The 57,249-nt window shown below is 68.4% G+C and carries 53 protein-coding genes and 1 pseudogene (1 of these 54 only partly in view); 34 read left to right on the top strand and 20 right to left on the bottom strand.

Annotated elements, in window-relative coordinates; translation table 11 throughout:
- The 5 genes in view from AU194_RS02965 to AU194_RS02945 are tightly spaced (at most 29 nt apart) and all read left to right on the top strand, a layout consistent with a single transcriptional unit that may run on beyond the window.
- Positions 1-605, top strand: partial view of a sugar-binding transcriptional regulator gene (locus tag AU194_RS02965; protein ID WP_059087741.1) — the 3' portion only. The gene continues 415 nt to the left of window position 1, outside the view; 605 of the gene's 1,020 nt are visible here — the last part of the coding sequence; the start codon falls outside the window, past its left edge; the stop codon is at positions 603-605.
- A gap of 2 nt (positions 606-607) precedes the next feature.
- On the top strand, positions 608-1,975 hold the full coding sequence (locus AU194_RS02960) for a sugar ABC transporter substrate-binding protein (protein WP_059087838.1): 1,368 nt from the start codon (positions 608-610) through the stop codon (positions 1,973-1,975).
- A complete protein-coding gene (locus AU194_RS02955; RefSeq protein ID WP_059087740.1) occupies positions 1,975-2,958 on the top strand; it encodes a carbohydrate ABC transporter permease in 984 nt (327 codons plus the stop codon). The genes AU194_RS02960 and AU194_RS02955 overlap by 1 nt, the downstream gene beginning before the upstream one ends.
- A 2-nt stretch (positions 2,959-2,960) precedes the next feature.
- Positions 2,961-3,830 (top strand): carbohydrate ABC transporter permease, encoded by an 870-nt coding sequence (locus AU194_RS02950; RefSeq protein WP_059087739.1) that lies wholly within the window; start codon positions 2,961-2,963, stop codon positions 3,828-3,830.
- Between the two features lie 29 nt (positions 3,831-3,859).
- Positions 3,860-4,939: an ABC transporter ATP-binding protein gene (locus AU194_RS02945; protein ID WP_059087738.1), complete on the top strand. Its 1,080-nt coding sequence runs from the start codon at positions 3,860-3,862 to the stop codon at positions 4,937-4,939.
- Positions 4,940-4,997: 58 nt separating this feature from the next.
- On the opposite strand, the gene AU194_RS02940 is transcribed toward AU194_RS02945, so the two are convergent.
- On the bottom strand, positions 4,998-5,852 hold the full coding sequence (locus tag AU194_RS02940; protein WP_059087737.1) for a hypothetical protein: 855 nt from the start codon (positions 5,850-5,852) through the stop codon (positions 4,998-5,000).
- A 185-nt stretch (positions 5,853-6,037) separates the two neighbouring features.
- Here AU194_RS02940 and AU194_RS02935 point away from each other — a divergent pair, with 185 nt between their 5' ends.
- Positions 6,038-8,314 (top strand): ATP-dependent DNA ligase, encoded by a 2,277-nt coding sequence (locus tag AU194_RS02935; RefSeq protein ID WP_059087736.1) that lies wholly within the window; start codon positions 6,038-6,040, stop codon positions 8,312-8,314.
- Between the two features lie 100 nt (positions 8,315-8,414).
- Positions 8,415-9,359, top strand: a complete 945-nt coding sequence (locus AU194_RS02930) for a haloalkane dehalogenase (RefSeq protein WP_059087735.1) — start codon at positions 8,415-8,417, stop codon at positions 9,357-9,359.
- On the opposite strand, the gene AU194_RS02925 is transcribed toward AU194_RS02930, so the two are convergent.
- Complete coding sequence (locus AU194_RS02925; protein WP_059087734.1) at positions 9,297-9,860, bottom strand: TetR/AcrR family transcriptional regulator; 564 nt, start codon at positions 9,858-9,860, stop codon at positions 9,297-9,299. The two genes, AU194_RS02930 and AU194_RS02925, sit on opposite strands and share 63 nt — an antisense overlap.
- 96 nt (positions 9,861-9,956) lie before the next feature.
- Here AU194_RS02925 and AU194_RS02920 point away from each other — a divergent pair, with 96 nt between their 5' ends.
- The 6 genes from AU194_RS02920 (at position 9,957) to AU194_RS02895 (ending at position 14,887) form a co-directional block, all read left to right on the top strand.
- The gene (locus tag AU194_RS02920; RefSeq protein ID WP_059087733.1) at positions 9,957-10,427 is read left to right on the top strand and encodes a DUF1772 domain-containing protein; all 471 of its coding nucleotides are present in this window, start codon (positions 9,957-9,959) and stop codon (positions 10,425-10,427) included.
- A complete protein-coding gene (locus tag AU194_RS02915; protein ID WP_059087732.1) occupies positions 10,427-10,738 on the top strand; it encodes an NIPSNAP family protein in 312 nt (103 codons plus the stop codon). The genes AU194_RS02920 and AU194_RS02915 overlap by 1 nt, the downstream gene beginning before the upstream one ends.
- Positions 10,735-11,097 carry a DUF4267 domain-containing protein gene (locus AU194_RS02910; RefSeq protein ID WP_059087731.1) on the top strand — a complete coding sequence of 121 codons (363 nt, stop codon included), beginning with the start codon at positions 10,735-10,737 and terminating at the stop codon, positions 11,095-11,097. Before AU194_RS02915 ends, AU194_RS02910 begins: the two co-directional genes overlap by 4 nt.
- Positions 11,098-11,163: 66 nt before the next feature.
- Positions 11,164-13,365: a xanthine dehydrogenase family protein molybdopterin-binding subunit gene (locus AU194_RS02905; RefSeq protein ID WP_157575866.1), complete on the top strand. Its 2,202-nt coding sequence runs from the start codon at positions 11,164-11,166 to the stop codon at positions 13,363-13,365.
- Complete coding sequence (locus AU194_RS02900; protein ID WP_059087729.1) at positions 13,362-13,904, top strand: (2Fe-2S)-binding protein; 543 nt, start codon at positions 13,362-13,364, stop codon at positions 13,902-13,904. Before AU194_RS02905 ends, AU194_RS02900 begins: the two co-directional genes overlap by 4 nt.
- Positions 13,901-14,887 carry a xanthine dehydrogenase family protein subunit M gene (locus AU194_RS02895; RefSeq protein ID WP_059087728.1) on the top strand — a complete coding sequence of 329 codons (987 nt, stop codon included), beginning with the start codon at positions 13,901-13,903 and terminating at the stop codon, positions 14,885-14,887. Before AU194_RS02900 ends, AU194_RS02895 begins: the two co-directional genes overlap by 4 nt.
- A 5-nt stretch (positions 14,888-14,892) precedes the next feature.
- On the opposite strand, the gene AU194_RS02890 is transcribed toward AU194_RS02895, so the two are convergent.
- Genes AU194_RS02890 through AU194_RS02880 form a run of 3 tightly spaced genes read right to left on the bottom strand, consistent with a single transcriptional unit; the run spans position 14,893 to position 17,490 of the window.
- Complete coding sequence (locus tag AU194_RS02890) at positions 14,893-16,353, bottom strand: aminotransferase class I/II-fold pyridoxal phosphate-dependent enzyme (RefSeq protein ID WP_059087727.1); 1,461 nt, start codon at positions 16,351-16,353, stop codon at positions 14,893-14,895.
- A gap of 34 nt (positions 16,354-16,387) precedes the next feature.
- Positions 16,388-16,849 (bottom strand): ribonuclease HI, encoded by a 462-nt coding sequence (rnhA, locus tag AU194_RS02885; protein ID WP_059087726.1) that lies wholly within the window; start codon positions 16,847-16,849, stop codon positions 16,388-16,390.
- On the bottom strand, positions 16,846-17,490 hold the full coding sequence (locus AU194_RS02880) for a VOC family protein (RefSeq protein ID WP_059087725.1): 645 nt from the start codon (positions 17,488-17,490) through the stop codon (positions 16,846-16,848). The genes rnhA and AU194_RS02880 overlap by 4 nt, the downstream gene beginning before the upstream one ends.
- A gap of 146 nt (positions 17,491-17,636) precedes the next feature.
- Between AU194_RS02880 and AU194_RS02875 the strand changes: the two genes are divergently transcribed.
- Positions 17,637-20,627, top strand: a complete 2,991-nt coding sequence (locus tag AU194_RS02875; RefSeq protein WP_059087724.1) for a serine/threonine-protein kinase — start codon at positions 17,637-17,639, stop codon at positions 20,625-20,627.
- Here the strand turns inward: AU194_RS02875 and AU194_RS02870 are convergent.
- The 3 genes from AU194_RS02870 to AU194_RS02860 all read right to left on the bottom strand — a co-directional run bounded on the left by AU194_RS02870 (position 20,620) and on the right by AU194_RS02860 (position 22,871).
- The gene (locus tag AU194_RS02870) at positions 20,620-21,228 is read right to left on the bottom strand and encodes an FHA domain-containing protein (protein ID WP_059087723.1); all 609 of its coding nucleotides are present in this window, start codon (positions 21,226-21,228) and stop codon (positions 20,620-20,622) included. The genes AU194_RS02875 and AU194_RS02870 overlap by 8 nt on opposite strands.
- 101 nt (positions 21,229-21,329) lie before the next feature.
- Positions 21,330-22,259, bottom strand: coding sequence for a hypothetical protein (locus AU194_RS02865; protein WP_059087722.1), 930 nt, complete (start codon positions 22,257-22,259; stop codon positions 21,330-21,332).
- A gap of 126 nt (positions 22,260-22,385) precedes the next feature.
- Positions 22,386-22,871, bottom strand: a complete 486-nt coding sequence (locus tag AU194_RS02860; RefSeq protein WP_059087721.1) for a DUF4383 domain-containing protein — start codon at positions 22,869-22,871, stop codon at positions 22,386-22,388.
- Between the two features lie 92 nt (positions 22,872-22,963).
- On the opposite strand from AU194_RS02860, the gene AU194_RS02855 reads away from it, so the two are divergent.
- Positions 22,964-23,833, top strand: a complete 870-nt coding sequence (locus AU194_RS02855) for a hypothetical protein (RefSeq protein WP_059087720.1) — start codon at positions 22,964-22,966, stop codon at positions 23,831-23,833.
- On the opposite strand, the gene AU194_RS02850 is transcribed toward AU194_RS02855, so the two are convergent.
- Positions 23,830-24,591 (bottom strand): SDR family NAD(P)-dependent oxidoreductase, encoded by a 762-nt coding sequence (locus AU194_RS02850; protein ID WP_059087837.1) that lies wholly within the window; start codon positions 24,589-24,591, stop codon positions 23,830-23,832. The genes AU194_RS02855 and AU194_RS02850 overlap by 4 nt on opposite strands.
- A 160-nt stretch (positions 24,592-24,751) precedes the next feature.
- Between AU194_RS02850 and AU194_RS02845 the strand changes: the two genes are divergently transcribed.
- The 3 genes from AU194_RS02845 (at position 24,752) to AU194_RS32440 (ending at position 26,884) form a co-directional block, all read left to right on the top strand.
- A complete protein-coding gene (locus AU194_RS02845) occupies positions 24,752-25,708 on the top strand; it encodes a helix-turn-helix transcriptional regulator (protein WP_231743137.1) in 957 nt (318 codons plus the stop codon).
- Between the two features lie 73 nt (positions 25,709-25,781).
- Complete coding sequence (locus AU194_RS02840; protein WP_059087719.1) at positions 25,782-26,483, top strand: GAF and ANTAR domain-containing protein; 702 nt, start codon at positions 25,782-25,784, stop codon at positions 26,481-26,483.
- Entirely contained in the window at positions 26,480-26,884 is a 405-nt protein-coding gene (locus AU194_RS32440) for a hypothetical protein (RefSeq protein ID WP_231743136.1), read from the top strand. Before AU194_RS02840 ends, AU194_RS32440 begins: the two co-directional genes overlap by 4 nt.
- Here the strand turns inward: AU194_RS32440 and AU194_RS02830 are convergent.
- Genes AU194_RS02830 through AU194_RS02815 form a run of 4 tightly spaced genes read right to left on the bottom strand, consistent with a single transcriptional unit; the run spans position 26,861 to position 31,424 of the window.
- A complete protein-coding gene (locus tag AU194_RS02830) occupies positions 26,861-28,741 on the bottom strand; it encodes a CheR family methyltransferase (protein ID WP_059087718.1) in 1,881 nt (626 codons plus the stop codon). The genes AU194_RS32440 and AU194_RS02830 overlap by 24 nt on opposite strands.
- A gap of 8 nt (positions 28,742-28,749) precedes the next feature.
- On the bottom strand, positions 28,750-29,508 hold the full coding sequence (locus tag AU194_RS02825; protein WP_059087717.1) for an STAS domain-containing protein: 759 nt from the start codon (positions 29,506-29,508) through the stop codon (positions 28,750-28,752).
- Entirely contained in the window at positions 29,498-30,520 is a 1,023-nt protein-coding gene (locus AU194_RS02820; RefSeq protein WP_059087716.1) for a chemotaxis protein CheB, read from the bottom strand. Before AU194_RS02820 ends, AU194_RS02825 begins: the two co-directional genes overlap by 11 nt.
- A 37-nt stretch (positions 30,521-30,557) precedes the next feature.
- Positions 30,558-31,424: an LLM class flavin-dependent oxidoreductase gene (locus AU194_RS02815; protein ID WP_059087715.1), complete on the bottom strand. Its 867-nt coding sequence runs from the start codon at positions 31,422-31,424 to the stop codon at positions 30,558-30,560.
- Between the two features lie 99 nt (positions 31,425-31,523).
- Here AU194_RS02815 and AU194_RS02810 point away from each other — a divergent pair, with 99 nt between their 5' ends.
- From AU194_RS02810 to AU194_RS02780, 8 genes and pseudogenes are all read left to right on the top strand, one after another.
- Positions 31,524-31,793 carry a DUF4235 domain-containing protein gene (locus AU194_RS02810; RefSeq protein ID WP_059087714.1) on the top strand — a complete coding sequence of 90 codons (270 nt, stop codon included), beginning with the start codon at positions 31,524-31,526 and terminating at the stop codon, positions 31,791-31,793.
- A 29-nt stretch (positions 31,794-31,822) separates the two neighbouring features.
- Entirely contained in the window at positions 31,823-33,541 is a 1,719-nt protein-coding gene (locus tag AU194_RS02805) for a thiamine pyrophosphate-requiring protein (RefSeq protein ID WP_059087713.1), read from the top strand.
- Between the two features lie 92 nt (positions 33,542-33,633).
- Positions 33,634-34,671 carry a YihY/virulence factor BrkB family protein gene (locus AU194_RS02800; protein ID WP_059087712.1) on the top strand — a complete coding sequence of 346 codons (1,038 nt, stop codon included), beginning with the start codon at positions 33,634-33,636 and terminating at the stop codon, positions 34,669-34,671.
- A gap of 25 nt (positions 34,672-34,696) precedes the next feature.
- Positions 34,697-35,434: a precorrin-6A synthase (deacetylating) gene (gene cobF / locus AU194_RS02795; RefSeq protein ID WP_059087711.1), complete on the top strand. Its 738-nt coding sequence runs from the start codon at positions 34,697-34,699 to the stop codon at positions 35,432-35,434.
- 18 nt (positions 35,435-35,452) lie between these two features.
- A complete protein-coding gene (locus AU194_RS02790) occupies positions 35,453-35,845 on the top strand; it encodes a phage holin family protein (protein WP_059087710.1) in 393 nt (130 codons plus the stop codon).
- 16 nt (positions 35,846-35,861) lie between these two features.
- A pseudogene (locus tag AU194_RS32435) lies at positions 35,862-36,107 on the top strand (DNA-formamidopyrimidine glycosylase family protein); the annotation flags it as partial.
- A gap of 159 nt (positions 36,108-36,266) precedes the next feature.
- Positions 36,267-36,725: a zinc finger domain-containing protein gene (locus tag AU194_RS32430; RefSeq protein ID WP_231743143.1), complete on the top strand. Its 459-nt coding sequence runs from the start codon at positions 36,267-36,269 to the stop codon at positions 36,723-36,725.
- Between the two features lie 31 nt (positions 36,726-36,756).
- Positions 36,757-37,497 carry an SDR family oxidoreductase gene (locus AU194_RS02780; protein ID WP_059087708.1) on the top strand — a complete coding sequence of 247 codons (741 nt, stop codon included), beginning with the start codon at positions 36,757-36,759 and terminating at the stop codon, positions 37,495-37,497.
- Between the two features lie 49 nt (positions 37,498-37,546).
- On the opposite strand, the gene pgi is transcribed toward AU194_RS02780, so the two are convergent.
- Complete coding sequence (gene pgi, locus AU194_RS02775) at positions 37,547-39,226, bottom strand: glucose-6-phosphate isomerase (RefSeq protein WP_059087707.1); 1,680 nt, start codon at positions 39,224-39,226, stop codon at positions 37,547-37,549.
- Between the two features lie 50 nt (positions 39,227-39,276).
- On the opposite strand from pgi, the gene AU194_RS02770 reads away from it, so the two are divergent.
- Entirely contained in the window at positions 39,277-40,725 is a 1,449-nt protein-coding gene (locus tag AU194_RS02770) for an NAD-dependent succinate-semialdehyde dehydrogenase (protein ID WP_059087706.1), read from the top strand.
- 75 nt (positions 40,726-40,800) lie between these two features.
- A complete protein-coding gene (locus AU194_RS02765) occupies positions 40,801-42,840 on the top strand; it encodes an acyltransferase family protein (protein WP_082698448.1) in 2,040 nt (679 codons plus the stop codon).
- A gap of 48 nt (positions 42,841-42,888) precedes the next feature.
- Here AU194_RS02765 and AU194_RS02760 read toward each other — a convergent pair whose 3' ends face one another.
- Entirely contained in the window at positions 42,889-43,185 is a 297-nt protein-coding gene (locus AU194_RS02760) for a chorismate mutase (protein ID WP_059087704.1), read from the bottom strand.
- 197 nt (positions 43,186-43,382) lie between these two features.
- Between AU194_RS02760 and pcrA the strand changes: the two genes are divergently transcribed.
- On the top strand, positions 43,383-45,737 hold the full coding sequence (pcrA, locus tag AU194_RS02755; RefSeq protein WP_059087703.1) for a DNA helicase PcrA: 2,355 nt from the start codon (positions 43,383-43,385) through the stop codon (positions 45,735-45,737).
- Positions 45,738-45,814: 77 nt separating this feature from the next.
- On the opposite strand, the gene AU194_RS02750 is transcribed toward pcrA, so the two are convergent.
- Together AU194_RS02750 and AU194_RS02745 are read right to left on the bottom strand one after the other, a co-directional pair.
- Entirely contained in the window at positions 45,815-46,441 is a 627-nt protein-coding gene (locus AU194_RS02750) for a hypothetical protein (protein ID WP_059087702.1), read from the bottom strand.
- Positions 46,442-47,539, bottom strand: a complete 1,098-nt coding sequence (locus tag AU194_RS02745) for a M23 family metallopeptidase (RefSeq protein ID WP_059087701.1) — start codon at positions 47,537-47,539, stop codon at positions 46,442-46,444. It lies immediately after the preceding gene.
- 264 nt (positions 47,540-47,803) lie between these two features.
- Here AU194_RS02745 and sucC point away from each other — a divergent pair, with 264 nt between their 5' ends.
- Both sucC and sucD read left to right on the top strand, forming a co-directional pair.
- Complete coding sequence (sucC, locus tag AU194_RS02740) at positions 47,804-48,967, top strand: ADP-forming succinate--CoA ligase subunit beta (protein WP_059087700.1); 1,164 nt, start codon at positions 47,804-47,806, stop codon at positions 48,965-48,967.
- 12 nt (positions 48,968-48,979) lie between these two features.
- Entirely contained in the window at positions 48,980-49,882 is a 903-nt protein-coding gene (gene sucD, locus AU194_RS02735; protein ID WP_059087699.1) for a succinate--CoA ligase subunit alpha, read from the top strand.
- Between the two features lie 73 nt (positions 49,883-49,955).
- Here sucD and AU194_RS02730 read toward each other — a convergent pair whose 3' ends face one another.
- Entirely contained in the window at positions 49,956-51,821 is a 1,866-nt protein-coding gene (locus AU194_RS02730) for a S9 family peptidase (RefSeq protein ID WP_059087698.1), read from the bottom strand.
- A gap of 79 nt (positions 51,822-51,900) precedes the next feature.
- Positions 51,901-52,512 carry a TetR/AcrR family transcriptional regulator gene (locus AU194_RS02725; RefSeq protein WP_197417500.1) on the bottom strand — a complete coding sequence of 204 codons (612 nt, stop codon included), beginning with the start codon at positions 52,510-52,512 and terminating at the stop codon, positions 51,901-51,903.
- 152 nt (positions 52,513-52,664) lie between these two features.
- Between AU194_RS02725 and AU194_RS02720 the strand changes: the two genes are divergently transcribed.
- Positions 52,665-54,197 carry an acetyl-CoA acetyltransferase gene (locus AU194_RS02720; protein ID WP_059087697.1) on the top strand — a complete coding sequence of 511 codons (1,533 nt, stop codon included), beginning with the start codon at positions 52,665-52,667 and terminating at the stop codon, positions 54,195-54,197.
- 79 nt (positions 54,198-54,276) lie between these two features.
- Here the strand turns inward: AU194_RS02720 and AU194_RS02715 are convergent, their stop codons facing one another.
- Positions 54,277-55,125, bottom strand: coding sequence for an LLM class F420-dependent oxidoreductase (locus tag AU194_RS02715; RefSeq protein WP_059087696.1), 849 nt, complete (start codon positions 55,123-55,125; stop codon positions 54,277-54,279).
- Between the two features lie 110 nt (positions 55,126-55,235).
- Between AU194_RS02715 and sfnG the strand changes: the two genes are divergently transcribed.
- Both sfnG and AU194_RS02705 read left to right on the top strand, forming a co-directional pair.
- Positions 55,236-56,366 (top strand): dimethylsulfone monooxygenase SfnG, encoded by a 1,131-nt coding sequence (sfnG, locus tag AU194_RS02710; RefSeq protein ID WP_059087695.1) that lies wholly within the window; start codon positions 55,236-55,238, stop codon positions 56,364-56,366.
- Between the two features lie 133 nt (positions 56,367-56,499).
- On the top strand, positions 56,500-57,249 hold a 750-nt coding region (locus tag AU194_RS02705), incomplete at its 3' end, for a DUF5336 domain-containing protein (RefSeq protein WP_059087694.1).

Here is a 57,249-nt window from a genome sequence, read left to right as displayed (position 1 = left end):
CGTGGGGGCCCGAACAGGCGGCGGTCGCCGGGGCGTTGACGCCCGGGGTGGCGACGTGTCAGGCCGTCGTGCAACTCGACGGCGCCATGTCCAGCGCCGCCTATCAGACCGGCGTCGAGGTCATCCTGAGTCGGTGCGCGGACATGTTGCGCGCCAAAACCATTCGTCTGCCCGCACCGCTGTACGCCGATCCGTCGACGGTCGCGTCGATGCGCAGCGACTCGGTGATCTCCCGCACCCTGGACGCCGGCAGGCACGCCGACGTGATGATGTTCGGGGTCGGCGCGGTCTCCACCTCCACCACCCTGTTCGAGGGCAGCTACCTCGACACCCGCATGCTCGACGAGCAGATCGCCGCGGGCGCCGTCGGCGAGATCGGCGGCCGGTTCTTCGACGAGTACGGGGTCCCCGTCGACACCGAACTGCAGCAGCGCGCGGTGTCCATCGCACTCGAGGACGTCAAGGCCTGCGAGAAGACGATCCTGATCGCCAGTGGTGCGGAGAAGCACCGGGCCACGCTCGCCGCACTGCGCGGCGGGCTGGCCCGGCTGCTGGTCTGTGACATCGACTGCGCGCGTTGGCTTCTCGACCAAGGAAAGGAGTGACGGTGAAAGCACGGACAGTTCTGCGCCGGCTGGCGGGAGGTCTGGCCGCGGCCGGGCTGCTGGTCACCTCCGGCTGTGCGGGCGCCGGCAGCCTCGGAGCGTCGGACAACGAGGTGACGATCGCGCTCGTGTCGAACTCCCAGATGACCGACGCGCAGCAGCTGTCGTCGGAGTTCCAAAGGGAGAACCCCGGCACGAAGCTGAAGTTCATCACCCTGTCGGAGAATCAGGCGCGCGCCAAGATCACCATGTCGACCGCGATGGGAGGCAGCGAGTTCGACGTCGTGATGATCAGCAACTTCGAGACGCCCCAGTGGGCCAGAGACGGTTGGCTGACGAACCTGTCGGAGTACGCCAGGAACACCCCCGGCTATGACGAGAACGACTTCATCTCGTCGCTGCGGGAGTCTCTGTCGTATGAGGGCAACATGTACGCAGTCCCGTTCTACGGGGAGTCGTCGTTCCTGATGTACCGCAAGGACCTGTTCGAACAGGCCGGGATCCAGGTCGACCAGAGCCCGGACTACCAGCCGAGCTGGCCGGAGGTCGCCCAGTGGGCCGAGGCGCTCAAGACCGACAACCGCGCCGGCATCTGCCTGCGGGGCAAGCCCGGCTGGGGTGAGGTGCTCGCCCCGCTGGATACCGTCATCAACACCTTCGGCGGACGCTGGTTCGACGAGCAGTGGAACGCCCAACTCGACAGCCCAGAGGTCAAAGAGGCCGTCAACTTCTACGTCGACACGGTGAAGGACTTCGGGGAACTCGGCGCGGCGTCGACGGGATTCCAGGAGTGCGCCAACCTGTTCGGCCAGGGTCAGACCGCGATGTGGTACGACGCGACCTCGGCCGTCTCGGTGCTCGAGGACCCGAAGGAGTACCCGGAACTGGTCGGCAAGATCGGCTATCTGCCCGCGCCGATCGTCGAGAAGCCGAACTCTGGCTGGCTCTACACCTGGGCGCTGGGCATACCCAAGGCCGCCAAGAACCCCGACGGCGCTTGGGAGTTCATCTCGTGGATGACCAGCAAGGACTACATGAAGCTGGTGGGGGAGAAGCTCGGCTGGGCGCGCGTCCCACCCGGCAGCCGAGTGTCGACCTACACCGAACTGCCCGAGTACGAGGCGATCTCGAAGTCCTACGGGCCGCTGACCCTCAAGTCGATCGAGAGCGCCACACCCAATCAACCCACGGTGCAACCGGTTCCGTACACCGGAATCCAGTTCGTCGGGATCCCGGAGTTCCAAGACCTGGGAACCCGGGTGAGCCAACAGATCAGCGCGGCGATCGCCGGACAGAAGTCGGTGGACGACGCGCTCGCCCAGGCACAAGAATACGCCGAGGTCGTCGGCCGCACCTATCAGGAGAAATGATGACTGTTACCTCCGATACCTCGGCAGCCGGCGCCGGCACCGGCGAAGAGGCTGTCGCCGAACGCGTTCGCCGGATCAAGGAGGCCCAGGGGGTCGGGGTCAGCCGGGCCGAGGCCTGGCGACGGCGCGGACCGTTGCTCCCGGCGCTGATCTTCATGATCATCGTCACGCAGATCCCGTTCCTGTTCACGCTCTACTACTCGACCCTGTCGTGGAACCTGGTGCGCCCCGGATCCCGTCAGTTCGTCGGGGTGCAGAACTACGTCGCCGTCGTCAAGGACAGCCAGTTCTGGTCGGTGGCGGGCAACACCGTCATCCTCATCGTCGGTGTCGTGCTCATCTCGGCGTTCCTGGGCCTGCTGCTGGCCCTGCTGCTGGACCGGGCGTTCCTCGGCCGGGGGATCGTCCGCACCCTGCTCATCACCCCCTTTCTGGTCACACCCGTTGCGGCGGCGTTGATCTGGAAGACCACCATCCTCGATCCCAACAACGGCATCCTGAACTGGCTGCTGTCCCTGGTGGGCATCGGCAGGGTGGACTGGATCGGTCAGTTCCCGCTGACGATGGTGATGGTCGAACTGATCTGGCAGTGGACGCCGTTCATGATGCTTCTCATCCTCGCCGGCCTCCAGTCGATGCCTCGCGACATCCTGGAGGCCGGTCGAGTCGACGGTGCCGGCGCGTTCTCTCTCTTCAGAGAGCTGACGCTGCCGCACCTTCGGCGCTTCATCGAGCTGGGGGTCGTCCTCGGTGCGATCTACCTGATGAACACCTTCGACGCCATCTACATGATGACCCAGGGCGGGCCGGGCATCGCGAGCGCGAACCTGCCGTTCTACATCTACCAGCGCGCGTTCCTGGGCTTCGACATGGGGCAGGCGGCGGCGATGGGCGTCGTGGTGGTCATCTTCACGATCATCATCGCCAACTTCGCACTGCGATTGATCTTCAAATCGTTCACCGGCAAGGAAGAGGCGGCCTAGACATGACAACTACCGTCGAAAAGGCAACGCCGGCACAGGGTTCTGGCGTCACCGCGAAGAAGAAGTCCAGCAAGTTCTCCGTGTGGGGAGTGGTGGCCTGGCTCGTCGGGCTCGGGTTCTTCTTCCCCGTGTTCTGGATGATCCTGACGTCGTTCAAGCAGGAGGGTGACGCGGCGACCAGCCCGCCGAAGCTGTTCTTCACCCCGACGCTGGACCAGTACGGCGCGGTGTTCGACCAGGGTATCGGACCCGCAATGCTGAACTCGTTGTTCGCCACCGGGTTGTCGACGATCCTGGTGCTGCTGCTGGGAACGCCCGCGGCGTTCGCGCTGTCGCTGCGCCCGGTGCGCAAGACCCAGGACGCGTTGTTCTTCTTCATGAGCACCAAGATGCTGCCGATCGTGGCGGTGATCCTGCCGCTGTACGTGATCGTGTCGAACATCGGTCTGCTGGACAACATCTGGGCGCTGGTCATCCTCTACACCGCGATGAACCTGCCGATCGCGGTGTGGATGATGCGGTCGTTCTTCCTCGAAGTCCCCGGCGAACTGCTCGAGGCCGCCAGCCTCGACGGCGCCAGCCTGTGGCGGTCGGTGCGTGAGGTGATCCTGCCGCTGGTCTCGCCCGGCATCGCGGCGACGGCGTTGATCTGCGTGATCTTCGCCTGGAACGAATTCTTCTTCGCGGTGAACCTGACCGCCGTGAACGCCCAGACCATGCCCGTGTACCTCGTCGGCTTCATCGCCGGTGAGGGGCAGTACTGGGCGGTGCTGTCGGCGGCCGCGACCATGGCCGCGCTCCCCGTCATCATCTGCGGATGGTTGGCGCAGAACAAGCTGGTGCGCGGGCTTTCCTTCGGCGCGATCAAGTAACCGGATTCACGAGAGACACGGAGAACGCAATGGCTGCAATCACGTACAAGAACGCGTCGTGCATCTACGAGGGCTCGGACAAGCTCGCGGTGGACTCACTCAACCTCGACATCGCCGACGGTGAGTTCGTGGTGCTGGTCGGCCCGTCCGGGTCAGGTAAGAGCACCGCACTGCGCATGCTCGCCGGGCTCGAGGACATCGACGAGGGCGCCATCGAGATCGGTGGCAAGGACATGACCGGGGTGCCGTCCAAGGACCGCGACATCGCGATGGTGTTCCAGAACTACGCGCTGTACCCGAACAAGACCGTCGCCGAGAACATGGGCTTCGCATTGAAGTTGCGCGGTGTGCCTGCCGACGAACGGCGGCGCAAGGTCGAGGAGGCGGCCAAGATTCTCGACCTCACCGAGTTCCTGGACCGCAAACCAGCGAAGTTGTCCGGTGGCCAGCGCCAGCGTGTCGCCATGGGTCGTGCGATCGTCCGTGAGCCGCAGGTGTTCTGCATGGACGAGCCGCTGTCGAACCTCGATGCGAAGCTGCGTGTGCAGACCCGCACACAGATCGCCGCGCTGCAGCGGCGGCTCGGCACCACCACCGTCTACGTCACCCACGATCAGGTGGAGGCGATGACGATGGGGGACCGGGTCGCGGTGCTGCGCTTCGGGAAACTGCAGCAGTTCGCCTCGCCGAACGAGCTCTACGACCGGCCGGCCAACGCGTTCGTCGCCGGCTTCATCGGCTCGCCCGCGATGAATCTGGTGACGCTGCCGGTGACGTCCAACGGGGTGAAGGTCGGTGAGTCCACGCTGGAACTCGAGCGCGACGACCTGACCAAGATCAGCGACGCGGGCCTGTCGGAGGTGACCTTCGGTATCCGGCCGGAGCAGTTGGAGATCAGCGACAGCGGTGGCATCGACGTCGTCGTCGACCTCGTCGAAGACCTCGGCAGCGAGGCGTACGTCTACACGCACTCGACGAACGGCGTCGAGCTGGTGGCCCGGTGCAATCCGCGCACGGCGCCGAAGCTGGCCCAGACGGTGGAGCTGCGCAAGCACCCGGACGGTGTGGTGCACCTGTTCCATCCCGAGACCGGCGAACGGCTGAATTAGGTCCGCCCGCTGCGCCGAGTTCTACACCAGGGTCGTGCTCGGGCGTGGACAACGACCCTCACGTAGAAGTCGGCGGCGTCCACCCGCGTTCGGCGAAGGCTTGCCGGACGCGGTGCAGGATGAACAGCTTGCTGTGCTCGGCCACCACCCGGAAATCGAGCCAACCCTGGCGGGCGATGAATTCGGACCGGCCGATGTCGTACACGTACTGGCCTCGAATCGTCGCGTGGTGCGCGCCTTCGTAGTCGAGCCCGACCTTCGGCTCGTCGTAACCCATGTCGATGAACGCCTCCGAACGTCCGTCGGTGACGCGGATCTGTGTCCGGGGTCGCGGCAGGCCGCCGTCGATCAGCGTCAGGCGCAGCCGGGTCTCCTGCGGTGACTCTGCGCCGGCATCCATGAGGTCGAGCGCGACGCCCGCGGACCGGATACCGCGTGCACCGCGGTAGCGCAGGGCCAGTGGCGCGATGTCGACAGCGCTGACCCCCGTCGCGGCGCCCAAGGCGTCGAGGTGGACGACCGCGGCGTCACGCGGGAGGTGGCGGGCCAGATCGAAGGCCGTGCGCGCCGGCGACGTGACGGGGAGGTCGCCGATGTACACGACTTCGTCGTCGCCGACTCTTTCCTCGCGGACGATGACCCCGGCCCTGCGACGGCCGTGCTCGGCGATGATCTCGATCGGCGTCGTCGCGTCGACCCACTTCGCCCCGTGCAACGCCGCGGCGGCTCGCCCGGCGATGATGCCGTGACGCCCGGTCCACAGCCAGGCGGCGGATGCGTTGAGCAGCAGGGTGCGTGGTGCGCCTCGCGGCGCGTAGACACCCGGGTGGACGGCGACGTATCGCGCTCGCAGTTGTCCGCGGGTGAGCTTCCCGCGAGTGATGGCTTCGCGTCCGATGAACGGTTCTGACATGCGTCGATGCTCTCGGCGGCAGCCGACGACGCACGCCCCTGAGGCGCTCGACGCACGCGTGGCTGTGAATGGAGCGGCGCTTGTGGACGGCGAGTTCTACCTCAGGGTTGTCCTTCGGCGTGGACAACGACCCTGGTGTAGAAGTCGGCGATGAACGCATCCGCGCGAACGGGTAATACCGTGGCGTGGTGGATCACTTCGGTCGGGTACGCCTGACCAACCCGGACAAGGTGCTGTACCCGGCCACGGGTACCACCAAGGCCGAGGTGTTCGAGTACTACGTCAACGTCGCCGAGGCGATGATCCCGCACATCGCCGGCCGGGCGGTCACCCGTAAACGCTGGCCCAACGGCGTCGGCGAGCTCGAGTTCTTCGAGAAGCAGCTGGCCAGCTCCGCCCCGGACTGGTTGGCGCGCGGCACGATCGTGCACAAGTCGGGCACCACCACCTACCCGCTGATCGACACCCGCGAGGGCCTGGCCTGGCTGGCGCAGCAGGCGTCGCTGGAGGTGCACGTCCCGCAGTGGCGCTTCGTCGGCGAACCTGACAACCTCACGCCCGGCCCGGCCACCCGCATCGTCTTCGACCTCGACCCCGGTGAGGGCGTCACGTTCCGTCAGCTGTGCGAGGTCGCCCACGAGGTCCGCGACCTCATCGACGGCATCGGCCTCACCTCCTTCCCGCTGACCAGCGGCAGCAAGGGGCTACACCTCTACGTCCCGCTCGACGAGCCGATCAGCAGCCAGGGCGCGTCGGTACTGGCCAAACGGATCGCCCAGCAGCTCGAGAAGACCATGCCCAAACAGGTCACCGCGACGATGACCAAGAGCCTGCGCACCGGCAAGGTCTTCCTCGACTGGAGCCAGAACAACGGCAACAAGACGACGATCGCGCCGTACTCGATGCGGGGCCGCGACGAGCCCACTGTCGCCGCACCCCGCACCTGGGACGAGATCGAGGACCCCGACCTGCGGCACTTGCGGTTCGACGAAGTGCTCGAGCGCATCGAGGAGTTCGGCGACCTGCTCGCCGACCTCGACGAGAAGGTGCCCGTCGAGGACCGGCTGACCAAGTACCGCAGCATGCGCGACCCCTCGAAGACTCCTGAACCCGTCCCGCCCCGGCCGCCGAAGGCCGGCAACAACGACCGCTTCGTCATCCAGGAACACCACGCCCGCCGCCTGCACTACGACCTGCGCCTGGAACGCGACGGGGTGCTGGTCAGCTGGGCGGTGCCGAAGAACCTGCCTGACCGCCCGTCGGAGAACCGCCTCGCCGTCCACACCGAGGACCACCCGCTGGAGTACCTCACCTTCCACGGCACCATCCCCAAGGGCGAGTACGGCGGCGGCGACATGATCATCTGGGACACCGGCACCTACGACACCGAGAAGTTCAACGACCACGCCCCCGACGGCCCGGCGAAGGGTGGCGAGGTCATCATCACCCTGCACGGCGAGAAGATCGACGGGCGTTACGCGCTGATCCAGACCGACGGCAAGAACTGGCTCGCCCACCGGATGAAGGACCAGGGCAACCCGACCTTCGAGGACTTCGCGCCGATGCTGGCCACCCACGGTTCGGTCGAGAAGTACACCGCGAAACAGTGGGCGTTCGAGGGCAAGTGGGACGGCTACCGCCTGCTGGTCGAGGCCGACCACGGCAAGCTGTGCCTGCGGTCCCGCAGCGGCCGCGACGTCACCGCCGAGTACCCTCAATTCCGCGCGCTGGCAGCCGATCTCGCCGACCACCACGTGGTGCTCGACGGGGAGGCCGTGGCCCTCGACGAGAAGGGCGTCCCGAGTTTCGGACAGATGCAGAACCGCGCCCGCTCCACGCGGGTCGAGTTCTGGGCCTTCGACATCCTGCGCCTCGATGGGCGGTGGCTGCTCAAGGCGAAGTATCGCGACCGCCGAAAACTGTTGGAGACCTTGGCCGCTGGCGGCGGACTGATCGTGCCGCCGCAACTCGAGGGGGACGGCGCCGAGGCGCTCGACCACGCCCGCGAACGCAAGTGGGAGGGTGTCGTCGCCAAGAAGTGGGACTCCACCTATCAGCCGGGGCGACGGTCGTCGGCGTGGATCAAGGACAAACTCTGGAACACCCAGGAAGTCGTGATCGGCGGGTGGCGGCAGGGCGAGGGGGGCCGCAGCAGCGGTATCGGCGCACTGGTCCTCGGCATCCCCGGACCCGACGGTTTGGAGTTCGTCGGCCGCGTCGGCACAGGATTCACCGAGAAGGAACTCGGCATGCTCAAGAAGACGCTGGCACCCCTCCACACGAAGGAATCACCATTCGTCACAAGGCTTCCCACCCAGGATGCCAAGGGGGTGACGTTCGTGCGGCCCGAACTGGTGGGGGAGGTGCGCTACAGCGAACGCACCGGCGACGGCAGGCTGCGTCAGCCGTCGTGGCGGGGACTGCGGCCCGACAAGACTCCTGACGAGGTCGTCTGGGAGTGATCCCGGGCGTCGGCCACATTCCGGCGGTCATTGGCCATCGTCCGCCTGTCCTCCACTGGCAGTGGGCATTACGTTCCAAACCCAGAGAGAGGAGCGCCTGATGCCCGGAGTGAAGCCGTACGGCCGGCTGCAATACAAAGAAATCAACGGTAAGCGCATGGCGTACATCGACGAGGGCGACGGCGACGCCATCGTGTTCCAGCACGGCAACCCGAGCTCGTCGTACCTGTGGCGCAACGTGATGCCGCACCTGGAAGGGCTCGGCCGACTCGTCGCCTGCGACCTGATCGGGATGGGCGCCTCCGACAAACTGGATCACCCGGGGCCCGGCAGCTACCACTATCACGAGAATCGCGACTACCTTTTCGCGCTCTGGGACGCGCTGGATCTCGGCGATCGCGTCACGCTCGTACTCCACGACTGGGGCGGTGCGCTGGGACTCGACTGGGCCAACCACCACCGCGACCGGGTCGCCTGCATCGTGCACATGGAGACCGTCTCCGTACCGATGGAGTGGGACGACTTCCCCGGCGAGGTCGCCCAGATGTTCCGCGGCCTCCGCTCTCCGCAGGGCGAGGCAATGGTGTTGGAGAACAACGTCTTCATCGAGGGTGTGCTGCCGTCCGTCGTGATGCGCACTCTCAGCGACGAGGAGATGAACTATTATCGCCTGCCGTTCCTGAACCCCGGCGAGGGCCGGCGGCCCACGCTGTCATGGCCGCGCGATGTCCCGATCGCCGGAGAACCCGCCGAGGTGGTCGAGGTGATCGAGGAGTTCGGGGCGTGGCTGGCCGAAAGCGACGTTCCCAAACTGTTCGTCCGCGCAGATCCGGGGGTGGTCCAGAGCGGGCAACGCATCCTCGACATCGTCCGCAGCTGGCCCAATCAGACCGAGATCACCGTTTCGGGAACACATTTCCTGCAGGAGGACAGCGCCGACGAGATCGGCACGGCCATCGCTTCTTTCGTCCGAACGATCCGCTCAGGCGCCGGCGATCTGCGCGACGAGCAGTCGGATGCGGTCGGCGTCGAGGCCGGGGCGTAGCCGGCCGCCGCGGCCGAGGGCGACCAGCCCGTGTAGGGCCGCCCACACCACCTCGGTGAGCGCGTCGACGTCCTGTCCGTCCGCGACCGTCGCGACCGCTTCGCGTAGTTCGGCGAAGGCCGCTTTCAATTGGGGCGGCGTATCGGGCGCCGCGAACTGCAGCGTGGTGCCGCGAGTGAACATCGCGTCGTACACCGCCGGGTTGGCGCGGGCGAAATCGACGTAGGCGTGCGCGACCTGCAGTAGTGCGTCCGGGCCGGAGCGCGCGGTCCGGACCGCCTCGGCGAGTTCTCCGAAGCCTTCGACCGCGACCGCCGCGGCGATCTGCTCCATCCCGGCGAAGTGCTTGTAGAGCACGGGCTGGCTGTACTCGATCTCGGCGGACAACCGGCGGGTGGTGACGGCCTCCCAGCCCTCGGCCTCGGCGACGCCACGGGCCGTGCTGACGATCAACCGACGCCGGGCGGCCTGCTCTCGAGCGCGACGCTCCTCCAAGGACATGAGCCCACTCTAGCGCTGCTACTGACGCTAGCGCTGCTATTGACGCAGGCGGGATGCGGGGTTAGCGTTGCTAACGCCTGATCGAGGGAGTGGGACATGGACATCGCCATCACGCTGACCGCGTTGGTCGCCGTACTGGGCGCCGCGGTGGTCTACGGCACCGACGTCTTCTGCGCCATCGTGCTCAGACCCGCGCTCGCGGGGGTCGGGGACCGTGCCCTGACCGCGGTCCTCGGGGGCGTCCACCGCTACGGGGACAGGCGCATGCCGATACCGGGCGTGCTCAGCGTGGTTGCCACCGCGGCGACCGCCGTGCTGGCCACGATCGCGGCGCACCGGGCGCAGGCCCTCACGGCGGCTGTCGCGCTGATCCTCCTTCTGGTGTGGACGGCGCTCTACGCCACGGTCAGCGCGCCGATCAACCGGCGGTTCACCGCGGCGGCCGCCGCCGGCGGAGACCTCCCGGATCCTCGTGCACTGCAGGCAAAATGGGATCGGATCATCGACACCCGGGCGGCACTGCAGGGTCTGGCGGTCCTCGCGCTGTGCGTGGGACTGGTGCTCTGATGTTCGAGCTCAGGATCTACACGCTGCGCTCCCGGGAGGCGCTGCAGCGGTATGCGACCGTGCACTGGGCGCGCCACGTCGACACCTTCGAGAAGTTCGGCATCACCACCCACGGCGTGTGGATCGACCGCAGCGGCGATGCGCACCGACTCGTCGCGCTGATCCGCTACTCCGAGGACGCCGACATCGACCACGTCACGCGGACCGTCATGACCAGCCGCGAATTCGCCGCCGATATGGCGGATTTCGACGTCGACGAGATTCTCGACGTCGAGTCTGTCCTTCTCGAGCCGACTCTGGAGCTGATATGACAACGATCGGTTACGTGCTGGCCGGTGTCATCGCCGCCGCGATCATCGCCATCGGCGCCCGCTTCCTGATCGCACCGCGCGTCGCGGCCGCCGGCTACGGCGTACCCGCCGACCCGGCCCAGCCGTACCTGAGGGTCAAAGGCATCCGCGACATCGCCTCGGGGATGTTCGTCGTGGTCCTGATGATCACGGGCACGCCGCACCTGCTCGCGTGGATCCTTCTGGCGGCCACCATCATTCCGATTGCCGATGCGGTCATCGTGGCGAGCGAGGGTGGACCGAGGTCGATCTCGCTCGGCGTGCACGGTGCGACCGCCGTGGTCATGCTCATCGCCGCCGCACTGCTGCTGGCCACCTGAGGGTCGCGCAACGTTTCCTGCTAGCCGGTATTGGCTTGTCGTTGGCCGCCGACCACGATGATCTACGTGGCGAGAGCAATCGGCGAACCGGTCAACCGCGTTGAAGGCGCAGCCAAGGTCACCGGCACGGCCCGCTACACCGCTGACGTCGCACTGCCAGGGCAGGTGTACGCGGTCCTCGTCCAATCCGAGATCCCCCACGGCAGGGTCACCCAGGAATCGCTGCGGGTGGGTTCCGACCGTGCCATGGCTGTCCCCGGGGTCCTCCACGTCCTCACGCCGATCAACTGCCCGCCACTCCGTGACGTGCCCGAGGACCTCAGTTGGGATCTGCCCTTGGAGCGGCGTCCGCCGCTGTCGGACCTCACCGTGCAGCACGTCGGCCAGCACATGGCGCTGGTGGTCGCCGACACTCTCGAAAACGCCACTGCTGCAGCTGCTTTGATTGACCTCCAGTACGAGGCCCGTCCTGCCCTCCTCGACGCTCACGATGTGCTCACCACACCACCGGAGCCCGACGAGCAGGACGGCCGGATCCGACACGGCAGCTACCGCCCCGACCACTTCGTGAAGCTGTCCGAAGAGAAACTGCAGGACCGCCGTGGTGAGCCGCCGACACACGGCGCGCACCGACTCGCCGCCCGGTACACCACACCGGAGAACGCGCACTATCCGATCGAGTTGTCGGCCACCATCGCCAGCTGGTCGGGCGATCAGTTGACCGTGCACGACAGCACCCGCTGGATCGCGGGCGAACGCACCGCGCTGGCCGCCTCTCTCGGCATCGCCGAGGACCGGGTGCGGGTGATCTCCCCACTGGTCGGCGGCGCCTTCGGATCGAAGAGCTTCCTGTGGATGCACGTGGTGCTGTGCGCGCTCGCGGCCCGCGAGGTGGGCCGTCCGGTCAAGCTCGTCCTCACGCGCGACCAGATGTTCACCTCTACCGGGCATCGGCCCCGCACCGAGCAGGACATCGTGCTCGTGGCCGACGGCGATGGCAGGCTGCTCAGCACCGAACACCACACCCTGACCGAAACCAGTACCGTCGCCCACTTCTGCGAGCCCGCCGGGCTGTCGACCCGATTCCTCTACCGCTCAACCCATCTGGAGGTGTCCCACCGCACCGCACGGCTCAACACCCCGACCCCGTGCTTCATGCGCGGCCCGGGTGAGGCGCCCGGGTTGTTCGCGCTGGAAACCGCCATCGACGAACTCGCCCATCAGATCGGCCTCGACCCGCTGCAGCTGCGGGTTCGCAATCACGCCGACACGGACCAAGCCAGCGGTAAGCCGTGGTCGGGTGAGCACCTGCTCGACTGCTACCGAGTCGGCGCCGAGAGGTTCGGGTGGGCCCGCAGGCCGGCCGAGACGCGCGCGCTGCGACGGGACGGCGTCCAGGTCGGGTGGGGGATGGCGACGGCGACCTACCCCGGCCGGCGCATGCCCGCCGATTGCCGCGTCACCACCGCACCCGACGGCACGGTGGAATTCGCCTCGGCGACACATGAGATCGGTAACGGCGTGCGCACGGTCATGTGCCAGGTCGCAGCCGACGTGACCGGGCTGCCCCTATCCCGAGTCGCCTTCCTTTCCGGCGACTCGACATTCCCCTCCGCGCCGTACAGCGGCGCATCCCAGACCACCGCGACCGTCGGGTCGGCCGTCTTCGCGGCTGCGTCCGAATGGAAGCGCCGACTCGACGCGATTCGCCGGGAAAATACGCACGCCGACCCTGCTGGGCTGGTCGGTACCCACCACGAGAACCTGAGTTTCACCGTCGACAGCGACGCCGGCGGCCAGACCGCGACGGCGTCCCAGTCCTTCGGCGCCCACTTCTGCGAGGTGGAGGTCGACGAGCAGATCGGGCGCGCCGGTGTCACCCGCTGGGTCGCGGTCATGGACTGCGGCCGTGTGCTGAACCCGAAACTGGCCCGCAGCCAGGTGATGGGCGGCATCACGTTCGGCCTCGGCATGGCGTTGCTCGAGCGGGTGCCGTATGACCCCGGCACCGCACAGATGCTCGGCGAGTACTACGTACCCACCCATGCCGACCGCCCCGACTTCGACATCACCTTCGTCGACGGCGCCGACTACGGGTTGGATCCGATCGGGGTGCGTGGCATCGGCGAGATCGGCACGTGCGGTGTGCCCGCCGCGATCGCCAACGCCGTCTACCACGCCACCGGAAAGCGGTTGCGCGATCTGCCTATCACGCTGGAGGACCTCATGATGCCTTACCGCCCATCGACCACCGAGGAGGCGCGATGAGCCGGCCCGGCCACGTCGTCGAACTCCGGATCAACGGGAAGACCCGACGCATCGCCGCCGACGTGCGCACCACGCTGCTCGACTTGCTGCGCGAGCGTCTGCACCTGACGGGTACCAAGAAGGGCTGCGATCACGGTCTCTGCGGCGCATGCACGGTCACCGTCGACGGTGAGCGGGTGTTGGGCTGCCTGACACTGGCGGCGTCGATCGACGGTGCGGACGTCGTGACCATCGAAGGAATCGCCGACGGGCAGGAACTGCATCCCCTGCAGAGCGCCTTCCTGGAGTGCGACGGATTCCAGTGCGGCTTCTGCACTGCCGGGCAGATCTCCTCGGCGCGCGCCATGCTCGCCGAACACGCCCGCGGTGACCTCAGCATGGTTTCGTTCGAGGGTCCCCGCGCCGACTTGATCTCCGGCTGTCCGCGGTTGACACCCGCTGAGATCCGGGAACGACTGGCCGGCAACATCTGCCGATGCGGTGCATACGCCAACATCGTCGACGCCGTCGCGGCGGTCGCCGAGGAGCGGACGGCGTGAAGACGTTCGCCTTCCGGCACGCCACCACCATCGACGACGCGCTGACCGCAGGTGGTAAGCCGGGCGCGAAGTACCTCGCCGGCGGCACCAACCTCCTCGACCTGATGAAGGGCGGCGTCGAAACCCCTGAAACGATCATCGACCTGCGGCGCCTGGGCCTGACGACAATCGAACCCACGGCTGAGGGCGGGGTGTCCATCGGCGCCGGTGCGACCAACAGCGCCATCGCCAATCACCCGCTGATCCGCACGCAGTACCCGGTCTTGTCGCACGCCATCCTGAGTGGGGCCACCACTCAGCTGCGCAACATGGCCACCGCGGGTGGAAACCTGCTGCAGCGCGCCCGGTGTCCGTACTTCATGCAAACGGTGTTCACCTCCTGTGACAAGCGCGCCCCCGGCAGCGGATGCGCCGCGCGCAGCGGATTCCACCGGGAACACGCGATCTTCGGAGCCGGCGGTGGTTGCATTGCGGTCCATCCGTCCGACATGGCGGTTGCCTTGGCCATCCTCGACGCCGTCGTCCACGTCCGTGCCGCGGACGGGCGGCGATCCATCCCGATCGAGGATTTCTTCGCGCTGCCGGGGGACACCCCGCACGTCGACAACACCCTGCGCGACGGGGAACTGATTCTCGGCATCGAACTGCCGCCGTCGAAGCTCGCCGACCACTCCTGGTATCTCAAGGTGCGCGACCGGCGCAGCTACGCGTTCGCGTTGCTGTCGGTGGCTGTCGGATTACGCGTCGAGGACGGTGTCATCACCACCGCCGCCCTCGCGCTCGGCGCCGTGGCGGCCAAACCCTGGCGGCTACGAGCGGCCGAGCAGGTGCTGGTCGGAAGGCGGCCCGGCGCCGAGGCCTTCCATGCGGCGGCGGCGCTCACGTCGGACGGCGCCGAACCACTGGCGCAGAACGCCTTCAAGGTCGACCTCGCCCGCAACAGCGTGGTGCGGGCCTTGTCCCGGGCAGCCGAAGTGTGCTGATCCGATCACGCCACGACGCGGAAGTGCTGCGCCTTCGGATCCGAAGCATCCGGCAGCGTCATCCCCGCGGCGGCACCCGAACGCAGATAGTCGATCACCGCGTCGTTGAGCTCCTCACCCGGGACGACGGCCGGGATACCCGGTGGATAGGGCGTGATCTGTTCTGCCGCAACGCGTCCGGCGGCCTTGTCGGCAGACGCCATCTCCGTGTTTCCGAAGAACGCGTCGCGTGGCACGATCACCGTCGGCAGTTCGATCTCCTCCGGGGTCGGGAGGTCGATCCGTGGCGGTGGTTCGAAACCCCGCGCGGCGGCACGCCACGACGTCAGCGCACCCAACAACCTGTCGGCGGTGTGCCGATCGTCGGCGAACGACATCGTCGCCAGCATCCGCCGGTGGTCGGACATGCCGAGGTCGAGTTGGCAGTGCTCGCGCATCCAGTCGACGCCCTGATAGCCCGATGTTCCGGTGGCCGAGATGTCCATCAACACCTGCAGACGGTCGAGGTCATGTGACGCCTGCTCACCCAGCAGCTCCTCGTCGAGCACCGCCACGTCGGGGATCTCCTCGATGCGCTTGCGGACATCGGCGGCGAGGTCCAATGCCGCGCCGAGCAGTTCATGGCCGTGCTCGACCATCTGGCGACGCCACGCGTCCAACGCGGCATAGACCATGACGTTCGGACTCGTCGTCATGAGCAGGTCGGCGCACTTGGACAACCGGGCGGCGTCGACTAGATCGCCCTGCAGGTGGAACACCGAGCCCTGTTCGAAGCCCGCGCCCATCTTGTGCACGCTGACCACACAGACGTCGGCGCCCGCATCCATGGCCCAGGTCGGCAGATCCTCGTGAAAGGGCAGGTGTGCGCCCCACGCCTCGTCGACGATCAGGGGTTTGCCCCTGTCGTGGCACACCTTTGCGATGGCGGGAAGGTCGGCGCAGGTGCCGTACGGGCTGGGGCTGACCACCAGCGCACCCGCGGCGTCGGGATACTTCTCCCACGCCGCGGCCACCTGCTCGGGGGACGGCGGGTGCGAGAAGTGTCGCTCGGCATCCCACTGCGGGGTGATCCATCTCGGTTGCACCCCGGACAGGATCAGGCCTGCCACCACCGACTTGTGGCTGTCGCGGCTGAGCAGCAGTCCGCCCTGCTGTCCACCCGCCACTGCCATCATCGCGGCCTTCACCGAAAGTGAACTGCCGCAGGTCGAGAAGAACGCGGCGTCGGCCCCGACGGCTTCGGCCATCAGGTCTTCGGCATCGGACAGGAAAGCGCCTCGCGACATCCGGTCGTCGAGACCGCCGGACGCCAGCACATCGTCGCGAAACGGATCCTTGCCCAGCACCGCGAGCGCGCGCTCGTCGGCGCCGCGGCCCTGCCGGTGGCCGGGCGGGCTGAACCCGTATCGCTCACTGCGGTGGTAGTCGGCCAGCGCGTCCAACAGAGGTGCGTTCGACTGATCCATGGCAGGGGGCTACCCAAGCCCGCTGCGTTGAATCTCAGACTCGGACTGCCGCCCCGGCGACCGCCTCCTGCAGCCCGCGCGTCGCCAGCTGATCGGCCAGCTCGTTGTCGCTGACCCCCGAGTGCCCCTTCACCCAGAACCACTCCACGGTGTGCCGCTCGCAGGCCTTCTGCAGCCGCTGCCACAGATCGACGTTCTTCACCGGCTGTTTGGCCGCGGTCATCCAGCCGTTGCGCTCCCAGCCGAGCACCCACTTGGTGATCCCGTTGCGGACGTAGGTGCTGTCGGTGTGCAGGTGCACCACGACCGGTCGGGTCAACGCCTCCAGCGCCATGATCGGCGCGGTCAGCTCCATCCGGTTGTTGCTCGTCGCACCGGCCTCACCGCCGTACATCTCGCGGACGTGACGGCCCTGGCGCAGCACCGCACCCCAGCCGCCGGGGCCGGGGTTGGGCCTGCAGCCGCCGTCGGTGTGGATGATCACGGCGTCGGTCATGCGCTGAGGATAGGCGCGGAGATCAGTGCCGTCGGGACCGACATTCCGAGAGCGCGGTGGCGCAGCGTGGTGATCCGGCGTCCCGGCTGCACCGCATCCTTGACCGGCGCCGTGTGGTCACCGAAGAACGCCACGGCGGCGTCGATGTCGGCGACGACGTAGGTGATGCCCCACAGCGTCGACGGGCCGTCGCCCGCCGCTGTGGGGGAGCCCACCACCTCGAGAATCACCTCACCGAGCCGGAAGAAGACCTGCCGCGCCGGTCGGCCGCCGAGTTCGGTGTCGCGCACCCGCCGCGCCTCGACGCCGATGGCGCCCAGCGATGCGACCGTCCGCGAGAGGTGCGGCGACATCAGCACGACGTGGTCGATCGCGGTGACCCCGTTCGCATGTACGGCGGGCTGCGCCGGGGCGGCGTCGGAGCCCGCCGTCGGGACGCCGTCGAGCGAAAGCGCCTCCGGCAGGCCCCGCAACGACCAGCCGACGATGCCGGTGCCCGCATCGCGACCCACCAACTGGATGCGGACCCCGCCGATGCGGCACACCTCATCGGGGTCGACGGTGAACCCCGCCTGCGTCCACGCCGACGCGGGATCGGCGACATGGAATTCGGAGACGGTGACGGGACCGGCCGGGCTCATCCGACCGAGGCTACGTCGGCACCGGGTGCCACATCGCGGGTGTCCGGACGAAAGCCGACCACAACGCCTGATTCGCCTGTTCGGCGGGGCTTTGCTCGGTACCGTGAGGCGAACGATCCGCGTATCACCGGAGGACGGGTGGGGTCATGGCGGGTGGGATAGCGGAAGAGCTGGCAGCCGCCGGGTTCACCGATGCGGTGGAGGTCGGCCGGGGCGGCGGCGGTGTGGTCTACCGGTGCCATCAGAAGTCGCTCGGGCGCAGCGTCGCGATCAAGGTGCTGGCCTCCGATCTCGACGACGACGACCGTGAGCGCTTCCTGCGTGAGGGGTACGCGATGGGCGCACTCTCGGGGCACCCCAACATCGTCAACATCCTGCAGGTCGGGGTCACCGAGGGCGGCCGTCCGTTCATCGTGATGCCTTACCACGCGCGGGGTTCGCTGGCGCACCGCCTGCGCCGCGAGGGCCGGATCGCCTGGCCCGAGGCGCTGCGAATCGGCGTCAAACTCTGCGGCGCACTGGAGACCGCGCACCGGACCGGAACCCTGCACCGCGACATCAAACCGGCCAACGTCCTGGTCAACGACTACGGCGAACCGCAGCTCAGCGATTTCGGGACCGCCCGCATCGTCGGCGGATACAAGACCGTGACCGGCTTCTTCACCGGCACGCTGTCCTACACCGCACCCGAAGTCCTCAGCGGTACCCCGCCGACGGTGGCTGCCGACGTCTACTCCCTCGGCGCCTCGATCTACGCGCTGATCGCCGGTAACCCGCCGCACGAACGCAAGGCCGACGAGGACCTGATCGCGCACTACCTGCGGATCACCTCCACGCCCGTACCGGACCTGCGCCCGGAGGGCATACCCGTCGACGTGTGCAACACCATCGAGAAGGCGATGGCCCGGGAACCCGGTGACCGGTTCGCCTCGGCCGAGGAGTTCGGGCTGGAACTGCAACTGGCACAACGGCACAACGGCCTGACGGCGGACTCGATGGCACTGAGCGAACCGAGTGGACCAGAGGCCCCGCAGGCGACCCCCGAGGCCAAGGACGCGACCGCTGCGCACGTCATGGAGGACGACTCACTCGGCGCCACCGGTGCCATGCCGCCGCCCTCGCCGGGCATGTTCGCCCACACCGCGTCGATCAGCGCGTCGAGCCTGCCGTGGGCCGTTCCCGCGGCTGCGCCACCCGCCCCGCCCACGCCGCCGGACACCGCGGCGGGCCCACCGCGCGAGAAGCCCGACCGCAACCGCAGACTCATCGCCGTCGCGGCTGTTGTCGCGGTGCTGCTGCTCGTGGTGAGCGGGGTGTACATGATCACCTCGCCGCGCGATGACACCGGCGGTGAGGTGGCCGCGCCGGTCGGCCAGACCCAACCGACCCAGGAGGCGCAACCCGGCTGGCGGTCCATCGCCGACGCCCGGGTGGCCCGCGAGGGTGTGGCGGCCACGGAGGCCGACGGCACGATCTGGGTCTTCGGTGGTGTCGGCGACGGCAACCGCGTCAGCGGACGGCACGAAGGGTACGACCCCGCGATCGACAGCTGGAAAGGCGGTGCGGACCTCCCGGTTCCCGTCCAGCACGCGATGGCGGTGACCTGGCAGGGCACGCCGGTCGTGCTCGGCGGCTGGCGCACCGAGGGCGACGATCCCCGGGTCGCCACCGACCAGGTGTGGCGGGTCGTCAACAGCCGCTGGACCGAGCTGCCGCCGCTGCCGACCCCGCGCGCGGCCGCCGTGGCGGCCGTGGTGGGTGACCGCATCATCGTCGCCGGCGGAGTGGACGCAGCCGGAAAGCCGTTGTCCCGCACCGACATCTACGACGGCACCGCATGGCGGCCCGGCGCCGACATCCCGACGCCGCGGCAGCTGGCCGCCGCGACGTCGGACGGCAGACTGGTCTACGTCGCCGGTGGCAGGAGTGGTACGACCGATCTGGCGACCGTCGAGGCCTACGATCCGGCCGCCGACACCTGGACCACCCTGCCTCCACTTCCACAGCCGCGCAGCGACTTCGGCGCCACCAGCGCGGACGGCCGACTGGTCGCGGTCGGTGGGCGATCCGGCGACCAGGTGCTCAAGAGCGTCGCCGCGCTGGACTACGTCACGCGCACCTGGACCGGACTGCCCGATCTGGCGACCGCGCGGCACGGTATGGCGGTGGCCAGCGTCGGCCGCACCGTCTACGCGATCGGCGGGTCGACCGGTGCGGCCGACGGCGCGGTGACCGCATCCGCCGAATCCCTGAAACTCGGGGCGCGCAGGCCACAGCCCGCCGCGCAGTGGCGGACCCTGCCCGATGCGCCCACCGCCCGGCTGATGACGGCGTGGACGGTGCTCGACGACCAGATCTGGCTGGCCGGCGGGATGAGTCATGGGGAGACCCTGCAGACCGTCGAGAGCTACGACACCCGCACCGGCACCTGGCGGGCCGAACCGCCGCTGCCGGTGCCCCTGCACCACGCCACCGCGACGACGTACCGCGGTGAGGTGGTGGTGATCGGCGGCGCCAGCGAGAACATCGCCGACGCGTCGAACAAGGTCTACGCCTTCCGCGACGGGGCATGGGCCGAACTCCCGCCGATGACGTACGGCCGGGTGGCCGGCGCCGCCGCCGTCGTCGGGGACAAACTGGTGGTCGTCGGCGGACAGGACGACAAGCGGCTCGTGCCCCAGACCGAGGTCTTCGACGGGCAGTCGTGGACCGAGGCGGCCGACATCCCCACGCCCCGTGAACATCTGGCAGCGGTGTCCGACGGGGTGTACGTGTATGCCCTGGGCGGGCGGGCACTGAGCGCCGACGAGAACTCCGCGGCCTTCGAGCGGTTCAACCCGCAGACCGGTGCGTGGGAGTCGTTGCCGGACATGCCGACTCCGCGCGGCAGCTACGGGGCGGCCTACATCGACGGCCGGATCGTCGCCGTCGGTGGTGAGGAGCCGACCCGGGTGCTGGCGACCGTCGAGATGTATGACATCGCCGCCAGGACGTGGACCACGCTCGCGCCGATCAGCACACCGTTGCACGGTGAGGCGGTCGCCGCGGTCGGGTCGACGCTGTACTGCATCGGCGGCGCCGACCGCCCGACCCACGAGGGGCCCGTCGCCACCGTCGAGGCGCTCGACTTCACCTAGCGTCGCGCAACTGGGCGATGGTCACCGCACCGCGCCGCAGCGCCTCGTTGGCCAATCGGACGCGGCGGTCACCCTCGGCCGGGACGGCGAACTTGTCGTACAGGTTCTGCAGGTGCTGTTTGACCGCGGCCTCGGTGACGTACAGTTCGCCCGCCAAGCGGCGCACCGAAGCGGGTTCGGGGAACAGGTCGTCGGAGACGAGTGGCCGGCACAGCGCCACGAGGACGTCGACCTCGCGCCGGGTCAGCCGGGGCGGGAGATCGGACGGTTTGGCCGAGACCGTCTCCTCGTCGCGCGATCCGTCGCCGCCGTCGTGCCAGAACATCAACCGGGACCTGCCGACCCGCACCTCGTCCCCCGAGCGCAGCACGCGTTCGGCGGTGATCCGTTCCCCGTTGAGGTAAGTGCCGTTGCGGCTGCCGAGATCCCTTATGGACCAAGCGGATCCGAGGTTCTCGAAGACGCTGTGCAGTCGGGACACGGTCTCGTCGTGCTCGAGCGAGACGTCGTTGGTCGGGGCCTTGCCGAGCGTCACCCGCTGCCCGTCGAGCGGGATCACCTCCCGGCCGGACGGTTTCCACACCTCGAGGTGGAACGGCATGACGACCTCCTGTCGGAGGTCATTCTCACCCGCATCCACGGTTCGTGGTCGGGGAATGCGCCGCGGGCCGCCGGGGAGACCCCGACGGCCCGCGTCACCGCTCAGGCACCGCGGCGGCGGATCTTCTCCAGCAGTGGGGGCCAGGGCCATTCGCTGCCCGCCCGCCCGCGGGGCGCCTTCAGGAACGCCAGGCCCAGCACGAATCCGAAGACGATGTGACCGACCAGGGTGATCGTCACCGTCGCCGGGTTCAGCGGGAACATCATCTGCTGACCGCGCGGAGCCAGGGCGACGGTCGCGATCAGCCCCGCCCATGTGGGGAACACCGCGAACGCGACGGCGGCGGACACCGCCTTGACGTTCGACCACCGGTCGATGCCGAGCGCGAACGCGATGACGAAGAACGCGACCCCCAGCCCGCCGCCGTCGCCGATGTAGCGCCACACGTAACCGACCGCCGCGCTGCCGGTGGTGTCGGGCTCGCCGGTGACCCACGACCCCATCACGGGGATGAAGTCCTCCATCAGATCCAGCACATGGACCGCGAACAGCCGGGCTCCGTCGTAGACGATGCAGGCCACCATGCCGGCGATCAGGCCACGCCCGACGATCATGTCGGTCCGGTGCGGTGCGAACACCACCAGCGTCGCCAGCACGGCGGTCAACACGATGATCGCCACCGAGGCGGTGGCCTGCGGAACCCAGCCGAACACGTCGATCGAGATGCTCAGGATAGGCATCGCCGCCAGCAGCAGCACCAGCAGAAGCCGCCCGATCTGCCACACGCTGGGCGGGGCGGGATGAACGGCGGCCAGGTCGGCGTACCGCTGGCGCACGGTGTTGGTGACATGGCCGACGACGATGCTGGGCAGCCGGACTGTCTTGCCCACGGCCGCGGTGCGCAGGCGCGTGGTGACCGGTTCGTCGAGGGGGATGTCGGTCGGCAGCGGGCGGAGCAGCACCGCATCGCGCAGCCGCACTGTCTCGTCGTGACCCCGGCGAGGGGAGTTGGCGGAAGCTGTCGCAACCATGAGGTCCTCGATGTCGTTCGTCGTGGCGGAGGGAACGACATCGATCCTCGTCAGCGCACCGCGTCCGCGTAATCGCGGCGGAGACAGAATCGGCTGACCGCGGGTAAGACTTTCCTGTCCGCCGGGCTAGGTGTGCCGCCGGTCGTGCGGGGCGGTCGCGGGAACCCGGCCGAGCAGTACCCCGAGGCCGATCATCCCGACCGCGAGCGCGAGGTGCAGCCAGTTGTCGGCGGTGTTGAGCGGGACGAAGTTCGCCGCCGAGTGCCGGTCGATCACCAGGCCGTAGACGAACAGCACCGCGTACACGAGTCCGCCGCCGATCAGGTACCACTTCGCCCCGTTGAACGTGCCGTGCAGTGCGATGCCGAGCACGCCGAAGATCAGGTGAACGATGTTGTGCAGCACCGAGACCGCGAACAGGCCGAGCAGCATGGCTCCGGAGTGGTGGCCCGCGAAGGACAGCGCGTCGTAGTCGGTGGTGATGCCCGGGATGAACCCGAGGACGCCGACGAGCAGGAACACCGCGCCGACCGCCAGCGCCGCTTTCTGCACCGGCGCCTTCCCCGAGGTGGGTGCGGCCTTGGGGGTGCCCTGCGTTCCAGGTGTCGCCATCGGTGAGCTCCTTTCCGTTGGGAGTCTTTGCCGTACCCGCTCACCTCGGGCGGAAACCGGGTTCGCCGCAAACGGAACGGGTATGCGCAGGTATGCCCTCGGACCAGACCGATCCGTTCGCCGGATGGGGTGTTCACCGCGGTCTCGCCGCCGCATTCGCCGACCGTTTCCGCGCCGTCCGGAGTTGTGTCGACCCCGCCTACGTGCGCGCCGACTGGGCGCAACGCAACGAGCAACTGGCCCGGGATCTCCTGCCCGTGCCGCCCGCCGACTTCCTGAGCCACCCCGCCATCCGCTTCCAGATGCTGATGGGGGAGCGGATCCTGCCCCACGAGTTGCCGTACGTGCGCGAGCGGTTGGGTGACGATGCGTTGCTGGCCGAGGATGCGATCGGGGCGCCGCCGACGGTGCCGGTAACCGGCACCGACCTCCACACCTCACCGAACTCCGTGCACCAGCTGCACCATCTGCTGCGGTACGAGGAGGCCACCGGCCGACGCGTCCGCGATGCGTCGACAGTCGTGGAGTGGGGCGGCGGGTTCGGCAGCCTCATGCGCCTGCTCGTGCGGCTGCACGGCGGCGACCCGACCAGTGTCGTCATCGACACCCCGGTGTTCAGCGCCCTGCAGTGGCTCTATCTGTCGGCCGTCCTCGGCGATGAGCGCGTCGTCCTGCACCACCGTGCGCCGGTCCGCCCCGAGGCCGGTCGGGTCAACATCGTCCCGATCGGGCTGGTGCGCCACCTCGACGTCGACGCCGACCTGTTCATCTCGAACTGGGCGCTCAACGAGAGCATGCCCGCCGCGCAGCGCGACGTGGTGGCCCGACGGTTCTTCGGTGCGGAGTCCCTGCTGCTGGCCATGCACGCGGGCGACCCGTTCGCGTCGGTGGTCCTCGACCAGGGCGCGCGGGCGGTCCTGCTCGGCGACTTCATGCCCGGCCAGCAGTACCTGGTGCGTTAGGTGATGGTGACGCCGCCGTCGACCACGATGGTCTGCCCGGTCACGTAACCGCCGGCGTCGGAGACCAGCCACACCAGCGTCGCGGCGAGTTCCTCCGGGTCGCCGGTGCGGCCGAGCGCCGCCCGTTCGACGACACTCTCGAGGTAGCCGGGCTTGTACTGGTCGGTCATCTCCGACTTGAAGAATCCCGGCGCGATCGCGTTCACCCGGATGCCCTTGCGAGTCCCCCACTGCTGGGCCAGATCTCGGGTCAGTCCGGCGATCGCGGCCTTGCTCGCGCTGTAGGCCGCCTGCGGCAGCCCCGCGGTGGTGATGCCCAGGATGCTCGAGATGTTGACGATCGAACTGCCCGGCTTCATCACCCGGCCACACGCCTGCGCACCCCAGTAGGAGCCGTTGAGGTTGATGTCGACGACGGACCGGAACTCCTCCGGATTCTCCCGCGTGGCGGGTACCGCCGTGCCCACCCCCGCGTTGTTGACCAGTACGTCGACCCGGCCGAACTCGGACATCGCCGCATCGACCATCGCCTGGCACTGCGCCGGGTCGACGACGTCGGTGGCCACCGACAGCGCGCGCCGGCCCGTCGAACGCACCAGTTCCGCAGTGCCCTCGAGCTTGCCGACGCGGCGGGCGGCCAGCACGACGTCTGCGCCGGCCTCGGCGCAGGCCTTGGCGAACGACACCCCGAGACCGGAGGAGGCGCCGGTGACGATGACGACCTTGTCGTCGAGACGAAATCTGTCGAGTACGGACATGGACGTCATCCCACCACACCGGTGCGGGAGCAACTGCCGGGCGTACGGCAACGAGTTGGATAGGGTGAGTCCCGATCCGGGGGGTTCAGCCTCAGCCCCTCATCACGTCTCGCGCAGAGGTGAACCGATAAGCACGAACACCGACGCCGCCGCAGTCCCGGTGCGCACTCGCGTCGAGATCACCGAACCCGACAAGGCGGCCGCCTTCCTCGACGACGCCTACGGCTCGCGGCTGCGCCTGTCGAGGCTGGACGAACCGAAGTGCGGCGGCGCGGTCCTCAGCCACATCCGCCTTGATGCCGGTGCTTTCGTCCTCGACGAGATCGAACTGCTCGGCAGCTTCACCGCCGCACCGGATCCCCTGCACAGAGTCGCCGCGGTGTGGGCGCAGCGCGGCCGGATCGCGGGCCGGTGCGGAGGCGTCGAGGGCATCGCCCGGCCCGGCGAGGTGACGCTGCTGGCGCAGCCTGACCTGCCCTTCGACGCCGGCGGGGAGAACGTCGCGCTGACGACGGTTCTGCTCGACCCGGCGCTGATGGCGAGCGTCGCCACCGGGATGCCGCCCGCCCAGGCACCGCAACAGATCAGGTTCTCGATGTTCGAGCCGGTGGACGACCCGGCGCGAAGGCTGTGGCAGCACACCGTCCGCTACATCAGGGACAGCGTGCTGGCCGACGACGCGCTCGCCAGCCCGCTGGTGCTGGGGCATGCTGCGCGGATGCTGGCTGCCGCCACGCTGGCCGCGTTCCCGAACACGGTCGGCGCGGTCGAGACCGCGCACGACCGCGATGCCAAGCCGGTTCTGCTGCAACGGGCTGTTGACTTCATCGACGAGCACCTCGACAGCGACATCGCCCTCGGCGACATCGCCGCGGCGATCCACGTGTCGCCGCGCGCGGTGCAGTACATGTTCCGCCGCCACCTCGACTCGACCCCGCTGCAGTACCTGCGGCGGCTGCGTCTGCACCGCGCGCACCAGGATCTGATCGCGGGTGACCTCCGGTGCGACACCGTCACGGCGATCGCGGCGCGGTGGGGCTTCGGCCACACCGGGCGGTTCGCCGTGGCGTACCGGCAGACCTACGGCCAGAGCCCGCACACCACATTGCGGGGATAGCAGGTTACGGCCGCGCCCCTCAATGGGGATCCGACGTAGGATCGGTTGGGACAGTGAACGTCAGGGGAGGCGTGTGTCCGAGGCGATTCATACCGCGATTGCTCTGGAACTGGCTGCGCTCGTTCGCGATCTCCAGCAGAGCAGGTACGAGTCTGTCTCGTCTGCGCTCAACGACTTCGTGCAGAACGCCGCCAAAGCGGTACCGCACGCCGACGCCGCCGGCGTCACGCAAGCCTTCCGCGACGGTGCGGTGCAGACCGTCGCGGCCACTGACGAGGTCGCGGTGGTGCTCGACAGGATCCAGCAGGATTTCGGCCAGGGGCCCTGCCTGTCCGCCGCGTGGGACCAGCACACGATCCTGGTCGACGATCTGAGCGCCGATCACCGCTGGCCGCGCTATCGGCGCGACGCCCTCGCCCGCACCGCGGTCCGGTCGGTCATGTCGTTCCGGCTGTTCAACAATCTCAAGGCGGTGGGCGCACTCAACTTCTACGCCGAACGCGCGGGAGTGTTCGGCGACGAGGCCGTCGAGGTCGGGTTGGTGTACGCCACCCACGCCGCGATTGCATGGGACGTGCAACGACGCGACGAGCAGTTCCGCAGCGCCCTGGCATCAAGGGACATCATCGGCCAGGCCAAGGGGATGCTGATGGAGCGTTTCAACATCGACGCCGTGCGGGCCTTCGAGCTGCTCAAGCGGTTGTCCCAGGACGGCAACATTCCACTCGTCGACGTCGCCCGGCGGCTGGTGCACGCGGATCACCCGACGTCGTGACTGTCAGTTCGTCCGACGATCCATCCTCCCGGGCGGAGGCGGCTCGCGCGCGCGCCGAGGAACTGCGCAGGCGTCGCGAGGAACTCGACCACGGCATCGCTCCCACCCTCGACACGGCGAAACGCGCGCACGACGGTGCGATGGCGGCATACGCCAGGGCGGAAGCGGCCCATCACGCGGCGGCCAACCGCCACCTGGAGGCCAGTCGGGTTCACCGCTCGGCGGCCGCCGCCCACGAACAGGCGGCGCTCATCGCCCGCGACGGCAACGCCGACGAACACCAGGACGCCGCCGCCCGCCACCGAGCGGAAGCCGAACGGCACGAAGCGGCCGCCGCGGAGGATTTCAACGGGGAACGAGATGACGCCGAACGCGCGTCAGGTGAGTATTTCCATCAGTAGCAGCGCGCCGTCGACGGTGCCCTCGGGCGCCCGGAACGCCGTACACATGACCCGTACCTTCGTCGGCCGGCCGCGCCGGTTCACGGCGTCGACAACGGTCTCCCCGGTCGTGTCGGAGTCGACGAACGCCTTGCCGATCAACGGTTTGACCTCGTCCAGCGGCAGCCCGATGTCGAGTGAAACCAGCAGTTCACCGGTGGTCTCGTCGGCGCGCAGGCCCCACAGTTCCTCACACCCGCGGTTCCACACGACGACCCGCATCTCCCGGTCCACGACGACCAGACCGTGGTTGACGCTGTCGACCAGCGAGTCGAGGAACGTCTGCGCCTTGTCCAGTTCGACGCTGCGCTCGCGCAGTGCCTCGTTGATGGTGTGGAGTTCGTCGTTGGTGGACTGCAGCTCCTCGTTCATCGTCTCGAGCTCTTCGTTGGTGGACTGGAGCTCCTCGTTGGTGGTCTCCAACTCCTCGACCGTGGACTGCAGCTCTTCGTTGGTGGTCTCGAGCTCTTCGTTGGTCGACTGCAGCTCCTCATAGGCCGCCTCGAGCTGATGGTTGGTCTGCACCACCTTGTCGACCAGCGCGCGGGTGGCGGTCACGTCGAAGAAGACGATCGACACGCCGATCAACCCGTTGTGGGTGTCGACCAGCGGGTTGATGTGGATCTCGAACCACACCGGTTCGGCGCCGGCGCGTTGCCACTCGACGTCCTGCACCATCGCCGAACGCCGTTCGACCTTCGCCTGCTCGACAAACGCACGCAACTCGACGGGCCGGTAGGACACCTCCAGGTCGCGCAGCAACCGCCCGATGTCGCGGGCCGAGAGACCGAACGTGGTCTCCGCCTGCTGGTTGATCATCGCGACCGTGTCGTCGCTGGTCACGACGATCTGCGCGACGGGGCTCGCCCGGAACGCCAGTTCGCGGATGGGGTCGAGGCCCGGGAGGTCGCCCTGGCGGTCCAGCGGGCCCGCGGAGTTCTCGACGCGGCCCACGGACCGCTCGCTGCCGCCGGTCTTGCGGAAGATGCGCTGTTTGAGGTTCAGCGGGGTGAAGCGGTCGCTGTGACTCAGCAGCATCTCCGCGTGGCCGAGGAACAGCGTGCCGTTGGGGGCGATCGCGAAGTGCAAGCGGCTCAACACGTTTCGTTGCGTCTCCGCATTCAGATACATCAGCGTGTTCCGGCACACCAGGAGGTCGACGCGGGATATCGGGGCGTCTTTGACCAAATCGTTGCGCCCGAAGATGACCGCCCTGCGCAGATCTTTCCGGAACACGTATCGACCGCCGATCTGCTCGAAGTAGCGGTGCAGCAGTTCGGTTGGGATGGATTCGACCGCCTTGGCGTCGTAGGTGGCGGCGCGCGCCTCGGCCAGGGCCTCCTCGTCGACGTCGGTGGCGTAGATCTTCACGCGCTGGCGGAAGGCCTCCGGTCCGAGCGCCTCGGCCATGACCATCGCCAGCGTGTAGGCCTCCTGTCCGGCGGCGCAGCCCGCACTCCACACGCGGATCGGGTCATTGGGTCCGCGATCGGCCAGCAGTGACGGCACCACCTCTTCCCGCATGAAGTCCCAGGCTCCTGCGTCGCGGAAGAAATCGGTGACGTTGATCAGGATCGTGTTGAACAGCGCGGCGAACTCATCGGAACTCGCCTGCAGCACGTCGAGGTACTCCTCGAAGGTCTCGTAGCCGGCCTGGTCCATCCGGTGCCGAACCCGTCGCATCAGTGACGTGCGCTTGTATCCGGTGAAGTCGAACCCGCGGGAGTCGCGCAGGTAGCGCAACAGGGATTCGAAGACCTCGTCCGACCGCTCGTCCACCCGTGCCCCGTCCGCCAACTGACTACGCCGACTCAACATACTCGCGCTCACAAGGCATTCTCGGGACCGAGGATGGCCCAGACCGTTTTACCGGTCGGTGTCGGCGCGGCCCCCCACATTCGGGCCAGCGTGGTTATGATCTTCAGTCCGGACGGGCGGTCGCCGTCGAAATCCTCGCGCACCGCGGCGGGCACCTGGCTCTCGTCGGCCACCGCGACCGTCACCGTGTCCCCCTTGGCTTCGACCCGGACATTCGGCGCGCTCTCAGTGTGCTGCAGGACGTTTTCCACGAAGACGGTGGCCACGATCTTCGCCACGGGGATGAGCTCAGGGCGCGACCACGCGGTGAGCCATTCCTCGACCATCTCCCGCGCACTGCACAGGCTCGACTGATCGGCAGGTAATTCGGCCTTGGCCCGCCGCCGGTACGGCAGTGGTTCGTCCGCGGTGATGGCGGCGACCGCTGCCCCGAGGGTGGGGAAAACCGGTACCCAGCGGGCCACTCCGTTCCTGCGGATCGCGGAGCGCCCTGAACCGTGCCCGCAGATCAGTAGCAGCGGGATCTCCGGCCAGCGGGTGACGTGCCAACGGGCGCTGGTGAACACCACCCACGCAGATTCTGCGGCGACGGTCAGCCCGCTGACGTCGATCAGGACGGCGCTCGGTTCTTCGAGGGCGGCCTTGATGATGTGGTCGCGAAGCACCCGGTATGTGCTGCTGTCGAGTTCCCCGACAACGCTGAGCAGGGTGTGGCTTCCCGCCGTCGAGGCCGTGATGGCGAGCGGGCCGATGTCGTCAGCCGTCACCGTCGTCGCCCGTGCCTGCCGGTGCCTCGCTGAGCCGCTTGGCCAGCACCTCCATGGCCTGCTCCGCTTCCTCCGCCGCGTCGAGGTAGCGTCGGCTCAACATGCCTGACCCCGCGTTCTCCGCGAGCCGGCGTGACAGCTTGGCCTTCTCCTGCAGGCTGCGCACCGCCACCCACAGTGCGTTCTCCACTTCGTGGTCACGTGCCTCCAACAACGCCTCGGCGGTCCATGCATGCCCCACCTGACAGCGGAAGCCCCCCTCCTCGACGGTGGCCAGCGATCCGTTGCAGTCCGGGCACGTGTAACCCGACGGCGGGCCGAGGGCGTCGGAGTCGAAGTGCGCGGAGAACTTTCGGCCCATGGCGATCCGGTTCTCCAGTTCCAGGCGGGCGTCGGGCTCCATCTCCCGCTCCTCGATATCGCGGTCGGCCAATTTGGTGAGCAGTGCGCCGATGTCGGCGGCCGCTGCCTGGTGCTGGATCACTCCGGCGCGCAACGCGTTCTGGGGCATCGCGGTGAACAAGGCGTCACTCGGGGACTGGGCGACTGTGACCCCGCCCCTGGACCGGATGGCGCCGGACCCCAACGCCCCGTCGTCGAGCACTCCCGACATCACCACCCCGATCGCACGCGGTCCGAACGTCACGGCCACCGAACGGAACAACGTGTTGACCGCGGGACGGTTCATGTTCTCGGTGGGGCCCTCTGAAAGCATGATGCGGTGGTCGCGCACCATCAGGTGCCGATTCGGGACACCCACGTAGATTCGGCCCGCTTCGAGTTCCGCGCTGTCGACAGCCGCCACCGCGGGCAGCCGACCGGCGCGGTCCAGGATGCGGGGCAGCACGCTCGGCGCGTTCGGCGGCATGTGCAGCACGACGAGAACGGCGTACGGCAGGTCCTCGGGGAGTCCCGCGGCGAAGCTCGTCAGCGCCTCGACGCCGCCCGCCGACGCACCGACGGCGACCACGCCACGCAGGACGCCGTCGCCGTTTTCCACTGCGCCGGTCACGCAGGGGGGTTACCCCGTGACGGCGCTGGTAATCGGCTTACAGCTTTCCGATGACGTTATCTGCGAACCATTCGAGGTTGCGGATCTTGGTCTCCAGCGGTTCGGTGTCCTGTCCGGTGATGTAGGGGATCCGGAAGCCGACGATGACGTCCGTTACGCCCTTGTCCTCCAACCGTTTGATGCCGTCAACGCTGAACGCGTCGACCGAGATGACGTGGATCTCGAATGGTCCGGTCTGTCCCTGCTCCTCGCGGTAACGGTTGAGTTTGGCGAGCAGCCCGTCGAGTTCCTCGGGGTCGCCCCCGCCGTGCATCCAGCCGTCGCAGCGGGCGGCGCGTCTGAGGGCGGCGTCGGCGTGGCCGCCGACCAGGATCGGCACCGGCTTGCTCGGGGCGGGGGTCATCTTGGTCTTGGGGATGTCGTAGAACTCGCCGTGGAATTCGAAGTACTCACCGGTGGTCAGGCCGCGGATGATCTCGATGCACTCGTCCATGCGCTTACCCCGCTTGGCGAACGGCACGTTCATCAGCTCGTAGTCCTCGGGCCACGGACTGGTGCCGACTCCCAGGCCCAGCCGGTTGTCGAACAGTGCAGCCAGCGACCCGGCCTGCTTGGCCACCAGGGCCGGTGGGCGGATCGGCAGCTTGAGCACGAAGAAGTTGAACCGCAGCGTGGTGGTCACCGCGCACAGCGCACTGGCCAGCACGAACGACTCGATGAACGCCTTGCCGTCGAGGAACTCGCGGCTGCCGTCGGGGGTGTACGGATACGTCGAATCCGATTCGAAGGGGTAGGCGACGCTGTCGGGGATGGTCATCGCGTCGTAACCCGCGGCCTCGGCGGCCTTGGCCAGCGGGATGTAGTACGTCGGATCGGTCATCGCCTCGGCGTAGGTGAACCGCACAGCGCCTCCTCGGGGTCGGTTGTCGCGAGTGCTGCGCCGAATACTAGAACGTGTTCTAGTCCGATGTTTGAAGAACGGCGCCCCGGGAAGCCCACCGCGGTGAGTGTCGCGAAAACCTTGTACAAACCTTTGGCGTTGGGCGCCAGCATCGGCGGCGGTCTGATCGCAGGCAAGATCTTCACCGAGATCTGGGAGCGGGTTAACCCGGCCGGGACCGAACCGCCCGATCCCGAGGATCTGCAGAGTTCCGCGAAGGAGATCTTCATCGCCGCGGCCATCCAGGGCCTGATCGTCGGCGTGGTCCGCGCCGCGCTGGCCCGTGGTCAGGCCAAGGGCTTCGCCGCGCTGGCCAAGGAGAACCCGGAGTAAGTCCCGACGCGGCGGGTATGTCGCGGGCCATGAGCGATCTGGTGGCGGATGCATTGGTGGCCCGACTGAAGGACTGGGGTGCCGACCGGGTGTTCGGCTACGCAGGCGACGGGGTGAACACCCTGCTCGGCGCGCTACAGCGGTCCGGCGAACCCGAGTTCGTCTCGACCCGGCATGAAGAACTCGCCGCGTTCATGGCGTGCGGACACGCCAAGTACACCGGGCGGGTCGGCGTGTGCATGGCGACCCAGGGCCCTGGGGCCATCCACCTGCTGGCCGGCCTCTACGACGCCAAGCTCGACCGGCGGCCCGTGGTCGCGATCGTCGGCCAGGTGGTGTCGACCGCACTGGGCAGCGGCTACCTGCAGGAGGTGGACCTGCACTCGTTGTTCAGGGATGTGTGCGGTCAGTACGTGCAGACGGTGTTCGCCCCCGAACAGGCGCTGATGGCGCTCGACAACGCGATGCGCACGGCGATCGCAACGTCGACACCGACCTGTCTGATCATCCCGCACGACGTCCAACAGGCCGACATGCCTGACGATCTCGAGCACAGCCACGGCATCATCCCCTCGACGGCGGTCACCGCGCGGGCGGCGGTCACCGCACCCGACGACCAATTACGCAGTGCTGCAGACCTTCTCAACGCCGGCGAGCGGGTGGCGCTGCTGGTCGGTCGCGGCGCCGCCGGAGCGGACGCCGAAATCGCCCGTGTGGTCGACCTTCTCGGCGCGGGGGTGACCACGTCGCTGCTCGGCAAGCCGGTGCTCGACGAGGGCGAACCCTGGCACACCGGGGTGATGGGCCATCTCGGCACCACGGCGAGCGCCCACCTGATGGCCGAGTGCGACACGCTGCTCATCGTCGGATCCAACGATCCGTGGACGGAGTTCTACCCCGCGCCCGGTCAGGCGCGGGCGGTGCAGATCGACCTCCAGCCGCGCGTCATCGGCGCGAAGTATCCCGTCGAGGCGCCCGTCGTCGGGCAAGCGGCACAGGCACTCTCGGCACTGGCCGATCTCCTCGAGCGCAAGACCGACCGCGGCTGGCAGGACCAGGTGCAGCGGTGGCGGGAGGAGTGGCACGTCGAGGCCGCGCGGCGGGCCGCCGCCGAGACCACCGGCGCCAACCCCGAGGCCGTCGTCCGCGCGCTGTCGGACCACCTGCCCGCCGACGCGCGCGTCGCCGTCGACACCGGATCGTCCACCTACTGGTACGCCCGCCACCTGCGCCTACCGCCCGGCGTACCGGCCCACCTCTCGGGGTACCTGGCGTCGATGGGATGCGCACTGCCCTACGGGGTGGCTGCGAAACTCGATGCGCCGCAACGGCCGATCGTCGCGCTGGTCGGTGACGGCGCCATGCAGATGAGCGGGCTGCTCGAACTCGTCACCATCGCCGACCGGTGGCGGTCGTGGCAGGATCCGCGCTTCGTTGTGCTGGTGCTGCACAACGCCGACCTCACCGAGGTGTCCTGGGAGCAGCGGGAGATGGAAGGCAACCCGCGCTTCCCCGCATCCCAGGACGTGCCGCGGTTCCCGTACGCCGACTACGCCGAACTGCTGGGCCTGCGTGGCATCCGGCTGACCGAGTCGACGGCCGCGGACGAGGCGTGGGCGCAGGCGTTGGCGGCCGACCGGCCCACGGTGATCGAAGCGGTCGTCGACCCGGCGACCCCGCTGCTGCCGCCGCTCATGCCGGAGAGCAAGGTCGAGAAGGTGCGCGACGCCCTGGAGCGCGAGAAGTGAGGGCCGAACGTGAGCCGGTGCCCGAACTTCCGGACGAATCTCGCACACGAGCTCACGTTCGGCGCCCGGGTTTTCCGGGTAGAGAGCGAGGCATGGCTGAAGACAGTGCGCCCGACCCCGACGATCCCCGCAAGCCGGATTCGCCGACCGACCTGACGAAACCGTCGGCGCTCTACGTGCTGCGCAAGACCGCGCGCGAGTTCAGCCACGACCAGTGCACCGACCTCGCCGCCGCGCTCACCTACTACGCGGTGCTGTCACTGTTCCCCGCGGTGCTGGTGATGGTGTCGCTGCTCGGCGTGTTCGGTCAGGGCAAGCGCACCACCGACGCGCTGCTCGACCTGATCTCCGACGTCGCCCCCGCCTCGACGGTCGACACGCTGCGGCCCACGGTCCAGCAACTCGTCGAATCGCCCTCTGCGGGTTTCGCTCTGGTGATCGGCATCCTCACCGCGCTGTGGTCGGCGTCCGGGTACGTCGGCGCGTTCGGCCGCGCGATGAACCGCATCTACGAGGTCGACGAGGGCCGACCGGTGTGGAAGCTGCGCCCGCTGCAGCTGGTGCTGACGTTCGCCGCGCTGATCGGAGCGGCGCTGGTGCTGTTCATGGTCGCGGTCAGCGGTCCGGTCGCCGAAGCCGTCGGCAACGCGATCGGCCTCGGTGACGCCGCGGTGACGGCATGGAACATCGGCCGCTGGCCGGTGATCCTGCTGCTGGTCATCATCGCCGTCGCGGTGCTGTACTACGCGACGCCCAACGTGCAGCAGCCGAAGTTCCGGTGGATCAGCCTCGGCGCCGCGCTGGCCATCCTCACCTGGATCCTGGCCTCGGTGATCTTCGGGATCTACGTCGCCAACTTCAGCAGCTACAACAAGACCTACGGGGCGCTGGCCGGCGTCATCATCTTCCTGCTGTGGCTGTGGATCACCAACCTCGCGTTGCTGTTCGGTGCGGAACTCGACGCCGAACTGGAACGGGGCCGCCAGCTGCAGGCCGGGCTGCACGCCGAACGCGAACTGCAGCTGCCGCCGCGGGACACCCGCGTCATCGAGAAGAAGGAAGCCGCGATCGAGGAGGACGTCGAACGCGCCAAGGCGCTGCGGCGCAGCCGGGGCCGCGACGACGGCTGAACCGTCCGGGGCCATACTCACTCGCGTGACTCGACGGATCCACGTCATCGGCATCGGCGCGGGCGACCCCGACTATGTGACCGCACAGGCCGTCGCGGCGCTCAACGACACCGACGTCTTCTTCGCGATGGACAAGGGCGAGACCAAGGACGACCTCGTCGCGCTGCGCCGCCTGATCTGTGAACGGTTCATCACCGAACCCGGGTACCGGTTCGTCGAACTGCCCGACCCCGTGCGCGCCAAGGGCGGTGACTACCGCCGGGCCGTCGACGAATGGCACGCCGCCCGCGCGCGGCTGTGGGCCGACGCGATCTCGGCAGAACTCGACGACGACGGCGTCGGCGCATTCCTGGCCTGGGGTGACCCGTCGCTCTACGACAGCACGCTGCGCATCCTCGACCGGGTCGCCGCCCACGTCGACTTCGACTACGACGTCATCCCCGGCGTCACCGCGATTCAGGCGCTCACCGCGCGGCACCGGATCCCGCTCAACGATGTCGGCGAACCGGTCGTGATCACCACCGGCCGCCGGCTGCGCGAACAGGGGCTCTCCGGCACCGCGGTGGTGATGCTCGACGGCGACTGCGCATTCACCGGGACCCCGCCGCAGACCCGCATCTGGTGGGGCGCCTACCTCGGCACACCCGACGAACTGCTGGTCGCGGGCACCGTCGGTGACGTGGGCGCACGAATCGTCGAGCTGCGCGCCGAGGCCCGTCAGCGACACGGCTGGATCATGGACACCTATCTGCTACGCGCGTGAGCGTGCGAAGATCAGCGCGTGGGTAGCTTCCTGCTGCGGGCCGCGGTCACCGGGGTGGCGTTGTGGGTGGTGACGCAGCTGGTCTCGGGCATCGAGTTCGTCGGCGGGGACACCACCGCAGCGCAGGTCGGGATCATCTTCGTCGTCGCCGTGGTGTTCGGGCTGGTCAACGCCGTCGTCAAACCCATCGTGCAGCTGATGTCCATTCCGCTGTACATCGTGACGCTCGGGTTGTTCCACATCGTCGTCAACGCGCTGATGCTGTGGCTGACCGCCTGGATCACCGAACACACCACGCACTGGGGGCTCTACATCGACCACTTCTGGTGGACGGCGATCTGGGCCGGCATCTGGTTGTCGATCGTCAGTTGGGTGCTGTCTTTGCTGAGCGGCGGCCTGATCCGGCGCTGACCGGCACACTGGACACATGCCAGAACTGCCCGAGGTCGAAGCACTCGCCGACCACCTGCGGCGCAACGCCGTCGGACTGCCGATCGGACGCGTCGACGTGTCGGCGTTCTCGGTGCTCAAGACGTTCGACCCGCCGATCACCGCACTGCACGGCCGCGAGGTCACCGACGCCCACCGCTGGGGGAAGTACCTCGGGCTGCAGGCCGGCGACCTGTACCTGATCACCCACCTGTCCCGCGCCGGCTGGCTGCGCTGGTCGGACAAGCTGTCGCCCGCACCGCTGAAGCCGGGGAAGGGACCGATTGCGCTGCGGGTGCACCTCGGCACGCCCGGCTCCGCGCCCGGATTCGACCTCACCGAGGCGGGCACGCAGAAGCGGCTGGCCGTGTGGCTGGTCGCCGAGCCGTCCGCGGTACCGGGGATCGCCACGCTCGGGCCCGATGCGCTGGACCTGACGGCCGAGGACCTCGGTGCGCTGCTGGCCACGCAGAGCGGGCGGATCAAGACCGTCATCACCGACCAGAAGGTGATCGCCGGGATCGGCAACGCCTACAGCGACGAGATCCTGCACGTGGCCCGGCTGTCGCCGTTCGCGACCACCAACAAGCTGACCGCCGCGCAACTGGGCTCGCTGCACGACGCGATGATCTCGGTGCTGACCGACGCGGTGTCGCGATCGGTGGGGCAGCAGGCCGCGACGTTGAAGGGGGAGAAGCGGTCCGGGCTGCGGGTGCACGCGCGGACCGGGCTGCCGTGTCCGGTCTGCGGGGACACGGTGCGCGAGGTGTCGTTCGCGGACAAGTCGTTCCAGTACTGCCCGACGTGCCAGACCGGTGGCCGGGTGCTCGCCGACCGCCGGATGTCGCGACTGCTGAAGTAGGGCGCGTTTCCCGCCCCGTTACGCTGCCCGCATGACCCGCCAGAAGATCCTGATCACCGGCGCGAGCTCCGGGTTGGGCGCCGGGATGGCGCGCGCCTTCGCCGCCAGGGGCCGCGACCTCGCGCTGTGCGCCCGCCGCACCGACCGCCTCGACGCGCTGAAAGCCGAACTGACACAACGCCACCCGGGGATCACCGTCGCGGTCGCCGAACTCGACGTCAACGACCACGACCAGGTGCCGAAGGTGTTCGCGGCGCTGGCCGACGAACTCGGCGGCCTCGACCGGGTGATCGTCAACGCCGGACTCGGCAAGGGCGCCCCGCTCGGGACGGGCAAGCTGTGGGCCAACAAGGCGACGATCGAGACCAATCTCGTCGCCGCGCTCGTGCAGATCGAGACGGCGCTGGAGATGTTCAAGCGCTCCGGCAGCGGTCACCTGGTGCTGGTCTCGTCGGTGTTGGGCAACAAGGGTGTGCCGGGGGTCAAGGCGGCCTACGCCGCGAGCAAGGCCGGTGTGACCTCGCTCGGCGAATCGCTGCGTGCCGAATACGCCAGGGGCCCGATCCGCGTGACCGTACTCGAACCCGGCTACATCGAATCGGAGATGACCGCCAAGTCCGCGTCGACCATGCTGATGACCGACACCGAGACCGGCGTCGCCGCGATGGTCCGCGTCATCGAGAAGGAGGCGGGCCGGGCCGCGGTCCCGTGGTGGCCGTGGGCGCCGCTGGTGCAGGTGATGAAGGTGCTGCCGGGGCGGTTCTTCGCGTGACTTCGGCGCGTTTACGTGCGCTGGGCGTACGTGAGCGCGCCGAAATCGCTCAGGCCGACCGGCCGCGCTCCGTCCGGTACCGGCGCACCAGCGCGTCGGTCGACGTATCCGACTGCGGGGCAGGGGATTTCTCCCCGGTCAGGACCGGCAGCAGCGCCTTGGCCTGCGTCTTGCCGAGTTCGACGCCCCACTGGTCGAAGCTGTCGATACCCCAGACGACACCCTCGGTGAACACCTGGTGCTCGTAGAGCGCGATCAGCTGGCCGACCACAGACGGCGTCAACTTTGTGCCGAGAATGCTTGTGGTGGGCCGGTTTCCGGGCATCACCTTGTGCGGGACGACGTCGGCGGGCGTGTCCTCGGCACTGATCTCCTCGGCCGTCTTGCCGAACGCCAGCACCTGGGTTTGGGCGAAGAAATTGCTCATCAGCAGGTCGTGCATGCTGCCGGTGCCGTCGGCGGTCGGTAGGTCGTCGGTGGGCTGGCTGAACCCGATGAAGTCGGCGGGCACCAATCGCGTGCCCTGGTGCAGCAACTGGTAGAACGCATGCTGGCCGTTGGTTCCCGGCTCACCCCAGAAGATCTCGCCGGTGTCGGTGCCGACGGGTGAACCGTCCGCGCGCACCGATTTGCCGTTGGACTCCATTGTGAGCTGCTGCAGATACGCCGCAAAGCGCGACAGATCGTTCGAGTACGGCAGCACCGCCCGCGACTGCGCGCCGAAGAAGTTCGAGTACCACAACCCGATCAGCCCGAGCAGCGCGGGTGCGTTGGATTCCAGTGGCGCGGTACGGAAATGCTCGTCGACGAGGTGGAAGCCGGCCAGGAACTCGGCGAACCGCTCCTTGCCGATCGCGGCCATCACGCTCAGCCCGATGGCGCTGTCCACCGAGTAGCGGCCGCCCACCCAGTCCCAGAACCCGAACATGTTGTCGGTGTTGATCCCGAAGTCGTCGACCAGTTTCTTGTTCGTCGACACCGCGACGAAGTGCTTGCTCACCGCGTCCTGTCCGGCACTGCCGCCGAGTCCGTCAATCAGCCAGCGCCGCGCCGCCGTCGCATTGGTCAGCGTCTCCAGCGTCGAGAACGTCTTGGAGGCGACGATGAACAGCGTTGTGGCCGGGTCGAGTCCGTCGAGTTTGGCGACCAGGTCGGCCGGATCCACGTTGGAGACGAACCGGGCGGAGATGCCGGCGTCGGCGTAGTGGCGCAGCGCGTCGTACACCATCACCGGGCCGAGATCCGAACCGCCGATGCCGATGTTGACCACGGTCCTGATCCGCTCACCGGTGGCGCCGGTCCACTCGCCGCTGCGCAGCCGGTCGGTGAAGGCGCCCATCCGGTCCAGCACCTCGTGCACGTCGGCGACCACGTCGTGCCCGTCGACGCTCAACTGCGCATCGCGGGGCAACCGCAGCGCGGTGTGCAGCACGGCGCGGTCCTCGGAGGTATTGATGTGTGCACCGGCGAACATCGCCTCCCGCCGCTCCTCGAGCCCGGCCGCGCGGGCGAGGTCGACGAGCAGGCCCAGCGTCTCCCGGGTGATCCGGTGCTTGCTGTAGTCGATGTAGAGGTCACCGACCGACAGCGTCAGCTCCGTACCGCGCGCCGGGTCGTCGGCGAACAACTCCCGCAGATGCTTTCCCTCGACCTCGTGGTGATGCCGCGCCAAGGCCTGCCAGGCGGGGGTGGCTGCGATGTCCGGGATCTGCGGGGCGTCGGAACTCATGTCTCAGACCCTAGTGCGGTGACCGAAAAGAAGGCGTAGAGAATTGGTGTATGGACACCACCGCACTGTTGGAATCGGTTCCCACCGGACTGTGGATCGGTGGTGAGGAGCGCGAGGCGAAGTCGACGTTCAACGTGTTGGACCCCAGCACCGACGAGGTGCTCGTCGCCGTCGGCGACGCCACGGCCGAGGACGCGATCGCCGCGCTCGACGCCGCCTGCGCGGTCCAGGCCGAATGGGCCGCCACCCCGGCGCGTAAACGCGGCGAGATCCTGCGTTCGGTGTTCGAGACGCTCACCGAGAAGTCCGACGACATCGCCGCGCTCATGACGCTCGAGATGGGCAAGGTGGTCGCCGAGAGCAAGGGTGAGGTGACCTACGGCGCCGAGTTCTTCCGGTGGTTCGCCGAGGAGGCCGTCCGTATCGGTGGTCGCTACACCCCGAGCCCCGCCGGCACCGGCCGGATCATCGTCACCAAACAGGCCGTCGGCCCGTGCTACGCGATCACCCCGTGGAACTTCCCGCTCGCGATGGGCACCCGCAAGATGGGCCCGGCCTTCGCCGCGGGCTGCACGATGATCGTCAAACCGGCGCAGGAGACGCCGCTGACCATGCTGTACCTGGCCAAGCTGATGGCCGAGGCCGGGCTGCCCAAGGGCGTGCTGTCGGTGCTGCCGACCAGCAACCCCGGAGCGGTCACCGAGGCCCTCGTCGACGACGGCCGGCTGCGCAAGCTGACCTTCACCGGTTCGACCGGGGTGGGTAAGGCGCTGGTGAAGCAGTCCGCGGACAAGCTGCTGCGCACGTCGATGGAGCTTGGCGGCAACGCCCCGTTCATCGTGTTCGACGACGCCGACATCGACGCCGCCGTCGACGGGGCGATGCTGGCCAAGATGCGCAACGGCGGTGAGGCATGCACGGCGGCCAACCGCTTCCACGTCGCCAACTCCGTGCGCGAGGAGTTCACCGAGAAGCTGGTCAAGCGGATGAGCGAGGTCAAACTCGGCAACGGCCTCGAGGAGTCGTCGACGCTGGGCCCGCTGATCAACAGCAAGCAGCTGCAGAAGGTGACCGAGCTGGTCTCCGACGCGGTCTCCCGCGGCGCGACCGTGGCCGTCGGCGGTGTCGCCCCCGGCGGCCCCGGCAACTTCTACCCGGCGACCGTGCTGGCCGACGTGCCCGCCGACGCCCGCATCCTCAAGGAGGAGGTGTTCGGCCCCGTCGCCCCGATCACCGGCTTCGACACCGAGGACGAGGGCGTCGCCGCGGCCAACGACACCGAATACGGACTGGCCGCCTACGTCTACACCCAGTCGTTGGACCGCGCGCTGCGCGTCGCCGAGGCGATCGAGTCCGGCATGGTCGGCGTCAACCGGGGCGTGATCAGCGATGCCGCCGCCCCGTTCGGCGGCATCAAGGAGTCCGGTTTCGGGCGTGAGGGCGGCACCGAGGGCATCGAGGAGTACCTCGACACGAAGTACATCGCGCTGACGAAGTAAAACCCAGGCGCGCCTGCCGGATTCGGCGCCGCGGCCGCCATAGACTTCCTTGCTCGGATCCCGATCTTGGAGGTCATGGACGTGACTGCGGCGCCGGTCCGCGTAGCCGCGCATCGGCGCTGGGTGGCGCCGGTCGCCGCGCGCACGCGGCGCGGCAGCGCGGGCAGGCGGGACATCCCCGCGCTCGACGGCCTCCGCGCCGTCGCGGTCGCGCTCGTCCTCGCCGACCATGGCGGCATCCCCGGGGTCGCCGGCGGGTTCCTCGGCGTCGACGTCTTCTTCGTCCTCAGCGGGTTCCTCATCACCTCGCTGCTGCTCGACGAACTCGGCCGCACCGGTCGGATCGGTCTGCGCGGATTCTGGATCCGGCGGGCCCGCCGGCTGCTGCCCGCCCTGCTCGTCATGGTGTCGGCGGTCGTCGCGGCGCGCGTGTTCTTCCCACCCGACGCCGTCACCTCGCTGCGCGACGACGCCGTCGCCGCGTTCTTCTGGGTCGCGAACTGGGCGTTCGTCGCGCAGGAGACCGACTACTTCTCCCAGGGCAGCCCGCCCTCCCCGCTCCAGCACACCTGGTCGCTCGGGGTGGAGGAGCAGTTCTACCTGGTGTGGCCGCTGCTGCTGGTCGCCGTCGTCGGGGTGCTGACACTGCGGCGCGCGATGCCGACGCTACGCGCCGTGCGCTGGGGTGTGTTCGGGGTGGCGATCGCGGTCGCGGCCGCGTCGGCGACGGTCGCGGTGCTGCTCACCTCCGAGGCCACCGCCAACCGTGTGTACTTCGGCACCGACACCCGCGTGCAGGCCCTGCTGATCGGCGCCGCCGCGGCCGCGCTGCTGGTGCGCGACTGGTCGACGGTCACGCTGGGCACCCCGATCCGCGCGCGCTGGGTCCGCTGGGTGGCGCGGGTGCTGTCGCTGGTCGGGTTGGCCGGGTTGGGGGTGCTGGCCCACTACGCGACGGGGGCGCCCGCCGAGTACCGGATGGGCCTGTTCACCGCGGCCGCCGCGGCCGCGGTGCTGGTGGTCGCGACGGTGGCGCTGGATCAGGGCGGCCCGATCGCGCGGATGTTGGCCTGCCCGCCGCTGGTGTGGCTCGGCGCCGTCTCCTACGGCGTCTACCTGTGGCACTGGCCGATCTTCCAGTTCCTCAACGGGGAACGCACCGGCTGGACGGGTTGGCCGCTGTTCGCCGCTCGCTGCGCCGCGACGCTGTCGGTGGCGGTGCTGAGCTACTGGCTGATCGAGCGGCCGGTCCGGCATTGGCGACCCGCCACGGTGCCGCAGCTGCCGCTGGCGCTGGCCACCGCCGCGACCGCGGCCGTCGTGACCATCTCCGTCGTCCCCATCGGCGTGCAGCCCACCGAGGACTCCGGACCCGATCTGCTCGACATCGCCTCGGCCGCCGCGGTACTGCCGGAACGGCCGGCGCCGATCGGCGAAGTCGGCGTGCAGCGGCCGCCGGGCACCCGCAGCGTCGCGGTGTTCGGCGATTCGGTGGCGTGGACGCTGATGCGCTACCTGCCGGACACCCCGGGCCTGCACTTCTCGAACTACACGACCATCGGCTGCGGTATCGCCCGCGGCGGGCCGTACAAGACGACCGGGCAGACGCTGACGCAGAAACCCGAATGCGAGACGTGGCCGATCCGCTGGGCGCAGCGCATCGACCACGACCGCCCCGATGTCGTGCTGCTGATGATCGGGCGGTGGGAACTGGTCGACCGGGTCAACGAGGGGAAGTGGACACACGTCGGCGATGACGCCTACGACGCGTACCTGCGCGGTGAGCTGAACCGGGCGCTGGACATCCTCGGGTCGACGGGTGCGCGCGTCGTCGTCACCACCGCGCCCTACAACCGGCGCGCCGAACAGGCCGACGGGACGCTCTACCCCGAGGACGATCCGGACCGCGCCGACGCGTGGAACGAGCTGCTGCGCGAGGTCATCGCCACCCGCCGCAACGTCACCGTGCTCGACTTCAACAAGAAGCTGTCACCGCGCGGCTACTACACCAATTGGGTCGAGGGCATCCAGATGCGCGACGACGGCGTGCACCCGACGAAGGAAGCCGTCGAATGGCTCACGCCGTGGCTGACCGAAGCGCTCGCCGCGAAGTGATTTCGGTGTAATTCGTTGCGCCAGGCGCAACCACGTACACCGAAATCGCTAGTGGCCGAGGCGGCCGCGGCCCAGCCGCAGCAGCAGCATCGCCAGATCCTTACCCTCCGGGCCGAGCACGCTGTAGCGCTCGATGACCTTCATCTCCCGGCTGTGCACCAGGCGGGTGCCGCCGGAGGCCATCCGGGCCTTGCCGATGAGCTTGGACACCTCGGTGCGCCGCTGCACGGCCTCGAGGATGGCGGCGTCGAGGTGGTCGATCTCCTGACGCAGCGCGTCGATGTCGAGCGACTGGTCGGTTTCAACACTCATCTCAGACTCCTCGTGTGGGGGTTCTGGTCTCATCCGGTTCGGGCCTCACACAAGAGAAGAGCCCCGGATCCGAATGCGGACCGCGGGGCTGGGGGAAGCAGCTAGACCACGGGCACCGCGGGCCGGTACCCGTAAAAAAATCGTGACTGGTCAAGCACGGTTGTCAGTCTGCCACCTGCGGCCGTGCCAGCGCAAAGACTGTCGCCCTCCGGCGGTAAGTTGGGACGGACATGAGTGTGAACGTGACTGAACCGAGATCCCGGCCGTACGACAGCGCCGAGGAACTCCTCGACGGCCTCAACCCGCAGCAGCGCCAGGCGGTTCTGCACGAGGGCTCCCCGCTGCTGATCGTTGCCGGCGCCGGCTCCGGGAAGACCGCGGTGCTGACCCGGCGCATCGCCTACCTGCTGGCCGCCCGCGACGTCGGCGTCGGTCAGGTGCTGGCCATCACGTTCACCAACAAGGCCGCCGCGGAGATGCGCGAACGCGTGGTCGGGCTGGTCGGCCCGCGTGCGCGGTCGATGTGGGTGGCGACGTTCCACTCGACCTGCGTGCGGATCCTGCGCAACCAGGCCTCGCTGCTGCCCGGCCTGAACTCGAACTTCTCGATCTACGACGCCGACGACTCCCGCCGCCTGCTGCTGATGATCGGCAAGGACATGGGCCTGGACACCAAGAAATACTCGCCGCGGCTGCTGTCCAACGGCATCTCGAACCTCAAGAACGAGCTGATCGGGCCCGAACAGGCCGCTGCCGAGGCGTCCGAGGCCGCCGACGACCTGGCCCGCATCATCGCCGACGTCTACGCCGAGTACCAGCGCAGGCTGCGCGCGGCCAACGCCCTCGACTTCGACGACCTCATCGGTGAGACGGTCGCGGTGCTGCAACGGTTCCCGCAGATCGCGCAGTACTACCGTCGCCGGTTCCGGCACATCCTGGTCGACGAGTACCAGGACACCAACCACGCCCAGTACGTGCTGGTGCGCGAGTTGGTCGGCCACGACCTGCCCGAATCCGATGGCGTGCCGCCGGCGGAGCTGTGCGTGGTGGGCGACGCCGACCAGTCGATCTACGCGTTCCGCGGCGCGACGATCCGCAACATCGAGGATTTCGAGCGCGACTACCCGAACGCGACGACCATCCTGCTCGAGCAGAACTACCGCTCCACCCAGACGATCCTCAACGCCGCCAACGCAGTGATCGCCCGCAACGCGGGCCGCCGTGAGAAGCGGCTGTGGACCGACTCCGGGCAGGGTGAGCTGATCGTCGGCTACGTCGCCGACAACGAGCACGACGAGGCGCGTTTCGTCGCCCAGGAGATCGACCGGCTGGCCGATGACGGGCACTCCTACAACGACTTCGCGGTCTTCTACCGCACCAACAACAGCTCGCGCGCGCTGGAAGAGGTGTTCATCCGCGCCGGCATCCCGTACAAGGTGGTCGGCGGCGTCCGCTTCTACGAACGCCGCGAGATCCGCGACATCGTCGCCTACCTGCGGGTGCTCGACAACCCCGGCGATTCGGTGAGCATGCGCCGCATCCTCAACACCCCGCGCCGCGGCATCGGCGACCGCGCCGAGGCGTGCGTCGCCGTGTACGCCGAGAACACCGGAGCCAGCTTCAACGACGCCCTACAGGCCGCCGCCGAGGGCAAGGTGCCGATGCTCAACACCCGCTCGGAGAAGTGCATCAAGAGCTTCGTGGAGATGCTCGACGATCTGCGCGGCCGGCTCGGCGACGAACTCGGCGAACTCGTGGAAGCGGTGCTCGACCGGACCGGCTACCGCGCCGAACTCGAGGCGTCCAACGACCCGCAGGACCTTGCGCGGCTGGACAACCTCAACGAATTGGTCAGCGTCGCACACGAATTCAGCATCGACCGGGCCAACGCCGCCGCACTGGCCGAAGACCTCGACGAACCCGTCGACGAGGACGTCCCCGACACCGGCGTGCTCGCGCAGTTCCTCGAGCGGGTGTCGCTGGTGGCCGACGCCGACGACATCCCCGAACACGGTTCGGGGGTGGTGACGATGATGACACTGCACACCGCCAAGGGCCTGGAGTTCCCGGTCGTGTTCGTCACCGGCTGGGAGGACGGCATGTTCCCGCACATGCGCGCCCTCGGCGACCCCAACGAACTGTCCGAGGAACGGCGACTGGCCTACGTCGGCATCACCCGCGCGCGCCAGCGGTTGTACCTCAGCCGCGCGAAGGTGCGCTCGTCGTGGGGCCAGCCCATGCTCAACCCGGAGTCGCGGTTCCTGCGTGAGATCCCGCAGGAGCTCATCGACTGGCGGCGCACCGACCCCGCCCCGTCGGGGCTGAGCGCCCCGGGCCGGATGTCGGGCGGCTCCGGCGCCGGTGCGGGCTTCGGCGCACCGCGGCCGTCGCCGATGCGGACCGGTGGCGGGAAGAAGGCGCTGATCGTGCTCGAACCGGGCGACCGCATCAACCACGACAAGTACGGCCTCGGCCGCGTCGAGGAGGTCTCCGGCGTCGGGGAGTCCGCGATGTCGCTGATCGACTTCGGCAGCGCCGGCCGGGTCAAGCTCATGCACAACCACGCGCCGATCCAGAAGCTCTAGATCGCCGAGACTGCGGTGAGATCACGGATTTCCGTATTCCGACGATCTGGCAGCAGTCTCGGCGGTCGTAGCGGCGGCTAACCCGACTGCGCCCACCGGCCCGTGGCGGGCAGCAGCGTGAGCACGATCGCCGCGACCGGCAGCACCGGGATCGCGTAGACGATCCACGGGAAGCGGGCACCCGCGACGAAGAGACTGCCGAAGATCAGCAGCCCTATCGCGCAGCCCACCACGATCAGCAGCCTGCTCATCCGGCGGCGCAACAGCAGCATCACCAGGCCGCCGATCGATGCGGCGGCCGAGATCGCCGTCAGGAACCCGATGGCCACGCAGAACAGCCGGTCGGTGCTCCACCAGCCGGCGATCAGGTCCGTGGCGATGACGGCGGTCGCCCAGCCGGTCAGGATCGCCAGCACCGCCGCGGCGATCGCGGTCCGGGGATTGGCGACGACGACCGTCGGGGGGATCTCCACCGGGCGGGGTCGCGGGATGTAGGACGTCTGAGCGCCGTCGCCGAGGGCGGGTGGCTCGATGTAGGTGGTCTGCGGGTCCTGGCCCGTGGGCAACGCCCCGGTCGGGTGACGGCGGATGATGCCGGTCTGCTGGGCACTCGGCACGACGGGCTGTGCGCCGGTCGGGTGCCGTCGGATGATCCTGGTGTCGTCCGGATCGCCTGGTTGGCCAGTCGAATCGGCTGAGCTCACTCAGCCAACATAGCTGCCGGTGGTCAGGCCGCGCTTGGCCAGCCAACCCACCGGGTCGATACGGTTCGAGCCGTTGACGAGGACCTCGAAGTGCAGGTGCGGTCCCGTCGAATTGCCGCGGTTGCCCATCGTGGCGATCTGATCACCGGCCATCACCTGCTCACCCACGCTCACCGACCAGGTGTTGAGGTGACCGTAGAGGGTGACGGTCCCGTCGGCGTGACGCAGCTTCACCCAGGCGCCGTACCCGGCGGTGGGGCCGACGTCGGTCACCACACCGTCGGCGGCGGCGAGGATCGGCGTGCCGATCGGACCGGCGATGTCGATCCCGCCGTGCAGCACGCCCCAGCGGTAGCCGAAGCCTGAGGTCCACACACCCTTGGTGGGCATGACGTAGAGGGGACGCAGCTGACGCGCCTCGCGCTCGGCGCGTTCCTGGGCGAAGGCGGCGGCCTTCCGGATCTCCTCGGTATGCACCGCGGAGTTCGTGGTCGAGGCGACCGACACGATCTGCATACCGTCGACGGAGCCGCTGATCGAGGCGCCCTCGACCGTCGACGTCGCATCCGCGGCCAGCACCGTGTCGTTCCCGGCCGGTGCCGAGTTCTGGGTCATCGAGTACGCGCCCGCGGCGGTCGCGCCCGCGGCCATGGCGGCGATCACCAGGCGGCTCTTGATCGGGCCCTCGGCCTCTTTGCGGTGTGCGCCACGGCGGCCGCGCAGGTCGATGATGTCGGTGGCTGCGGTGCCGTCGCTGACGTCGGTGTGGCTGTCGCGGTAGGCGCGGGTGCTGCGCGGTCCACGCGACGATGCGGCGTCGTCACCCTCGGCGCGGAAGTGCGCGGGGACCGCCAACCGCAGTGGGATCAGGTCGTCGGTGTCGTGCAGGTCGTCGAGTTCGGGGGCGCGGATGATCTCCACGTCCCGATCGAATGCGGTGCTGTCACGGAAGTCGAAGTCGTCGAGATCGCCGAATTCGTTGAACGGGATGATGTCGGTGACTTCGGCGGCGCGCTCGGCGGGGATCGAAATCCCTTGCGGCTGGCGGGCGTTCGGCGACGCTCCCTGACGGGATCGGGACGAACGATGCGCTGCCAACCTGAAGAGTCCTTTTGTCGTGACCAGACCGTTACCTAGCTAGACCAGATGGCACGTTAACCAAATCCCAATGAGAGTGGCAAGCCGTGAACCTGGGACGCCGAAAACTGTGAGGTGTATCACGTTAGAGCGGCGGTGAGATCTCCCACATCCGCGGTGGGCGGTGACGACCGGCCCACCCGGTGTCGATACAGTTCCCACGAGCCCCTTTGGGTGGAAACCTTCGAACAATAGTGATCGTCAACGCAGACAGACAGTGAGTCCATGGACCTTTTCGAGTATCAGGCGAAGGAGCTGTTCGCCAAGCACAACGTCCCGACCACGCCTGGCCGGGTGACCGACACCGCCGAGGACGCCAAGGCGATCGCCGAGGAGATCGGCAAGCCCGTGATGGTCAAGGCGCAGGTCAAGGTCGGCGGCCGCGGTAAGGCCGGCGGCGTGAAGTACGCGGCCACTCCGGACGACGCCTTCACCCACGCGCAGAACATCCTCGGCCTGGACATCAAGGGCCACGTCGTCAAGAAGCTGCTGGTCGCCGAGGCGAGCGACATCGCCGAGGAGTACTACATCTCCTTCCTGCTCGACCGCGCCAACCGCACCTACCTGGCCATGTGCTCGGTCGAGGGCGGTATGGAGATCGAAGAGGTCGCCGCCACCAAGCCCGACCGCCTCGCCCGCATCCCCGTCGACGCCGTCAAGGGTGTCGACGAGGCCTTCGCCCGCGAGATCGCCGAGAAGGGCCACCTGCCCGCCGAGGTGCTCGACGCCGCCGCGGTGACCATCGCCAAGCTGTGGGAGGTCTTCACCAAGGAGGACGCGACCCTGGTCGAGGTCAACCCGCTGGTGCGCACGCCCGACGATCAGATCCTGGCCCTCGACGGCAAGGTCACCCTGGACGCCAACGCCGACTTCCGCCAGGAAGGCCACGCGGAGTTCGAGGACAAGGACGCCACCGATCCGCTGGAGCTCAAGGCCAAGGAGAACGACCTCAACTACGTCAAGCTCGACGGGCAGGTCGGCATCATCGGCAACGGTGCGGGCCTGGTCATGTCGACGCTCGACGTGGTCGCCTACGCCGGTGAGAAGCACGGCGGCGTGAAGCCGGCCAACTTCCTCGACATCGGCGGCGGCGCCTCGGCCGAGGTGATGGCCAACGGGCTCGACGTGATCCTGAACGACGAGCAGGTCAAGAGCGTGTTCGTCAACGTGTTCGGCGGCATCACCGCCTGCGACGCGGTCGCCAACGGCATCGTCAAGGCGCTGGAGATCCTCGGCGAGGAGGCCAACAAGCCGCTCGTCGTGCGCCTCGACGGCAACCGTGTCGACGAGGGCCGCAAGATCCTCGCCGACGCCAACCACCCGCTGGTGGTGCTCGCCCAGACCATGGACGAAGGCGCCGACAAGGCCGCCGAGCTGGCCGCGAAGTAAGGGACGCGAAGAATGTCGATCTTTCTGAACAAAGACTCCAAGGTCATCGTCCAGGGCATCACCGGCGGCGAGGGCACCAAGCACACCAAGCTGATGCTCAAGGCCGGCACCCAGATCGTGGGCGGCGTGAACGCCCGCAAGGCCGGCACCAAGGTCCAGCACCAAGATAAAGATGGCAACGACGTCGAAATCCCGGTGTTCGGCAGTGTCGCCGAGGCGATGAAGGAGACCGGCGCCGACGTGTCGATCGCCTTCGTGCCGCCGAAGTTCGCCAAGGACGCGATCATCGAGGCCATCGACGCCGAGATCCCGCTGCTGGTCGTCATCACCGAGGGCATCCCGGTGCAGGACACCGCCTACGCGTGGGCCTATAACGTCGAGAAGGGCGAGAAGACCCGCATCATCGGCCCCAACTGCCCGGGCATCATCACCCCCGGTGAGTCGCTGGTCGGCATCACGCCGAACAACATCACCGGCAAGGGTCCGATCGGCCTGGTGTCGAAGTCGGGCACGCTGACCTACCAGATGATGTACGAGCTGCGCGATCTCGGCTTCTCGACCGCCATCGGCATCGGCGGTGACCCGGTCATCGGCACCACCCACATCGACGCCATCGAGGCGTTCGAGAAGGATCCCGAGACCAAGATCATCGTGATGATCGGCGAGATCGGCGGCGACGCCGAGGAGCGCGCGGCCGACTACATCAAGGCCAACGTGAGCAAGCCGGTCGTCGGCTACGTCGCGGGCTTCACCGCCCCCGAGGGCAAGACGATGGGCCACGCGGGCGCGATCGTGTCCGGCTCGTCGGGCACCGCCGCCGCGAAGAAGGAGGCCCTCGAGGCCGCCGGCGTGAAGGTCGGCAAGACCCCGTCGGAGACCGCCTCCCTCGCGCGGGAGATCCTGCAGGGCAAGTAGTACTACGCCGAGACTGCGGTCAGATCGCGATTCCTCCGGGATTCGTGATCTGGCCGCAGTTTCGTGTTCGCCCTTAGGCTCGCCCGCCCAAATGCTCGGCGAGGAACCGTTCGACCGCCTGGTACATGTCGATCTGGTTGTCCGGGTTGAGGAATCCGTGTCCCTCGTCGTCCTTGACCATGTACTCCACCTCGACGCCGCGGGCGCGCAGGGCCTCCACGAGGTTGTCCGATTCGGCCTTTACGACGCGAGAGTCGTTGGCGCCCTGGATGACCAGCAGCGGGGTGCGGATCCGGTCGACGCGGGTGATGGGGGAGCGGGCCAGCATGTCGGCCTCCTGCGCGGGGTCCGACGGGTCGCCGACGTAGGCGTGCCAGTTGTTGGCCAGGAACGGCCGCGCGATCGTCGGCAGCGTGCGCATGAAGTTGGGCAGGCTGGAGATTCCCACGTAGTCGATGGCCGCGGCGAACACGTCCGGAGTGAACGTGACGCCGACCAGCGCGGCGTACCCGCCGTAGGAGCCGCCGAAGATCGCGACCCGGTCCCGGTCGGCGAACCCTTGGTCGACGGCCCAGTCCACGGCGTCGATGAGATCGTCGTGCATCGCGCCGGCGAACTGGCCGATGGCCGCCTTGGTGAAGGCCTTGCCGAAGCCCGTCGAGCCGCGGAAGTTGACCTGCAGAACTGCGTATCCACGGTTGGCGAGCAACTGCACCTCGGGCAGGAACGTCCAGCAGTCCCTGGCCCACGGCCCACCGTGGACGAGCAGCACCGTGGGCAGTCCCACCGGTTCAACCCCTACCGGCAGCGTCAGATACGACGGCAGCGCGAGGCCGTCGCGCGCGGTGATGCTCACCGGTGTCATCGGGGCCAGCGCCTGCGGATCCAACTGCGGGTACGGCCGGAACAACTGACGGCTCTCGCCCGTCGGGTGGTCGTAGAGATAGGTGACGAACGGATCGCGGTCGTGGGCGAACGTGACCACCCAGCGGCGCCCACTGCTGTCGGAGGACAGTGCCGACACGTCGCCGTCGGACAGCGCGGTGAGATTCCGCAGTACCGCGGCGAAGGTCGCGTCCAGCGGATGGATGACCTGGCGTTCCCCGTAGTAGCGGGCCCCGATCAGCTCGCCGGTCGCATCGCTGAGGATCATCGGTGAGGGCAGCCCGATCTGGGCGGCGAGGTCGAAGGTCGGGTGGCTGTCCACCTCGGTCTCCTCACCGGTCGCGACGTCGACGTGTACGAGCCGGGTGCGGTCGCTGCCGCGGGTGGACCCCAGCCACAGCCCCTTGCCGTCCGGGGTGACGGCGATGGGATGGATGCCGAGCGGGTAGTCGGCGCCGTCGTAGGTGACGACCGCCCGCAGCGTCCCCGTGTCCGGCTCCCACTGCGAGATCTCGATGTCCCCGTCGGCGGTCAGGGTGTTGGTGAACAGTTCCCCGCCGGGGCCGCTGATCCAGCCGACGACGGTTCCTGGGTTCTCCGCCAGCAGCGTGAGCTCCCCGCTGGCGATGTCCAGTTCGTAGGCGTCGAGCAGTTCCGTTGTGCGGGTGTTGATCTGAACGACGGCCTTGCCCGGCCGGGCCTTGAGCAACTCGAAGTGCGCGCGGGCGCCGGGGAAGGGGGTTAGGTCTTGCACGGACGTCTCGGCGGCGTCGGGGTCGACGCGGTAGACGTGCCAGTTCTCGTCGCCGCCGCTGTCCTGCAGGTAGAGCAGCCAGCGGGAGTCGTGGGTCCAACCGAAGATGTAGACGCTGCGATTGCCGTCGGCGGTGACACACCGCGTTCCTGAGCCGTCGAGGTTCTCGACCCACACGTTGAGCCGGTTGTGCCACGGTGCGAGGTAGGCGATGCGCGTGCCGTCCGGTGAGATCGTCGCGCCGGCGCGGACGGGTGGGCTGAAGAAGTCCTCCACTGAGATCCGTTTGGGGAGTGGCATTGTGGTGGTCCTTTCCGGTGGTGGGCGGCGTTGGTCGCCGGGCCTGCGGCGGCAGGTCCGTTGTCGGTGTCGGGTGCGGTTAGGTGACCGGTCCGCCCAGGCGGCCGTTGGTGGCTTCGCGGATCGCGCGGTCGATGAGTGCGAGCGTCTCCTCGGCGGTGACCTGCGCACCTTCGACGATCACCGCGCGGCTGACGTCCTCGTCGACGACGCGGAACGCCCCGGTGACGGCGGCCGCGCTCAGCCGCACCGTCAGGTCGGTCTCCGGCAGGCCGAGCCGGTCGGCGATCACCGGGATGAACCCGCGTTCCATTTCGTCGTGGACCATCAGGTACGCGGTGCGCAGGGCAGGTTCCGACGCGGTCATGGTCGCGATCCGCATCGCGCTGATCTCGTCCTCGATGTCCTGCGGTGAGAACGGGTGCGTGTAGGCGTTGGTGGCGAGGTGTTCGGACAGCGACAGCTCGTGCGGCCACCGCTGCAGGACCGCGACGAACCGTTCGGCCGAGCGCGCGAGCAATGGTTCGACGCAGCTCTCCTTCGAGCGGAAGTACCGCCAGATCGTGCGGGTGGACAGCCCGGCGGCCGCGGCGATGTCGTCGCCGCCCGTGCCCGCGACCCCCCGCTCCCAGAACAATGCGCAGGCGTGCCGGGACACCGACAGCCGCGCCTGCTCCTGCTTGTCGCCGATGGTTCCGACCTCCCTTCGTGTCACTTAGTGACAGCGCCACTGTGTCACTAAGTGACAATGCGGTCAAGGGTGCCCAAGGGTGCCGAACCGAATTGGAACGTGTTCCAGTCTTCGGTTAGCCTGACGAATTAACAATCGCCCGGGAGGTTGTCATGGTCGATCCGCGCACACCGGTCGTCGTCGGCGTCGGACAGTTCACCGAGCGCATCGACGATGACGACTACCGGGGCATGTCGGCAGTCGACCTGGCCACCGAGGCCACCCGCGCCGCGCTGGTCGACACCGGCGCCGACGTGGGCGCCGTCGCGCAGGCGATCGAGGTGTTCGCCGGATTGCGGCAGTTCGAGATCTGCACGCCGTTCGGCGACCCGCCGCTGGGCGCCTCGGACAACTATGTGCGCTCGGTGGCGAAGCGCGTCGGCGCCGACCCGGCGCGCGCGGTGCTCGAACCGATCGGCGGCAACGGTCCGCAGAAGCTGATGACGGAGTTCGCGGGGGCGATCGCGGCCGGGGACATCGAAGTGGCGTTGATCCTCGGTTCGGAGAACGGCTCGACGCTCAAGACGTTCGCGAGGGAAGAATCCGACAAACCCGACCACACCGAGAAGGTCGGCGGCCAGCTCGAGGACCGCGGCTACGGGTTCGAGCAGTACATGAGCGACTACACCGTCGCGCACGGGCTGACCGGCGCCCCGGTGCAGTACGGGCTGCTCGACAACGCGCGCCGCGCCGCCCGCGGCCTCGGCGTCGAAGACTACCGCCGTGAGATGGCCGAACTGTTCGCACCGTTCTCGGCGGTGGCGGCCAAGAACCCGTACTCGTCGTCGCCGGTGGAACGTTCGGTCGACGAGATCGTCACCGTCACCGACGCCAACCGGATGATCTGCGACCCGTACCCGCGGCTGCTCGTCGCCCGCGACACCGTCAACCAGGGCGCCGCGGCGATCGTCATGTCGGTGGCCGCCGCCCGCAGGCTCGGGGTGCCCGAGGACAAGTGGGTGTACCTGCGCGGGCACGCCGACCAAACCGAGCAGGCCCTGCTGGACCGCGAACGGCTCGATATCAGCGTGTCGGCGAGAAACGCTGTGGCCGAGGCGCTTCGGGTGGCGGGTATCGGGATCGACGACGTCGCCACGTTCGACCTGTACAGCTGCTTCCCGTTCCCGGTGTTCGCGGTCTGCGACGAGTTCGGGCTGGCGGCCGACGATCCGCGCGGGCTCACACTCACCGGCGGGCTGCCGTACTTCGGCGGTCCGGGCAACAGCTACTCGCTGCACGGGATCGCCGAGACCGTCACCGCGATGCGCGACAACCCCGGGGCGTACGGGCTCGTGGGTGCCAACGGCGGTGTGATGAGCAAGTATTCGGTGGGCGTGTACTCGACCGAACCCGCCGACTGGGCGGCCGACCGCGGCGAGGCCCTGCAGGCCGAGATCGCCGCGCTGCCGACGGTGCCCGTGACCCGGCACGTCGATGGCACCGGCACCGTCGAGACGTACTCGGTGCGCTACGACTGGCCGGTGCGCACGGGCATCATCATCGGCCGCCTGGACGCCGACGGCTCGCGGTTCATGGCGATCACCGAGGACGCCGACCTGGTCGCGCTGATGACCGAGGGCGACCCGCTCGGCGCGGCGATCGCGGTGCGCGCCGACGGCGACAAGAACATCGCCACCCTGGCCTGACCCCTCGCCGAGACTGCTGGGAGATCGCGTTCGGCGACGAAAACGCGATCTGTGCGCAGTCTCGGCGGAATCAGTACGACTAGACCAGCGCGGAGAGCTTGCCCGCCAACCGCTCCACGTAGGCGGCGACCTCGGCCTCCGACTTGTCCGGCACGCCGAACACCACCTCGGTGACCCCGAGTTCGCGCCAGTGGGCCAGCTTCTCGGCGTCGGGCTTGTAGTCCAGGGCCCGGATCTGCGGTGCGCCGTCGCGTCCGGCGGCGGCCCAGGTGTCCTGCAGCAGCTTGACCGGGGCGTCGATGTCGAAGTCGCGCGGCGTGGTGATCCAGCCGTCCGCCGAGCGCGCGATCCACTTGAAGTTCTTCTCGGTACCCGCGGCGCCGACGAGCACCGGGATGTGCGACTGCACCGGCTTGGGCCACGCCCAAGAGGGCCCGAAGTTCACGAACTCACCCGCATACGACGCCTCCTCCTGCGTCCACAGCGCCCGCATCGCCTCGAGGTACTCGCGCAGCATGGTGCGCCGACGGCCCGGGGGCACCTTGTGGTCGGCCAATTCGTCGGTGTTCCAACCGAATCCGACGCCCAACGACACGCGCCCGCCGGACAGGTGGTCCAGCGTGGCGATCGACTTCGCCAATGTGATCGGATCGTGCTCCACCGGCAGGGCCACCGCGGTCGACAAGCCCACCCGCGACGTCACCGCGCACGCCGTCCCCAGCGACACCCACGGATCGAGGGTGCGCATGTAGCGGTCGTCGGGCAGCGACTCGTCCCCGGTGGTCGGGTGCGCCGCCTCCCGCTTGATCGGGATGTGGGTGTGCTCGGGGACGTAGAACGTGCGGAAGCCGTGGTCGTCGGCCAGTCTGGCCGCCGAGGCCGGGGTGATGCCGCGATCGCTGGTGAACAGTACGAGCCCGAAGTCCATGCACGGATTAGAACGTGTTCTAGTCCGAAGGGCAAGGGTGACCGTGCGGATTCGGATCGTGCAGATCCATACCCGTGACGGCGGCCGCGCGGGTTGCTGCCATGGGAGCCATGAGCACCGAACGCATCGCCGACCACGTCAAGTTCGCCTACTGGGTGCCCAACGTCAGTGGCGGACTGGTGACCAGCGACATCGAACAGCGCACCGACTGGAACTACGAGTACAACCGCAAGCTCGCGCAGACCGCGGAGAACAACGGGTTCGAGTACGCGCTCAGCCAGGTGCGCTACGAGGCCAGCTACGGCGCCGAGTACCAGCACGAGTCGACCAGTTTCAGCCTCGCGCTGCTGCTGGCCACCGAGCGGCTCAAGGTGATCGCCGCGGTGCACCCCGGGCTGTGGCAGCCTGCCGTGCTGGCCAAACTCGGCGCCACCGCCGACCACCTGTCGGGCGGCCGGTTCGCCGTCAACGTCGTCTCCGGGTGGTTCAAGGACGAATTCACCCATCTGGGGGAGCCGTGGCTCGAACACGACGAGCGCTACCGCCGCAGCGCGGAGTTCCTGCAGGTGCTGCGCCAGATCTGGACCGAGGACGACGTGGACTTCCGTGGCGACTTCTACCGCATCCACGACTTCACCCTCAAACCCAAACCGGTGAACACGCCCGAGCGGCCCAACCCCGAACTGTTTCAGGGCGGCAACTCCACGGCCGCGCGCCGTAACGGCGGCCGCTACGCCGACTGGTACTTCTCCAACGGCAAGGACTTCGACGGCATCACCGAACAGATCGTCGAGGTGCGTGACCACGCCAGAGAGGCCGGCCGCGAGGTCAAGGTCGGGCTCAACGGGTTCATCATCGCCCGGGACACCGAGAAAGAAGCCCGTGACGTCCTCCGCGAGATCATCGACAAGGCCAACCGGCCCGCCGTCGAGGGGTTCCGCAGCGCCGTGCAACAGGCCGGGAACTCGACCGGCGACAAGAAGGGGATGTGGGCCGATTCCACCTTCGAGGACCTCGTCCAGTACAACGACGGCTTCCGCACCCAGCTGATCGGCACACCCGAGCAGATCGCCGAACGCATTGCGGCCTACCGCAAACGCGGCGTGGACCTGATCCTCGGCGGCTTCCTGCACTTCCAGGAAGAGATCGAGTACTTCGGCGCCAACGTGCTGCCGTTGGTGCGCGAGATCGAGGCGTCCGAGACGTCCTCGGCGGACGCCCCGGTGCTCACGACGGTATGACCTGACTTAGGCACCCGTCGTTGACCGGGTGTGACGGTCGGTGCGCTAGCGTGGGAGATCGAATTGCTCAGGTGGTCCGTGTTCATGCGCACGCGTTGCCCACGTCAGACGCCCGATCAGCACAGGAGAGGTCATGACCTACTCACCCGGTAGCCCCGGATATCCACCGGCCAATCAACCCACCACCCAGTTCTCGGCGCCGACACAGCACTTCGGCAAACTTCCCGAGCAGCCCGCCGCGGGCGAAGGCCCCAACAAGCTGCCCGCCTATCTGCTGATGGTCGTGGCGGCCCTGGGCCTGCTGGTGTATCTCTGCAACTTCGGTCCAATCTTCCAGGTCAGTGCGACCGACTTCCTCGGCCAGGGCGGCACCGTCAGCGGTTCGACGCTGGGCATCGGCCTTGCGGTCGTCGCCGCGCTCGCCGCGGGTCTGCTCGCCGGCGTCACCCTGCTGTCGAAGGGTCGCACCTACGTGGCCGTCGCGGCGGTGCTGTCGGTACTCGCACTGCTGCTCGTGATCGCCGAACTGATCAACAAACCGTCGGAGGCGTCCATCGGCTGGGCGCTCTACGCGCTGATCGTGCTGTCGCTGCTGCAGGCCGGTTCGGCCGTCGCGGCGCTGCTCTTCGACACCGGCGTCCTGACCCCGCCCACGCCGCGGCCCAAGTACGACCAGCAACAGCAGCAGTACGGCCAGTACGGCGCGCCCGGTGGTTACTACGGTCAGCAGCACCAGCCGCAGCAGCACCACACCGGTTCGCACCAGCAGGCCCCGCAGCAGCAGCGTCCCGGTTACCCGTCGCAGTACGGCGGCTACCCCGGCGGTGGCGGCCCGTCGACCGGCGGCTTCCCCGCCGCGGGCCAGCAGAGCGGCCCGCCCACC

Origin of the sequence: Mycobacterium sp. GA-2829 (assembly GCF_001499965.1) — a bacterium.
Taxonomy (GTDB): domain Bacteria; phylum Actinomycetota; class Actinomycetes; order Mycobacteriales; family Mycobacteriaceae; genus Mycobacterium.
Note: the sequence above shows the minus strand (reverse complement) of the source record. Positions and strands in the feature narration are given on the sequence as shown.

What these genes read in the sequence shown, in the direction of transcription:
- AU194_RS02955 (WP_059087740.1), top strand. Translation starts at nt 1,975, where the DNA reads ATGACTGTTACCTCCGATACCTCGGCAGCCGGCGCCGGCACCGGCGAA.
- AU194_RS02950 (WP_059087739.1), top strand. Translation starts at nt 2,961, where the DNA reads ATGACAACTACCGTCGAAAAGGCAACGCCGGCACAGGGTTCTGGCGTC.
- AU194_RS02945 (WP_059087738.1), top strand. Translation starts at nt 3,860, where the DNA reads ATGGCTGCAATCACGTACAAGAACGCGTCGTGCATCTACGAGGGCTCG.
- AU194_RS02940 (WP_059087737.1), bottom strand. Translation starts at nt 5,852, where the DNA reads ATGTCAGAACCGTTCATCGGACGCGAAGCCATCACTCGCGGGAAGCTC.
- AU194_RS02930 (WP_059087735.1), top strand. Translation starts at nt 8,415, where the DNA reads ATGCCCGGAGTGAAGCCGTACGGCCGGCTGCAATACAAAGAAATCAAC.
- AU194_RS02925 (WP_059087734.1), bottom strand. Translation starts at nt 9,860, where the DNA reads ATGTCCTTGGAGGAGCGTCGCGCTCGAGAGCAGGCCGCCCGGCGTCGG.
- AU194_RS02920 (WP_059087733.1), top strand. Translation starts at nt 9,957, where the DNA reads ATGGACATCGCCATCACGCTGACCGCGTTGGTCGCCGTACTGGGCGCC.
- AU194_RS02915 (WP_059087732.1), top strand. Translation starts at nt 10,427, where the DNA reads ATGTTCGAGCTCAGGATCTACACGCTGCGCTCCCGGGAGGCGCTGCAG.
- AU194_RS02910 (WP_059087731.1), top strand. Translation starts at nt 10,735, where the DNA reads ATGACAACGATCGGTTACGTGCTGGCCGGTGTCATCGCCGCCGCGATC.
- AU194_RS02900 (WP_059087729.1), top strand. Translation starts at nt 13,362, where the DNA reads ATGAGCCGGCCCGGCCACGTCGTCGAACTCCGGATCAACGGGAAGACC.
- AU194_RS02890 (WP_059087727.1), bottom strand. Translation starts at nt 16,353, where the DNA reads ATGGATCAGTCGAACGCACCTCTGTTGGACGCGCTGGCCGACTACCAC.
- rnhA (WP_059087726.1), bottom strand. Translation starts at nt 16,849, where the DNA reads ATGACCGACGCCGTGATCATCCACACCGACGGCGGCTGCAGGCCCAAC.
- AU194_RS02880 (WP_059087725.1), bottom strand. Translation starts at nt 17,490, where the DNA reads ATGAGCCCGGCCGGTCCCGTCACCGTCTCCGAATTCCATGTCGCCGAT.
- AU194_RS02875 (WP_059087724.1), top strand. Translation starts at nt 17,637, where the DNA reads ATGGCGGGTGGGATAGCGGAAGAGCTGGCAGCCGCCGGGTTCACCGAT.
- AU194_RS02870 (WP_059087723.1), bottom strand. Translation starts at nt 21,228, where the DNA reads ATGCCGTTCCACCTCGAGGTGTGGAAACCGTCCGGCCGGGAGGTGATC.
- AU194_RS02865 (WP_059087722.1), bottom strand. Translation starts at nt 22,259, where the DNA reads ATGGTTGCGACAGCTTCCGCCAACTCCCCTCGCCGGGGTCACGACGAG.
- AU194_RS02860 (WP_059087721.1), bottom strand. Translation starts at nt 22,871, where the DNA reads ATGGCGACACCTGGAACGCAGGGCACCCCCAAGGCCGCACCCACCTCG.
- AU194_RS02855 (WP_059087720.1), top strand. Translation starts at nt 22,964, where the DNA reads ATGCCCTCGGACCAGACCGATCCGTTCGCCGGATGGGGTGTTCACCGC.
- AU194_RS02850 (WP_059087837.1), bottom strand. Translation starts at nt 24,591, where the DNA reads ATGTCCGTACTCGACAGATTTCGTCTCGACGACAAGGTCGTCATCGTC.
- AU194_RS02830 (WP_059087718.1), bottom strand. Translation starts at nt 28,741, where the DNA reads ATGTTGAGTCGGCGTAGTCAGTTGGCGGACGGGGCACGGGTGGACGAG.
- AU194_RS02805 (WP_059087713.1), top strand. Translation starts at nt 31,823, where the DNA reads ATGAGCGATCTGGTGGCGGATGCATTGGTGGCCCGACTGAAGGACTGG.
- AU194_RS02800 (WP_059087712.1), top strand. Translation starts at nt 33,634, where the DNA reads ATGGCTGAAGACAGTGCGCCCGACCCCGACGATCCCCGCAAGCCGGAT.
- AU194_RS02780 (WP_059087708.1), top strand. Translation starts at nt 36,757, where the DNA reads ATGACCCGCCAGAAGATCCTGATCACCGGCGCGAGCTCCGGGTTGGGC.
- pgi (WP_059087707.1), bottom strand. Translation starts at nt 39,226, where the DNA reads ATGAGTTCCGACGCCCCGCAGATCCCGGACATCGCAGCCACCCCCGCC.
- AU194_RS02770 (WP_059087706.1), top strand. Translation starts at nt 39,277, where the DNA reads ATGGACACCACCGCACTGTTGGAATCGGTTCCCACCGGACTGTGGATC.
- AU194_RS02765 (WP_082698448.1), top strand. Translation starts at nt 40,801, where the DNA reads ATGGACGTGACTGCGGCGCCGGTCCGCGTAGCCGCGCATCGGCGCTGG.
- AU194_RS02760 (WP_059087704.1), bottom strand. Translation starts at nt 43,185, where the DNA reads ATGAGACCAGAACCCCCACACGAGGAGTCTGAGATGAGTGTTGAAACC.
- pcrA (WP_059087703.1), top strand. Translation starts at nt 43,383, where the DNA reads ATGAGTGTGAACGTGACTGAACCGAGATCCCGGCCGTACGACAGCGCC.
- sucC (WP_059087700.1), top strand. Translation starts at nt 47,804, where the DNA reads ATGGACCTTTTCGAGTATCAGGCGAAGGAGCTGTTCGCCAAGCACAAC.
- sucD (WP_059087699.1), top strand. Translation starts at nt 48,980, where the DNA reads ATGTCGATCTTTCTGAACAAAGACTCCAAGGTCATCGTCCAGGGCATC.
- AU194_RS02730 (WP_059087698.1), bottom strand. Translation starts at nt 51,821, where the DNA reads ATGCCACTCCCCAAACGGATCTCAGTGGAGGACTTCTTCAGCCCACCC.
- AU194_RS02720 (WP_059087697.1), top strand. Translation starts at nt 52,665, where the DNA reads ATGGTCGATCCGCGCACACCGGTCGTCGTCGGCGTCGGACAGTTCACC.
- AU194_RS02715 (WP_059087696.1), bottom strand. Translation starts at nt 55,125, where the DNA reads ATGGACTTCGGGCTCGTACTGTTCACCAGCGATCGCGGCATCACCCCG.
- sfnG (WP_059087695.1), top strand. Translation starts at nt 55,236, where the DNA reads ATGAGCACCGAACGCATCGCCGACCACGTCAAGTTCGCCTACTGGGTG.